Annotated in this window: 58 protein-coding genes and 1 tRNA gene (2 of these 59 running past the window's edge); 18 read left to right on the forward strand and 41 right to left on the reverse strand. The window is 67.7% G+C overall.

Annotated elements, in window-relative coordinates; all coding sequences use genetic code 11:
* Both ACZ6YV_RS08990 and ACZ6YV_RS08995 read right to left on the reverse strand, forming a co-directional pair.
* A protein-coding gene (locus tag ACZ6YV_RS08990) for an amidase (protein ID WP_465509086.1) crosses the window boundary here: on the reverse strand, window positions 1-838 show its 5' portion. The gene continues 488 nt to the left of window position 1, outside the view; 838 of the gene's 1326 nt are visible here — the first part of the coding sequence; the start codon lies at window positions 836-838; its stop codon lies beyond the left edge, outside the window.
* A 28-nt stretch (window positions 839-866) separates the two neighbouring features.
* Window positions 867-1961 carry an alkene reductase gene (locus ACZ6YV_RS08995; protein WP_465509087.1) on the reverse strand — a complete coding sequence of 365 codons (1095 nt, stop codon included), beginning with the start codon at window positions 1959-1961 and terminating at the stop codon, window positions 867-869.
* On the opposite strand from ACZ6YV_RS08995, the gene ACZ6YV_RS09000 reads away from it, so the two are divergent.
* Entirely contained in the window at window positions 1960-2442 is a 483-nt protein-coding gene (locus ACZ6YV_RS09000; protein WP_465509088.1) for a MerR family transcriptional regulator, read from the forward strand. The two genes, ACZ6YV_RS08995 and ACZ6YV_RS09000, sit on opposite strands and share 2 nt — an antisense overlap.
* A 6-nt stretch (window positions 2443-2448) precedes the next feature.
* Here ACZ6YV_RS09000 and ACZ6YV_RS09005 read toward each other — a convergent pair whose 3' ends face one another.
* From ACZ6YV_RS09005 to ACZ6YV_RS09015, 3 genes are read right to left on the reverse strand one after another with little or no spacing between them, the layout of a single operon-like run.
* Window positions 2449-3024 carry a TIGR03086 family metal-binding protein gene (locus ACZ6YV_RS09005; RefSeq protein ID WP_465509089.1) on the reverse strand — a complete coding sequence of 192 codons (576 nt, stop codon included), beginning with the start codon at window positions 3022-3024 and terminating at the stop codon, window positions 2449-2451.
* A 5-nt stretch (window positions 3025-3029) separates the two neighbouring features.
* Window positions 3030-3515: an SRPBCC family protein gene (locus ACZ6YV_RS09010; RefSeq protein WP_465509090.1), complete on the reverse strand. Its 486-nt coding sequence runs from the start codon at window positions 3513-3515 to the stop codon at window positions 3030-3032.
* Window positions 3516-3543: 28 nt separating this feature from the next.
* On the reverse strand, window positions 3544-3894 hold the full coding sequence (locus ACZ6YV_RS09015) for an ArsR/SmtB family transcription factor (RefSeq protein ID WP_465509091.1): 351 nt from the start codon (window positions 3892-3894) through the stop codon (window positions 3544-3546).
* A gap of 256 nt (window positions 3895-4150) precedes the next feature.
* Here ACZ6YV_RS09015 and ACZ6YV_RS09020 point away from each other — a divergent pair, with 256 nt between their 5' ends.
* The 4 genes from ACZ6YV_RS09020 to ACZ6YV_RS09035 all read left to right on the forward strand — a co-directional run bounded on the left by ACZ6YV_RS09020 (window position 4151) and on the right by ACZ6YV_RS09035 (window position 8550).
* The gene (locus ACZ6YV_RS09020; RefSeq protein WP_465509092.1) at window positions 4151-5392 is read left to right on the forward strand and encodes a glycoside hydrolase family 3 N-terminal domain-containing protein; all 1242 of its coding nucleotides are present in this window, start codon (window positions 4151-4153) and stop codon (window positions 5390-5392) included.
* 164 nt (window positions 5393-5556) lie between these two features.
* A complete protein-coding gene (locus tag ACZ6YV_RS09025; protein WP_465509093.1) occupies window positions 5557-6495 on the forward strand; it encodes a CE1 family esterase in 939 nt (312 codons plus the stop codon).
* Between the two features lie 107 nt (window positions 6496-6602).
* Window positions 6603-7307: a TetR/AcrR family transcriptional regulator gene (locus ACZ6YV_RS09030; RefSeq protein WP_465509094.1), complete on the forward strand. Its 705-nt coding sequence runs from the start codon at window positions 6603-6605 to the stop codon at window positions 7305-7307.
* 37 nt (window positions 7308-7344) lie between these two features.
* Window positions 7345-8550 (forward strand): cytochrome P450, encoded by a 1206-nt coding sequence (locus ACZ6YV_RS09035; RefSeq protein WP_465509095.1) that lies wholly within the window; start codon window positions 7345-7347, stop codon window positions 8548-8550.
* A 160-nt stretch (window positions 8551-8710) separates the two neighbouring features.
* Here ACZ6YV_RS09035 and ACZ6YV_RS09040 read toward each other — a convergent pair whose 3' ends face one another.
* Both ACZ6YV_RS09040 and ACZ6YV_RS09045 read right to left on the reverse strand, forming a co-directional pair.
* Window positions 8711-9349 carry a histidine phosphatase family protein gene (locus ACZ6YV_RS09040; protein ID WP_465509096.1) on the reverse strand — a complete coding sequence of 213 codons (639 nt, stop codon included), beginning with the start codon at window positions 9347-9349 and terminating at the stop codon, window positions 8711-8713.
* Between the two features lie 98 nt (window positions 9350-9447).
* Window positions 9448-10245, reverse strand: coding sequence for a TIGR03084 family metal-binding protein (locus tag ACZ6YV_RS09045; RefSeq protein ID WP_465509097.1), 798 nt, complete (start codon window positions 10243-10245; stop codon window positions 9448-9450).
* Between the two features lie 129 nt (window positions 10246-10374).
* On the opposite strand from ACZ6YV_RS09045, the gene ACZ6YV_RS09050 reads away from it, so the two are divergent.
* Window positions 10375-10821 carry a heavy metal-responsive transcriptional regulator gene (locus ACZ6YV_RS09050; protein WP_465509098.1) on the forward strand — a complete coding sequence of 149 codons (447 nt, stop codon included), beginning with the start codon at window positions 10375-10377 and terminating at the stop codon, window positions 10819-10821.
* Window positions 10822-10930: 109 nt separating this feature from the next.
* Here the strand turns inward: ACZ6YV_RS09050 and ACZ6YV_RS09055 are convergent, their stop codons facing one another.
* Window positions 10931-12058: an acyl-CoA dehydrogenase family protein gene (locus ACZ6YV_RS09055; protein ID WP_465509099.1), complete on the reverse strand. Its 1128-nt coding sequence runs from the start codon at window positions 12056-12058 to the stop codon at window positions 10931-10933.
* Between the two features lie 77 nt (window positions 12059-12135).
* Window positions 12136-12687, reverse strand: coding sequence for a DUF4190 domain-containing protein (locus tag ACZ6YV_RS09060; RefSeq protein WP_378239965.1), 552 nt, complete (start codon window positions 12685-12687; stop codon window positions 12136-12138).
* 222 nt (window positions 12688-12909) lie between these two features.
* On the opposite strand from ACZ6YV_RS09060, the gene ACZ6YV_RS09065 reads away from it, so the two are divergent.
* A complete protein-coding gene (locus ACZ6YV_RS09065) occupies window positions 12910-14109 on the forward strand; it encodes a sensor histidine kinase (RefSeq protein WP_465509100.1) in 1200 nt (399 codons plus the stop codon).
* Between the two features lie 30 nt (window positions 14110-14139).
* Window positions 14140-14787 (forward strand): response regulator, encoded by a 648-nt coding sequence (locus tag ACZ6YV_RS09070; RefSeq protein ID WP_378239964.1) that lies wholly within the window; start codon window positions 14140-14142, stop codon window positions 14785-14787.
* Here ACZ6YV_RS09070 and ACZ6YV_RS09075 read toward each other — a convergent pair.
* Window positions 14760-15344, reverse strand: coding sequence for a DUF7010 family protein (locus ACZ6YV_RS09075; RefSeq protein WP_465509101.1), 585 nt, complete (start codon window positions 15342-15344; stop codon window positions 14760-14762). The genes ACZ6YV_RS09070 and ACZ6YV_RS09075 overlap by 28 nt on opposite strands.
* A 45-nt stretch (window positions 15345-15389) precedes the next feature.
* On the reverse strand, window positions 15390-16226 hold the full coding sequence (locus ACZ6YV_RS09080; protein ID WP_465509102.1) for an alpha/beta fold hydrolase: 837 nt from the start codon (window positions 16224-16226) through the stop codon (window positions 15390-15392).
* A 62-nt stretch (window positions 16227-16288) separates the two neighbouring features.
* On the opposite strand from ACZ6YV_RS09080, the gene ACZ6YV_RS09085 reads away from it, so the two are divergent.
* Window positions 16289-16996 (forward strand): hypothetical protein, encoded by a 708-nt coding sequence (locus ACZ6YV_RS09085; protein ID WP_465509103.1) that lies wholly within the window; start codon window positions 16289-16291, stop codon window positions 16994-16996.
* Here the strand turns inward: ACZ6YV_RS09085 and ACZ6YV_RS09090 are convergent.
* The 7 genes from ACZ6YV_RS09090 to nfi form a co-directional block, all read right to left on the reverse strand.
* On the reverse strand, window positions 16983-17507 hold the full coding sequence (locus tag ACZ6YV_RS09090) for a winged helix-turn-helix domain-containing protein (RefSeq protein ID WP_465509104.1): 525 nt from the start codon (window positions 17505-17507) through the stop codon (window positions 16983-16985). The genes ACZ6YV_RS09085 and ACZ6YV_RS09090 overlap by 14 nt on opposite strands.
* Window position 17508: 1 nt before the next feature.
* Window positions 17509-18771 carry a sulfite oxidase gene (locus ACZ6YV_RS09095; protein ID WP_465509105.1) on the reverse strand — a complete coding sequence of 421 codons (1263 nt, stop codon included), beginning with the start codon at window positions 18769-18771 and terminating at the stop codon, window positions 17509-17511.
* Between the two features lie 64 nt (window positions 18772-18835).
* Window positions 18836-18909 (reverse strand) — tRNA-Leu (locus ACZ6YV_RS09100).
* A gap of 23 nt (window positions 18910-18932) precedes the next feature.
* Window positions 18933-19190 carry a hypothetical protein gene (locus ACZ6YV_RS09105; protein ID WP_465509106.1) on the reverse strand — a complete coding sequence of 86 codons (258 nt, stop codon included), beginning with the start codon at window positions 19188-19190 and terminating at the stop codon, window positions 18933-18935.
* Window positions 19191-19267: 77 nt separating this feature from the next.
* The gene (locus ACZ6YV_RS09110) at window positions 19268-20596 is read right to left on the reverse strand and encodes an NAD(P)/FAD-dependent oxidoreductase (protein ID WP_020631502.1); all 1329 of its coding nucleotides are present in this window, start codon (window positions 20594-20596) and stop codon (window positions 19268-19270) included.
* An 84-nt stretch (window positions 20597-20680) separates the two neighbouring features.
* Window positions 20681-21367 carry a uracil-DNA glycosylase gene (locus ACZ6YV_RS09115; RefSeq protein WP_465509107.1) on the reverse strand — a complete coding sequence of 229 codons (687 nt, stop codon included), beginning with the start codon at window positions 21365-21367 and terminating at the stop codon, window positions 20681-20683.
* Window positions 21364-22044, reverse strand: a complete 681-nt coding sequence (nfi, locus tag ACZ6YV_RS09120; RefSeq protein ID WP_465509108.1) for a deoxyribonuclease V — start codon at window positions 22042-22044, stop codon at window positions 21364-21366. The genes ACZ6YV_RS09115 and nfi overlap by 4 nt, the downstream gene beginning before the upstream one ends.
* A 28-nt stretch (window positions 22045-22072) precedes the next feature.
* Between nfi and ACZ6YV_RS09125 the strand changes: the two genes are divergently transcribed.
* Together ACZ6YV_RS09125 and ACZ6YV_RS09130 are read left to right on the forward strand one after the other, a co-directional pair.
* A complete protein-coding gene (locus tag ACZ6YV_RS09125) occupies window positions 22073-23569 on the forward strand; it encodes a S10 family peptidase (protein ID WP_465509109.1) in 1497 nt (498 codons plus the stop codon).
* 146 nt (window positions 23570-23715) lie between these two features.
* The gene (locus ACZ6YV_RS09130) at window positions 23716-24669 is read left to right on the forward strand and encodes a hypothetical protein (protein WP_465509110.1); all 954 of its coding nucleotides are present in this window, start codon (window positions 23716-23718) and stop codon (window positions 24667-24669) included.
* Window positions 24670-24756: 87 nt separating this feature from the next.
* Here the strand turns inward: ACZ6YV_RS09130 and ACZ6YV_RS09135 are convergent, their stop codons facing one another.
* From ACZ6YV_RS09135 to ACZ6YV_RS09190, 12 genes are all read right to left on the reverse strand, one after another.
* The gene (locus tag ACZ6YV_RS09135) at window positions 24757-26475 is read right to left on the reverse strand and encodes a S8 family peptidase (RefSeq protein WP_465509111.1); all 1719 of its coding nucleotides are present in this window, start codon (window positions 26473-26475) and stop codon (window positions 24757-24759) included.
* Between the two features lie 75 nt (window positions 26476-26550).
* On the reverse strand, window positions 26551-27549 hold the full coding sequence (locus ACZ6YV_RS09140; protein WP_465509112.1) for an ABC transporter ATP-binding protein: 999 nt from the start codon (window positions 27547-27549) through the stop codon (window positions 26551-26553).
* A complete protein-coding gene (locus ACZ6YV_RS09145; protein WP_465509113.1) occupies window positions 27542-28534 on the reverse strand; it encodes an ABC transporter ATP-binding protein in 993 nt (330 codons plus the stop codon). Before ACZ6YV_RS09145 ends, ACZ6YV_RS09140 begins: the two co-directional genes overlap by 8 nt.
* A 6-nt stretch (window positions 28535-28540) precedes the next feature.
* Window positions 28541-29494 carry an ABC transporter permease gene (locus tag ACZ6YV_RS09150; protein WP_465509114.1) on the reverse strand — a complete coding sequence of 318 codons (954 nt, stop codon included), beginning with the start codon at window positions 29492-29494 and terminating at the stop codon, window positions 28541-28543.
* Window positions 29487-30413 (reverse strand): ABC transporter permease, encoded by a 927-nt coding sequence (locus tag ACZ6YV_RS09155; RefSeq protein ID WP_465509115.1) that lies wholly within the window; start codon window positions 30411-30413, stop codon window positions 29487-29489. Before ACZ6YV_RS09155 ends, ACZ6YV_RS09150 begins: the two co-directional genes overlap by 8 nt.
* 87 nt (window positions 30414-30500) lie before the next feature.
* Window positions 30501-32117, reverse strand: a complete 1617-nt coding sequence (locus ACZ6YV_RS09160) for a peptide ABC transporter substrate-binding protein (protein ID WP_465509116.1) — start codon at window positions 32115-32117, stop codon at window positions 30501-30503.
* A gap of 256 nt (window positions 32118-32373) precedes the next feature.
* Entirely contained in the window at window positions 32374-33327 is a 954-nt protein-coding gene (locus ACZ6YV_RS09165) for a Ppx/GppA phosphatase family protein (protein ID WP_465509117.1), read from the reverse strand.
* 28 nt (window positions 33328-33355) lie between these two features.
* Window positions 33356-34510: a lytic transglycosylase domain-containing protein gene (locus tag ACZ6YV_RS09170; protein WP_465509118.1), complete on the reverse strand. Its 1155-nt coding sequence runs from the start codon at window positions 34508-34510 to the stop codon at window positions 33356-33358.
* 182 nt (window positions 34511-34692) lie between these two features.
* On the reverse strand, window positions 34693-35169 hold the full coding sequence (locus ACZ6YV_RS09175; RefSeq protein WP_465509301.1) for a DUF501 domain-containing protein: 477 nt from the start codon (window positions 35167-35169) through the stop codon (window positions 34693-34695).
* Between the two features lie 57 nt (window positions 35170-35226).
* Window positions 35227-35589, reverse strand: a complete 363-nt coding sequence (locus ACZ6YV_RS09180) for an FtsB family cell division protein (protein WP_378239962.1) — start codon at window positions 35587-35589, stop codon at window positions 35227-35229.
* A gap of 186 nt (window positions 35590-35775) precedes the next feature.
* On the reverse strand, window positions 35776-37062 hold the full coding sequence (eno, locus tag ACZ6YV_RS09185; protein WP_005155779.1) for a phosphopyruvate hydratase: 1287 nt from the start codon (window positions 37060-37062) through the stop codon (window positions 35776-35778).
* A gap of 104 nt (window positions 37063-37166) precedes the next feature.
* The gene (locus ACZ6YV_RS09190) at window positions 37167-37655 is read right to left on the reverse strand and encodes a VOC family protein (protein WP_465509119.1); all 489 of its coding nucleotides are present in this window, start codon (window positions 37653-37655) and stop codon (window positions 37167-37169) included.
* A 71-nt stretch (window positions 37656-37726) separates the two neighbouring features.
* Here ACZ6YV_RS09190 and ACZ6YV_RS09195 point away from each other — a divergent pair, with 71 nt between their 5' ends.
* Window positions 37727-38140: a tetratricopeptide repeat protein gene (locus tag ACZ6YV_RS09195; RefSeq protein ID WP_005155777.1), complete on the forward strand. Its 414-nt coding sequence runs from the start codon at window positions 37727-37729 to the stop codon at window positions 38138-38140.
* Window positions 38141-38179: 39 nt separating this feature from the next.
* Here ACZ6YV_RS09195 and ACZ6YV_RS09200 read toward each other — a convergent pair whose 3' ends face one another.
* Complete coding sequence (locus tag ACZ6YV_RS09200) at window positions 38180-38749, reverse strand: helix-turn-helix domain-containing protein (RefSeq protein WP_378239694.1); 570 nt, start codon at window positions 38747-38749, stop codon at window positions 38180-38182.
* A 54-nt stretch (window positions 38750-38803) separates the two neighbouring features.
* Here ACZ6YV_RS09200 and ACZ6YV_RS09205 point away from each other — a divergent pair, with 54 nt between their 5' ends.
* The gene (locus ACZ6YV_RS09205; protein ID WP_465509120.1) at window positions 38804-39724 is read left to right on the forward strand and encodes an NAD(P)/FAD-dependent oxidoreductase; all 921 of its coding nucleotides are present in this window, start codon (window positions 38804-38806) and stop codon (window positions 39722-39724) included.
* Here the strand turns inward: ACZ6YV_RS09205 and ACZ6YV_RS09210 are convergent.
* Entirely contained in the window at window positions 39697-40404 is a 708-nt protein-coding gene (locus tag ACZ6YV_RS09210) for a lysozyme family protein (RefSeq protein WP_465509121.1), read from the reverse strand. The genes ACZ6YV_RS09205 and ACZ6YV_RS09210 overlap by 28 nt on opposite strands.
* 274 nt (window positions 40405-40678) lie before the next feature.
* Here ACZ6YV_RS09210 and efeU point away from each other — a divergent pair, with 274 nt between their 5' ends.
* The 4 genes from efeU to ACZ6YV_RS09230 are packed head-to-tail and all read left to right on the forward strand — an operon-like array spanning window position 40679 to window position 44367.
* Window positions 40679-41521, forward strand: coding sequence for an iron uptake transporter permease EfeU (gene efeU / locus ACZ6YV_RS09215; RefSeq protein WP_465509122.1), 843 nt, complete (start codon window positions 40679-40681; stop codon window positions 41519-41521).
* 5 nt (window positions 41522-41526) lie between these two features.
* Window positions 41527-42660 (forward strand): iron uptake system protein EfeO, encoded by a 1134-nt coding sequence (gene efeO, locus ACZ6YV_RS09220; protein WP_465509123.1) that lies wholly within the window; start codon window positions 41527-41529, stop codon window positions 42658-42660.
* Window positions 42657-43922 (forward strand): iron uptake transporter deferrochelatase/peroxidase subunit, encoded by a 1266-nt coding sequence (gene efeB / locus ACZ6YV_RS09225; RefSeq protein WP_465509124.1) that lies wholly within the window; start codon window positions 42657-42659, stop codon window positions 43920-43922. Before efeO ends, efeB begins: the two co-directional genes overlap by 4 nt.
* A gap of 34 nt (window positions 43923-43956) precedes the next feature.
* On the forward strand, window positions 43957-44367 hold the full coding sequence (locus tag ACZ6YV_RS09230; RefSeq protein ID WP_465509125.1) for a PPOX class F420-dependent oxidoreductase: 411 nt from the start codon (window positions 43957-43959) through the stop codon (window positions 44365-44367).
* 54 nt (window positions 44368-44421) lie between these two features.
* Here ACZ6YV_RS09230 and ACZ6YV_RS09235 read toward each other — a convergent pair whose 3' ends face one another.
* Genes ACZ6YV_RS09235 through ACZ6YV_RS09260 form a run of 6 tightly spaced genes read right to left on the reverse strand, consistent with a single transcriptional unit; the run spans window position 44422 to window position 49004 of the window.
* Window positions 44422-44994 (reverse strand): hypothetical protein, encoded by a 573-nt coding sequence (locus tag ACZ6YV_RS09235; protein WP_465509126.1) that lies wholly within the window; start codon window positions 44992-44994, stop codon window positions 44422-44424.
* On the reverse strand, window positions 44991-46361 hold the full coding sequence (locus ACZ6YV_RS09240; protein WP_465509127.1) for a hypothetical protein: 1371 nt from the start codon (window positions 46359-46361) through the stop codon (window positions 44991-44993). The genes ACZ6YV_RS09235 and ACZ6YV_RS09240 overlap by 4 nt, the downstream gene beginning before the upstream one ends.
* A complete protein-coding gene (locus tag ACZ6YV_RS09245) occupies window positions 46358-47161 on the reverse strand; it encodes an ABC transporter ATP-binding protein (protein ID WP_465509128.1) in 804 nt (267 codons plus the stop codon). Before ACZ6YV_RS09245 ends, ACZ6YV_RS09240 begins: the two co-directional genes overlap by 4 nt.
* Window positions 47162-47178: 17 nt before the next feature.
* Window positions 47179-47994 carry a zf-HC2 domain-containing protein gene (locus ACZ6YV_RS09250; RefSeq protein ID WP_465509129.1) on the reverse strand — a complete coding sequence of 272 codons (816 nt, stop codon included), beginning with the start codon at window positions 47992-47994 and terminating at the stop codon, window positions 47179-47181.
* Entirely contained in the window at window positions 47991-48533 is a 543-nt protein-coding gene (locus tag ACZ6YV_RS09255; protein WP_465509130.1) for an RNA polymerase sigma factor, read from the reverse strand. Before ACZ6YV_RS09255 ends, ACZ6YV_RS09250 begins: the two co-directional genes overlap by 4 nt.
* Before the next feature lie 54 nt (window positions 48534-48587).
* The gene (locus ACZ6YV_RS09260; protein WP_465509131.1) at window positions 48588-49004 is read right to left on the reverse strand and encodes a winged helix-turn-helix transcriptional regulator; all 417 of its coding nucleotides are present in this window, start codon (window positions 49002-49004) and stop codon (window positions 48588-48590) included.
* 67 nt (window positions 49005-49071) lie between these two features.
* Here ACZ6YV_RS09260 and ACZ6YV_RS09265 point away from each other — a divergent pair, with 67 nt between their 5' ends.
* Window positions 49072-49986 carry an NADP-dependent oxidoreductase gene (locus ACZ6YV_RS09265; protein ID WP_465509132.1) on the forward strand — a complete coding sequence of 305 codons (915 nt, stop codon included), beginning with the start codon at window positions 49072-49074 and terminating at the stop codon, window positions 49984-49986.
* On the opposite strand, the gene ACZ6YV_RS09270 is transcribed toward ACZ6YV_RS09265, so the two are convergent.
* From ACZ6YV_RS09270 to mfd, 3 genes are all read right to left on the reverse strand, one after another.
* Window positions 49983-50903, reverse strand: coding sequence for a nucleoside triphosphate pyrophosphohydrolase (locus tag ACZ6YV_RS09270; protein WP_465509133.1), 921 nt, complete (start codon window positions 50901-50903; stop codon window positions 49983-49985). The two genes, ACZ6YV_RS09265 and ACZ6YV_RS09270, sit on opposite strands and share 4 nt — an antisense overlap.
* Complete coding sequence (locus tag ACZ6YV_RS09275) at window positions 50900-51904, reverse strand: hypothetical protein (protein WP_465509134.1); 1005 nt, start codon at window positions 51902-51904, stop codon at window positions 50900-50902. Before ACZ6YV_RS09275 ends, ACZ6YV_RS09270 begins: the two co-directional genes overlap by 4 nt.
* A gap of 68 nt (window positions 51905-51972) precedes the next feature.
* Window positions 51973-55250, reverse strand: the 3' portion of a protein-coding gene (mfd, locus tag ACZ6YV_RS09280) for a transcription-repair coupling factor (RefSeq protein ID WP_465509302.1). It continues 277 nt past the right edge of the window; the window shows 3278 of its 3555 coding nt (coding positions 278-3555); its start codon lies beyond the right edge, outside the window — the gene reads right to left on this strand; its stop codon occupies window positions 51973-51975.

Raw genomic sequence — 55250 nt, forward strand, 5'->3', positions numbered from 1 at the left:
GTGTTCCGGGCGCGACGGTGTGCCCAGCCGCACGGAACAGCTCTCCGGCCTGCGTGACGGCCCTGCTGAACGCGCGCGGCAACGGCGCCCTCGTCATCGGGACCTGAGTGGACAGGGCGATCCGAGACCGCTTCGGGTCGGTGAGATCCGCCAGACCGGGTTGTTCGGCGAGGACCGACATCAGCACGGCCGCGTCGGCCACGGTGGTCGTCATCGGACCGTGCGTGGACAGGCCGAACCAGCCGTTCTCTCCCGGCACGCGGACCACACCTTTACCCGGTTTGAGGCCGACGATCCCGCACATCGCGGACGGCAGCCGGATCGAGCCCAAACCGTCGGTGCCGTGCGCGATGGGCACCAGCCCTGCCGCGACGGCCGCGGCACTCCCGCCCGACGAACCACCCGCGGCGTAGGACGGGTTACGCGGATTACGCGCCGTTCCGTCCGGATCGTCGCTCGACGGCCAGATGCACAGCTCCGGCACCCGGGTCAGGCCGACGATCACCGCACCGGCCACGCGCAGCCGTCGCGCTATCTCGCCGTCCTCTGTGGACACCGTTGATGAACCCGCACGAGACCCCCACGAGGCGTACTCACCCTCGACCGGCGCGACGTCCTTGACCGCGACCGGCACACCGGCCAACGGCAGGTCGGCCAGGTCCGCGCGTTCGGCGACGGCGGCGGCCTCAGCGAGCGCCTCCTCGGCCCTGACCCGGCGGAACGCGCCGACCACCCCGTCCGCCGCCGCGATCCGGTCCAACGCCTCACGCGTCACCTCGACCGGGTCGAGTTCCTTGGCGCGCACAGCCGCCGCGATTTCCACTGCCGTCTTGACCATCCCCGCACTTTAGAGCGGGCGGCGAAGATCAGCTGCTCGCCGAACAGGCGAACTTCGCCGAGTCCGGATCGAACGCCGGGAAATCGGTGTAGCCGTCGAGCCGGGCGCCGTAGTAGACGTCGCGATCCGCCTGGGCGAGCGGGGCGTCGAGCGCGAATCGGGCGGGCAAGTCCGGGTTCGCGATGAACAGCCTGCCGAAGGCGACCACGTCGGCCAGCCCGGATTCGATCAAGGACTCACCCTGGTCCCGGGAGGTCGGCTCCTCGGAACGCAGGTTCGCGACGAGCGTGCCCGGCCACAGCGGCCGCAGGTGGGACAGCATCTCGACCTCGGGAGTGTCGATGACGTGCAGATATGCGAGCTCGTACTGGCGGAGTTCAGCGAGCAGTCGTGAGTACACCTCCTTCCCATCCTCTTCCACGATGTCGTTCTCCGGGTTGCCCGGCGAAATCCGCAGAGCGACCCTGGCCGCGCCGACCTGTTCGGCCACAGCCGCCACCACCTCGAGAGGGAAGGCGAGCCGGGCGGCGACGGAACCGCCGTACCGATCCTCCCTGCGGTTGGTGTTGCGGGCGAGGAACTCGTGAATGAGGTACCCGTTGGCACCGTGGAGTTCCACGCCGTCGAACCCTGCTTCGACAGCCCGGCATGCCGCCACGGCGAAGTCCTGGACGACCTCGCCGATCTCTTCCTCGCCGAGCGCGCGGGGCTCGACCGTGTCCGTCCAGCCTCCGGCCGAGAAGATCCGCCCGGCCTGCCGGAACGCCGACGGCGCCACCGGCGTCCGGCCCGTCACGCCGGGATGGCTGACCCTCCCCGCGTGCCACAACTGCGCGAAGATGCGACCGCCCTTCTCGTGCACGGCCTCCGTCACTTCACGCCAGGCCTCGGCCTGCTGCTCTGTCACCAGTCCCGGGATACCCGGGCCACTCTTACCGGTCTGGTTGACCCAGACGCCTTCGCTCACGATCAAACCCGCGCTCGCGCGTTGCGCGTAGTACTCGGCTGTCCGCGGATGTGGCACGCCTGTCTTGTCATCGGCCCGCCCCCGGGTCATCGGGGCCATCGCGATGCGATTCGGCAACTGGATAGCGGTCCCGCGGAATGCTTCGAGCAACCTCATGAACGCGAAGCTAAACCCTGACGCCGGCGTCACGGTCAACCTCGATTTCCGCGGCTACTGTGGACTCATGCGGATCGGCGAACTGGCGGAGCGGACCGGGGTGAGCGTCCGTTCGCTGCGGTACTACGAAACAGAAGGCCTGCTGCGGCCCGATCGGCGCGGCAACGGCTATCGGACCTTCACCGAAGACGACGTCGCCCGGGTTCTGCAGATCCAGCTCTTCTATTCGGCCGGGTTGTGCAGTGGCAAGATCGCGCAACTCCTTCCCTGTGTTTCCGGAGACGACACGCACTTGGTGCCTTCACCGGGGATGACCGGCGAACTGGAGATCGCCAAGACTCGGATCCAGAACCAGATCTCTTTGCTCACCACCTCTCTGTCGGTTCTGGAGCGTGTCCTGGCCGCGGCCAAGGGGACCGATACCGCCGAGGTACCGATACCTTCCCGGCCCGCCCGGCGGCACCGGGGGATCCACGTCTGACCCGGATCAGGCGTTCGGGTCTCGGCCCAGCAGCCCGAGCAACCTGTCTTGCAAGGGCGCGTCCTCGGGCACCTTCACTTCGGGACCGAAGACGACGATGCCGGGCCCGAAAGCACCGGGGATCCTCATCTGTTCGGGGATGGCCTGCGCTCCGGGCCACATTCGGGAGACCTCCTCCGGGTCGATCGTGTCTTCCTGACCGGTGGCCCGGGCCAGATCCCAGCCGTGGACCACCATGTCGGCGCTGACGACCTGATCGATGTGCTGTTCGGCGGTCATCTTCCCCGCCGGTGTCTCGTGCTCCGCGGTCGCGAGTGTCGGATCGGCCAGGACGGCTTCGATCTCGGATCGAGCCGCCCGGAAGGCGCCGAGCGGGTCTTCCCTGACCGAAGGCGCCGGCCCGAGATCACGTCCGACGGGACGCAGCATGGCGCCGTGCATGTCGACGATGTGCCCGACGACATCCCTGGCGGTCCACCCTTCGCACGGGGACCTGCTCTCCCACCGCCCGGCTTCGACGGCGGCGACCTTGCTCTCGAAGGCATCCGCCCGGACGCGATACCGATCCGCGATGGCGTTCATCGTGTTCACACCTCCGTCGGAACGGCCACGGTCCCGGCCAACTTGTCGAAGCCCTCACCGACCCCTCGCTCCATCCCGGACTCGAGTACCGCGTCCCGGATCCGCTTCGAGTCGTACCGCTGCACTTGCGTCAGGGTGGTGACCCCGCCGTGTTCGACCAACGTCAGAGTCGCCAAAGCCTGGCCTTCCGAAGCCTCGCAATCCTCGTTCGTCTCGAGGGAAACGAGCCTTTCCGGACGATTGACCTCTTGGTAGACGCCCTGCAGCAGCATCTCCATCCCGCCGTCGTGGCGCAGCCGGTAGCGCCATCTGCCGCCGACTCTCAGGTCGATCTCGCATTCGACGACTTCGCAGCCGCGCGGGCCGAACCAGCGGCGTACCAGCTCCGGTTTGGTCCACGCGTCGAACACCAGCGTCCTCGGCGCGTCGAAGGACCTGGTCATGACGATCTCGAGATCGCCGGATTTCGTCACGCTGAGAGTGCGTCCCATCGTGCGGCTCCTTCCGCTCGTGCGGTGGTCAATCGGTCTCGTCCCGGCGCTCCGGGTGGTGCGATTCCCCTTCGAGGACGAGGTCCAACTGCGAGAACGCCTCGTCCCAGTAGCGGCGGTATCCGCCCAGCCATTCGTTCGCGTTCTTCAGCGGCTCGGCCACGAGCCGGCAGGGGCGGCGCTGGGCGTCACGCCCTCTCGCCACCAGCCCTGCCCTCTCCAGCACTTTCAGATGTTTGGAGATGGCGGGCTGACTCATCGCGAACGGCTCGGCCAGCTCCGTCACCGTGGCCTCGCCGTGCGCGAGTCGCGCGAGGATCGCGCGACGGGTGGGATCGGCGAGCGCCGCGAAGGTGACATCGAGCAGGTCCTGTGCCACGGTCGCCCGCCTTTCAGTTCTCACGAGTTCGAGTTCTCACGTCCGGCTCCGTCGGCGCTTGCCGCTACGGTGGATAACCTTGAGGTTCCATAACCATGTGGTAATGTAAATCGCATCGGACCGGCTTGTCAAGGCCCGACCAGCCAGAACACGACTTGAGGAAGGAGGCGAGGCCGAGGTCCGATCAGCGCGAGCACGCGTAAAAGGGCACGCGATCGCGTACTAAAGGGCAACTGGGGTTACCGTCGATGTCGGCATGGACGACGAACGAAACGAGCCGATGAACTCCGGGCGACCGAAGACGACGAAGCGATGGTTGACCGTCATCCTGGGAACGGTCACCGTTCTGCTCACCAGCGTGCAGTGCGGTACGACAGCAGAACAGGCCGGATCGGCACAGCCCGCCGGGACCACACCCCCACCGCAGAGCAGCGCCGCTTCGAGCCCGTCCAGCTCCAGTCCGCCCGCTCCCTCGCCGTCACCGAGGGTCGAGCAGACGCCTGGTCCGGGCTGCGAGGCCGTCATCGCCGGGATGAGCCCCCGGCAGCGGCTGGCCCAGCTGATGGTGGTCGGCGTGAACGCCGCCGACCCGCAAGCGGCGGTGAAGCTGGTGCGCGATCAGCAGGTCGGCGGCATCTTCCTCGGCGGCAACGAAACGGCCCTGCTGCAGAACCGCGCGCTGGACGAGGTGCAGCGGGCCGCGAAGGTCCCGGTGTCGGTGGCGATCGACGAGGAAGGCGGCCGCGTCCAGCGGATCGACGCCCTCGACGGGAACATGCCCAGTGCCCGGAAGATGGCCGCGACCATGACACCGGCGCAGGTGCGGACGAAGGCCACCGAACGAGGTCGGCAAATGCGGGCCCGCGGCGTCACCGTCGACTACGCGCCCGATGCCGACATCACCGACCAGCCGGACCGCGACATCGTCGGCGACCGGTCGTTCGGCGCGGACCCGGAAGTCGCGCGCAAGTATGTCCTGGCGTTCGCGCAGGGCTTGCGGGACGCCGGGGTGCAGCCGGTGCTGAAGCACTTCCCCGGGCACGGACACGCCAGCGGGGACTCCCACAAGGGACTGGTGCGGACGCCGCCGCTGGCCTCGCTGCGGAAGGTCGACCTGGTGCCGTACCGCGACATCGGCGAGTACGGCGAGGTCGGCGTCATGGTCGGGCATCTGGACGTGCCCGACCTGACCGGCGGCACACCGTCGACCCTGTCCGCGCCGGCGTACCGGCTACTGCGGAAGGACTACGCGTTCGACGGCCCGGTGATCACCGACGATCTCGGGGCGATGAAGGCGATCACGTCGCAGTATCCGCTGCCGACGGCGGTGCTCAAGGCCTTGCAGGCGGGGGCGGATCAGGCGTTGTGGTCCTCCGGCGGCAACGTCGGCACGGTGCTGACCACGCTGGAGCAAGCGCTTGCGTCCGGCGATCTCCCCGCCGCCCGGGTCGACGAGGCCTTGACTCGGGTGCTCACGGCGAAACAAGCCTGCGGCTGACCGGCCTCGGATCCTGGCGAGGCGGCCAGGTGAGGCGGCCAGGCGGCGTCGCCCGGTGGGGTGACAGGAAAAGCGGTCCGAAAACTCAATGAACACAATGCTGACCAGGCTCGTGCCGAGGGTGACCCTGATCACCGCCCCGCCGCCCGATCAAGGAGGATCGCGTGCCTGGTCCCACGAAGTACCTGCGCCGTCTCGCGCTGGCGACCGCCGCCGCTGCCGGATTGAGCCTGCTCGCCGTACCGACGGCGTCGGCCGCGCCGTCGCCGGTCGATCGTCCGGTGCCGACCACCGGCTGTCATCGTCCGTCCCCGGTTCCCGCCGGGACGACGACACTGCGGACTTTGACGTCCGGCGGCCTGGTCCGCGAGTACACGGTGCACGTTCCCGCGCGATACCGGCCATCGCGGCAGTACCCGGTGGTGTTGTCGTTCCACGGTCACAAACGGACGTCCAAGTATCAGGAGGAGCTGTCCGGGTTTTCCGCGTATGACGCGATTTCCGTCTACCCGCAGGGGCTTGTGGGCACTGACGGCGAATCGGCCTGGACCGGTGCGCCGTATTCGGCGGCCGCCGACGACGTGCTCTTCACCAGCGACCTGCTGAACACCCTCCAGCGGGAACTGTGCGTCGACTCCCGCCGGATCTACGCGACGGGCAAGTCGAACGGAGGCGGGTTCGTCGGCGTTCTCGCCTGCCGGATGCCGGGCCGGATCGCGGCGTTCGCCCCGGTCTCCGGCGCGTTCTACCCACAAGGCGGCGAGTGCCACCCGTCGCGGCCCGCTCCGATTCTCGACTTCCACGGAACGGCCGACACGACGATCCCCTACGCCGGGAATCCCGCGAAGGGCCTGCCGACGCTGCCGGACTGGCTCGCCGCCTGGGCGGACCGGAACGGCTGCTTCTCACGCCCGATCCAGTATTCGCCGAAGACCGACGTCACCGTCCAGCGCTGGCTTGGTTGCTCGCTCCAGCACTACCGGGTCGAAGGCGCCGGGCACGTCTGGCCGAGCACGGCACCGAACAACGACTCCGCCACCCCGACCGTCATCAACGCGACGCCGGTCATCTGGAACTTCTTGCTCTCCCACCATCTGCGTTAAGAACCCGTCGATTTCCTTGCCGGACCCGCCCACCCGGCGCTACCGTCGAACTGACCGGATGACCAGATGAGCAAATCTGGTCATGAAGTCAGAGACTAGGAGCGCACGTGGCAGAACGTCCGGACCGCACCGCCGGCCGCGCCGATCGCATCCTCGACGCGGCCGGCGTCCTGCTGTCGCGGCTGGGCTATCGCAAGGTGACCATCGAGGACATCGCGAGCCAGGCTGGCATCGGGAAGGGCACGATCTACCTGCACTGGCCCACCAAGGAAAACCTCTTCCACGCGTTGCTCCTGCGTGAATCCCTCCGGGCCGCGGAGAATCTTCTCGATCTGCTGGACAAGGATCCGGCGGAAGTGCTCCCGCATCGGTTCCAGCGGGCCGCGTTCCTGTTCACCCAGCGAAACCCGTTGCTCGGCGCGCTCATCACCGGCGACACCGAACTGCTGGGCCGGTTGAAGAAACATCCCTTGCAGGATCAGGACGCCGTCGTCGCCGATCGGTATCTGAAGACGATGACCGACCGGGGTCTGCTGCGTGACGACATCCCGAACCTGCTCTTTTCCCTGCGCGCCTCGGCGCTGGGGTTCTACCTGGTGGACAACTTCACCATCGACGGCACCGGCCTCTCCGCCGAAGAGAAGGCCGACGCTCTCGCGCACATCATCCGGACGGCGTTCGAGCCGCCGGAACCACCGTCCACGGCGAATCTGGCCGCCACCGCGGCCGAAGTGACCCAAGCGTTCCAGGATCTGATCTCGTCCTACGACGCCTGGATCTACCGAAAGGACGGTACCGAGGAGCTTTCCTGATCCGAGCTCCTCCACCACGAGAAGAAGGGGGCAAGCCATGACCACGATCGCCGAAAACTGGGGCGTGCACAAAGACCAGTTCTGGCTTCGAGGTGAATTCCCGGCCGAACCGGTCGGTTTCGAATCCGAGACGGGCGCGTGGAACGTCTACGGTCACGCCGAGTCACTGAAGACCTTGAGTGATCCCAAGGTGTTCTCCTCCGACACCGCCCGCCTGATCCCCAAGGAGATGTCGCCGGAGAAGGACCAGTTCACCGAGGGCAACCTGCTCCAGATGGATCCGCCGGACCACAAGAAGCTGCGCACGCTGGTCAGCCACGCCTTCACGCCGAAGGTCGTCGCGGACCTCGAACCGCGGATCGCGGCGCTGACGAACGAACTCCTCGACGCCGTCGACGGCGCGGACTCGATGGAGTTGGTCACCCACCTGGCCTACCCGCTGCCGGTGATCGTCATCGCGGAACTGCTCGGCATCCCGGCGAGCGATCGCGACCTGTTCAAGAAATGGGTCGACACGTTGCTGCGGAACAGCCAGAAGCGGTCGCTCATCGAACAGACCGAAGCGGATAGGAAAGCCGCCGAGGAAACGCGCGAACAGGTGACGAACCTCGTCAACTATCTGGGCGAACACGTCGATGACCGACGGAAGAACCCCCGCGAGGACCTGCTGACCAAACTCGTCGAGGCCGAGGTCGACGGCGTGAAACTCACACAGAACGAAGTCGTCAACTTCGCGAACGTGCTGCTGCTCGCGGGGCACATCACCACCACGATGCTGCTCGGGAACACGGTGCTGTGCCTGGATTCCCATCCGGACGAGTACCGGCGCGTCCGCGAAGACCGTTCGCTGCTGCCTTCCACCATCGAGGAATCGCTGCGTTTCCTCAGCCCGTTCGCACTCGTCGCCCGCGCCACGACGACCGAGGTCGAGCTGGGCGGAAAGACGATCCCGGCGGACAGCATGCTCTTCACCTGGGTCGCGGCGGCGAACCGGGATCCGCGCACGTTCACGGATCCGGGCACCTTCGACCCGTCGAGGGCGCACAACCCGCATCTGGCCTTCGGCCGCGGGATCCATTTCTGCATCGGCGCCCCGCTCGCCAGGCTGGAAGGCAAGACGGCGCTCAACATCCTGCTGGACCGGTTCCCGGATCTGCGCACCGATCCGGCCGTTCCGCCGTCGTTCATCCCCAGCCCGCACATGACCGGGGTGAACGAACTCCAGCTGCTGCTGAAGCCCTAGGGCGTGTTTCACAAGTCTGTTCGATGGGCTTCGTGATCCAGGTGGTTCCTGACGGTGCGGGCGGATCGGCCTCGTACCGGGTCGTACTCGGGCGCATCCGCCCGTGCCGTCAGGGGCCGCCTGGGCGCGAAGACCGCGAACATGACTTGTGAAACACGGCCTAGCGGTCGGCGAACCGGGAAGCGAGCGGGACCACCACCCGCGGGATCCGCTTCCCGGGCGTGTACCGCAGTTCGGTGATGTTGCCGTTCGGCACGAGGTAGGTGTCGGCGAACGTGCGGAATCCTCGCATCGCCTCGCTGTCCGGAGTGGTGATCCCGGTCAGCAGTGACCACATGACCGCGCGGATGAAGAGCCCGTGCGTGAAGACGGCTATCGGCCCGGGTTCCCGTTCTCCCAATCGCGCCAGGAATTCCTGGGTCCGGGTGAAGAGCGCGGCGAAGGATTCCGCGCCGTTCACCGCGTGGTGCGGATCGGCCCGCTCCCAGTAGGCCTCCGTATACGGCTTACGGGTGGCTGTGGTGGTGACCTGTCCATGGAGTTCGCCGAGAAAGGTGAACTCCTGGACAGGCCACTCCTCACGCTCCGCGCCGGGGAACCGTTCGATCGTCGGCTCGGCGGTCTGTCGCGCCCGCAAGAACGGCGACGTCACGATCAGCCGAGGTTCGGCCAGCGATTCCACGATTTCGCGGGCTTGCCGTCTGCCGAGTTCGGTCAGCGCCGAAGCCCCCGGCTCGCCACCGGGAAGGCCCGCGTTGCTCTCGCTCTCGCCGTGCCTGATCAACCACACCCGTGCCACGATCGCCTCCTAGACCCCGTGTGCCATCGACGATCGCACCAGGTGGAGTTGATCGCGACTTCCAGGATGCCGTAATCATCACGGAAGCGGCGCGATACTCAGCGGTCGAACTGTCCCGGCGCGCGACCCTCGCCCGCGGGGCCGCGATACGCCTGCGCGATGTCCAACCAGTGATCCGCCAGCGCGCCTTCGGCACGGACGTCGAGATCGTCGCGGTGACGGCGCCGCGTGACCAGGAGGCAGAAGTCCTCCGCGCTCCCGGTGATCCGCTGCCGCGAGTCCTCGGGCCCGAACGTCCACAGCTGCCCGGACGGCGAGGTGATCTCGAAGCGGAACTCCGGCTCCGGCGGGGTCAGGCCCCGTGCCTCGTAGCCGAAGTCCCGCACCCGGACAGCGAAGCCGACGAGGTACGCGAGCCGGTCTGTCCGCTCCGGCCGTACCCCCAGCGCGTCCGCGACGTCTTGCCCGTGGGCGAACAGCTCCATCATCCCTGCGCAGGCGAGGATCGCCGGCGGCAGCGGGTTGACCAGCCACGGCACGACCTGGTCCGCCGGGACCGCCGCGAGCGCCTTGATGCCGGCGTCGCGTTCGGCGCGCCATCGGCTCAGCAGGACCTCGTTGGGGTCCCCGAGATAGTCGTCGAGGGCCGCGTTGACGGCGGCGTCGAAGCCGCGCGCCATCGAGGTCTTCGCGAGTTCGGCGAACTTCCGCGGTTCGGCCGCGGACAATCCGGCGATCTTGAAGATGAAGGAAAGATGAGCGATCTGGTGCCTGACCGACCAGCCGGCCGCGGGCGTGGGCCGATCCCATCCCGCGTCGTCCAGATCGGACACCAGGGCGTCGACCTGTTCACCCTCCGTGGTGAGGTCCCTGATCACGTACCGGAAGTCAGTCACCGTGCCGTCCTCTCGCCGTTTCCACCCTTTCGAATGATGCGGATACGCCGCGCCGTCGTCTTCTCCTCGCGAGCCCCGTCGAATTCCGGACTTGATTCTGGAGCCGGGTCCAAGTTCTACCCTCGGTCTATGGGAACCGAAGCGATGAAGGCGCCGACAGCGCTGACCATGTCCCAGGTGACCTCCCGAGCCGGAGTGCGGCCGGACACCGTGCGCTATTACGAGCGCATCGGCCTCCTGCCCGTCCCGGCGCGGACGACCGGGGCACACCGCCGCTACGACGAGGCCGTCCTGGACCGGCTGCGGTTCATCCGCGGCACCCAGCGGCTCGGGCTGACCTTGACGGAGATCGGTGATCTGCTGAGCGTGCGTGACACCGGGGTGTGCCCGTGCGAACCCGCCGAAACCATGCTGGAACGCCATCTCGCCGAGATCGAGGCGGAGATGACGCGGCTCGGCGAGCTGCGCGCCGAACTCACTTCCCTGCTGTCCGGTATGTCCGGCGAGAAATGCGCCGATCCCCTTCCCGGGGCCTGGCGCCCGCCTGACCGCGAACCTGCGAGAGGAGGTGGATGACCATGCGGAACGACGACTGGTGTGACTGCGACTGCTGCGGTACCGGCTGCTGCTGACCCGCTTCGGCGGGACCGGCCGGGCGTGACGTCACCCGGCCGGCCATCCGAGGTCAGTCCTGCGGAAGGAGCACCGTCTTCCCGATCCGGTCCTTGCAGACTTCGGCCGAATAGGCCATCAACCCGCCCGCCTGCGCGTCCCGGAACAGCCGTTGGATCGGCGAAGTGCGCAGGAAACCCGAGCCGCCGCCCGCCTTCAACGCGAGCTGGGCGACGTCGCGGGCGATGTCGTTCGCGAGCACCTTCGCCGTCATGGTCGCGGGCAGGAATTCCGGCGAATTTCGATCCGCCAGCCACGCCATGTGCCGAGAGTACATGCGCGCCGCTTCGAGCCGGGTGTGGACATCCGCGGCTTCGAACTGCAGCCATTGCATTTCGGCGAGCGGTTGCCCTGTCGCCGGAATGACGCGGCTTCGGGAGTGCGAGATCAGCGCGTCTTCCGCCGCGTCGGCGATCCCCAGGGACAAGAAGGCGAGGCCGGCCCCGATGTGGTTCGGGCGCCGCTCGGTCGAGAGCGGGCACCGGCGGTCCTCCCGCAGTACGGTCCCTTCGAAGGAGACGAGCTGGCTGCGGCTGGCACGCAGTCCCATCGTGTCCCAGATGGGCACGAAGGTCATCGTGTCGTCCGGCGCCACACCGAAGAAGGTGGGCGCACCGCCGACGAGCGCGTTGACCAGGAAGTGGTCGGCGACCTCACAACCGGAGACGAACCGCTTGGCGCCGGTGAGCCGGTATCCGCCGTCGACGGGCTCGGCGATCTGCTGCGGCATCAGGAACATGTTGCCGCTGCTCGGTTCCGACAGCGCGTTGGCGAACCGCTTGCCCTCGATCAGCTCCTCGGCGTAGAAGCGGCCCATGTCGGGAGCGGACAGCCGGGCCAGTCCGGCGGCGGCGCCGATGTGCATCACCCAGACGCACGCCGTCGACGAACAGGCGGCGCTGAGGATCCGGACGATCTCGCCGTAGGACCGATAACTGAGGTCCTCTCCTCCGAACTCCGCGGGCAATGTCGCCCTGTCGAGTCCTGTCGCGTGCAACGCGCGAAGGTTGGCGATGGGCAATTCGGCTGTTTCGTCGAACTCGGCGGCACTGGCGGCGAAGTCCTTCGCCAGTTCGGTGACGGTTTCGATCCAGCGACGTTCGTGGGCGGGCGGGGCGAACGGATGGTCGGGCTCGGTCATGACCGCATCATGCCGGAACCGCGAAGGCCTCCTCGCCACCCCGAGAATGGCGAAGGAGGCCTTTCACCGTCCGGCCGTCACACTCCGGTGCAGGCGGCCGTCGCGAATTCGCCGGAAGCGGTCTTGGTCGAAACCACCGCGCCGTCGACGGTGATCTTGCAGCTGACCGATCCGCCGGTCTCGCCCGTCGTGACCGTGAGCGTCCCGCCCTTGTAGACGCCCTTGTTCTCGACTTCCTTGTTCCACGGCAGTGCCGGAACCGTTTCGGTGAGCGGGTTGAGCACTTCGCCGTAGACGACTTCGACGTTCGTCGCGTCGCCGGTGATCTCGTAAGACACCTTCGCGGTGCGGTTGAGCTCGTTGTTGATGTCGTCGACGGCCGCGTTGAACACGAAGATCCACACCACGCAGACCACGAGCCCGAGTGCCGACAACGCGATACCGGTGATGGAGAGCCCCTTGTTGGAGGCCTTTCCGTTCTTGACGCGGATCAGCCCGATGATCGAGAAGATCAGGCCGAGGATCACCAGCGGCCAGGCGATGACGCCGACGAACGGGATCGGGGAGAAGACCAGCCCCACCAGGCCGAGGACGAAGCCCGTGACGCCGATGCCGTTGCGGGGAGGCATCGGGCCGCCAGGGGCTTGCGGGGCCGGCGTGTAGGGGGTTTGCTGGGTCACGGGGTTTTCCTTTCGAACGAAATGAACGAGGCGGCATACAACCAGCGATCGCGGGGTGGCCGCGTCGTCCTCGGCGCGTGAACCCGTTACGACGAAAGTCGTAATCCGCGCGCCGGGAAGGATCGGTTCCGCTGATGCGAGTGGCCTGGCCCGCTTGCGTACGCTCAGCGCATGGCAAGGCGTGTGCTCGGTGTGGTGCTCACCGTGCTGGCGGTCGCGGCGTGCGTGATCAGCAGCATTTTCGTCTTCAGCGCCCAGGGTTATCTCCCGGCGACGAAATCGTTCGACCCGACGTGGTGGTCCACGCTCGGGTTCTTCACCGGGATCGCGGCGGCGGTCATGCTCTGCTGGCGGCACAAATGGCCGGAACTCGTCCTCGGCATCGCCCTGGTGCCGCCGCTTTGCTTCCGGTCCGACGCGCTGGCCGCGCTGGTCGCCCTCGCCGCCTTGGCCGCGCACCGCCGCGACCGTCTCATGTGGATCGGTTCCGTGCTGGTCTACCTGGCCACGGCATGGGCGTTGTTCGGCGACGCCAACCGCCATCCCGAGGTGACGGTCGCGGGACAAATCGTCGGCAAGCAGTTCTCCGCCGTGCAGGTGATGGGGACGCTGACGGTCGCCGTCGTCATGACGGCCGTGCCCCTCACCGTCGGGGTCGTCCGCGGGATGCAGGACACGCTCGCTATCCGTGAGGCCAAGGAAGAGGAACTCCGCGCCGAAATGACCCGTCGCGCGGAACGCACCCGGATCGCGCGCGAGATGCACGACGTCCTGGGGCACCGGCTTTCCCTGCTGTCCCTGCAAGCCGGTGCGCTCGAAGTCAGCAAGGGACCCGCGACTACCGAAGCGGCGAAAACCGTCCGCACCACCGCACGCCAGTCACTCGAAGATCTGAGGCAGGTCATCGGTGTCCTTCGCGACGGCCAGGGTTTCGGCGAAAACGGTGAGGGCGGGCCCCATCCCGAGCCACCGCAGCCGACGCTGGCGGACATCCCCGAACTGGTCGCCAACGCCCGTCGCGCCGGGCTGGGGGTCAACGTGACGATCCTGCTCGACGACGCGGGCGGAGCGCCGGCGCTGCTCGGCACGACCGCGTACCGGATCGTCCAGGAGTCGATGACCAACATCCTCAAACACGCGCCGGGCGCCGCCGCCGAGGTTTCGGTTCGCGGCGGGCCGGGGAACGGGCTGATCGTCGAAGTCGTCAATCCGCTGCCCTCGACGGCCGCCGCGGGGAAGCCACCGGGCGCGGGCACCGGGCTGACCGGGATCGGCGAACGCGTCACGCTGATCGGCGGGAACGTCAGCGCCGGCCCCACCGAGGAGCGCACATTCGCCGTCCGGGCTTGGCTACCGTGGGGACACCACTAACCTGTCCGGGTGAACCAGCGCCCACTGCGAGTGCTGCTCGTCGACGACGACCCCCTCGTGCGAACCGGCTTGTCGATGATCCTGTCCAGTACGGACGACATCGAGGTCGTCGCGGAAGCGGGCGACGGAGACGAAGCCGTGCCGAAGGTGACCATGCACGCGCCCGACGTCGTGCTGATGGACATCAGGATGCGGCGGATGAACGGCCTCGCCGCGACCGCCGCCGTCACCGCGCTGCCCAACCCGCCGAAGGTCCTCGTGCTGACCACCTATGACCTCGACGAGTACGTCTTCGACGCGCTCGGCGCGGGCGCGAGCGGATTCCTGCTGAAGGAGGGCTCGCCGCAGGAGATCATCGACGCGGTGCGCGTGGTCGCGGCGGGTGAAGCGATGCTGTCGCCGCGTACGACGCGGAAACTCATCGGACACTTCGTCGCCGCCCGGGTGAGCCCTCGCCGTCATCGAGCACGAGCCGGGCTGAGCACGCTGACCGAACGGGAACGGGAGATCGTCACCGCTGTCGCGCAGGGCGGCACCAACGCCGGGATCGGCGCGCAACTGCACCTGAGCGAGGCGACGGTGAAGACCCACATCACCCGGATCTTCGCGAAACTCGACGCGACCAACCGGGTCCAGTTGACGATCTTCGCCTACGAAGCCGGGCTTGTCGCTCCCTGACGGTCCGTTCCGAGCAACCCGGCGACGACCGTCGCCCAGAGCACCACGGCGCCGCCGAAGCCCGGCACGAGCTGCCAGGCCGCCGTCCAACCCGCGATCGCGAGGACGGCGGCGAGCACGGCGACAACGCACAGCAAGGCACTCAGCACCAGAAAACGCCGTGAGCCGAACAATTTCGCGAACGGCAGGAAGTGCAGGCCGACGACGAAGAGTACCCACGCGGGTACAGCTTCGGGGAGTTCGAAGACCGCCGAGAGCACTCGCGCCCCGGCGAAGATTCCCACCACCATGAGCAGCACGGCGATCCCGTACTGCTTGCCGAACGGGCTTTCCTCCCGGCCTCCACCAGCGGGCAGCCCGGCACCCCGTCGGGCTGTCAGCACGAGCCATCCCGCCAGCCCCAGCACCGCGGCGACACCCACGACGACCAGTGGCGTCGATCCGCCGGAGACGGAGGAGGCGCCGAAGAACCACCACCCGGCACCGAATCCCACGCCGATCGCGGAACTGATCAACAACGTGATCAGGTGCCCCTTGGTGAACTGTCCGTCCGTCATCTCTTCCGGGTCTCCTCCTCCCCCCGGCGGAACAGTACCCGGGGCCTACGCGAGCCCGGCGAGGATGGCAGCCGCCTCTCGCGGGTGCATGAGGAACCGGACATGGCTGCTCTCGAGCGAACGCACGTCGGTCGGGTTGTCCGGGGTGAGCGCGTCCGCCTCCTTGATGAAACGGTCCTGCAGCGCGAGCGGGATCGATCGGTCTCCGGTGAGCCTGATGTAGGTGCGCGGGATCCGGCCCCAGGTGGCGGCGTCGGCGCGTTCGGTGCCCACGTCGAGGGTCTCGTCCGGTTCGAGGGTGTTGAGGTAGGCGAAGAACTCCTGATCGGTGCCGTCGTCGAGGATCGCGGTCTTCAACGCGGCCAGCAGCGCGGGATCGGCGGTGCGCCAGTTCATCCGGAGCGCGCCGAGCGCGGCGGGGTCGGCGAGGACGACACCTCCGACGTCGTTGAGCGCGCTGCTCGCGTTCTCGGGTGCCTGCATGTACTCGCCCAGTGTCGCGTCGACGCAGCACCACGCGGAGATGTAGACGAGCCTGTCGATCAGGTCCGGGACGGCGTTGCCCGCCGCGGTGAGCGGGGTCCCGCCGCGGCTGTGCCCGACCAGGATGACCGGCCCGTGCTCGGCGACCTTGCGCACGACGTCCACCACTCGCTCGACGACCTCGGCGGAGGTGACACCGGCCTGGTTCGACGGCGCCGTGGCCAGCGTTTCCAGGTCCTGCGGCGCCTGGTAAGCCGCGTGGAAACCGGCCTCGAAACCGTGTCCGGGAAGGTCGACGGCCAGCGTGCGGTGGCCGAGCAGGGCGAGCTCGCGTTGCAGCGGGTTCCAGGTGAACGAGTTGCTGCTGGAGCCGTGGACGAAAACGTAGGTCGGAGTCACGGTTCGCATCCTGACATCCCGGCTTTGCCCGCGTGGCGATCTTGCGTGGAAGGTCCTTCAACTTGGACTCGGTCATCAACGCGGCCGAGGAACTCAAGTACATCGGCCAGATCAAACGGATCCTCGCGACCCAGTTCAAGACACCCGAGGACGAGTGGGTGAAGTTTCTGGCCGGCCGGGTCTACGAAGGATCCTTCACCCAGCGAGTTCGCGACCAGTTCGCCCCGCTTGTGGACAAGGCGGCGCGCCAGTTCCTCAACGAGCAGGTCAACGACCGTTTGAAGAACGCACTGGGCGGACCCGATTCGTTCGTCAGTGTTTCCACTGGCGCGTCCGACCTTTCCGAGCAGGGCATTCCCGCCGAGAGCACGCCCGCGGAAACAAGACCGCGTGACAGCAACGGCGACGTGGTCACGACCGAAGAAGAACTCGAGGGATACCGGATCGTTCGCGCCATCGTCTGCGGAGAAGTCCCGGCGGCGAGGATCGTCGCACGTGACACGAAGACCTATTTCGGCGTGCTACTGGACGACAACAATCGCAAGCCCATCGCCCGGCTGTGGTTCAATCGCGCGAAGAAATACCTCGGCATCTTCGACGAAAACAAGGTGGAGACACGGATCCCCATCGCGACGGTCGAGGAGATCTACCAGTACGCCGACCAGCTCCGGAAGACCGTGGCTCGATACAACTCCTCGGCCGCGTCCGAATCCAAGGCAGCCGAAGCCGCAGAGCCGGACTTCGCCGACTCGTCACTCAGCCCGCGATGAGCACCTGGCCCGCTCCGTCGAACCGGTAGCCGACCCCGCGCACCGTCGTGATCGGCGTCAGCGCGGGTTCCAGCTTCCCGCGGATCTTCCGGACATGGACGTCCACGGTCCGCCCGTTCCCGCCGGCCAGGCCCCACACCTGCGCCATCAGCGTGACACGGTCGAAGACGCGGTCCGGATTCCGGCTCAGGAACAGCAGGAGATCGAACTCCAGCCTGGTGAACTCCAGCACCTCTCCGCGCAGCAGCACCCGGCGTGAGTCCGGCTCGATGCGCAGGGGCGGGGCGGAGTCACCGAGACGCCGCCGCCGTCCGGCGAGTTCGACGACCTGACCGGAATTCGTTTCACCGGCCTGGAAAGTCCGTGCCGTCAGCGTCACCCCGACAGTGTCCTCAAAGGATTCGAGCAGGCGCGCGGCGATGGCGGCGGCGTGCTCGGAGTCGGTGCTCACCCGCAACGCCAGGGTCAGCTCGACGGTCGGCTCCCCGCTCACCGCGACCGACTGCGTCATCTCACACCACCCGGACCGGATGCCGGACGACGGCGCCGAACAGGTAGCCCTGGGTGTTGTGTGGGGTGACATCGGGCTGTGTGACACCGGTGATGTCCGTGGCCCGTGCCCGCAGGGTCCGAACGCCGGAAACACCGGGGCGCCAAGGGATCTCCCAGCGTTGCCAGCCCCGATCCGCCGCCGCGCCCACGAACTTCGCCTGTCGCCAGCCGTCGCCCGCGTCGACCTCGACCCGTCGGATCCTGCCGTTGCCCGACCATGATCGGCCGCGCAGGACGTGCCTGCCGCCGGCCGCGAACTCCGCGTTCCAGGGCAGTTCGAACGCGCTCTTGACCACCTGCCTGGTCACGACCGTGCCCTCGGCGGGATAGTCCGGCCCGAGCAGCCGGTAGTACTGCGTGTTCCACGGTGACACCAGCGGCGTCTCCGAGACTTCGATGCGCCCCAGCCATTTGATCGACGAGATCCCGATCCAGGACGGCACGACGAGCCGGACCGGATGGCCGTGATCCGGCGGGAGCGGGTGCCCGTTCATCTCGTAGGCCAGCAAGACGTCCTGCAGCGCCTTCGCGACCGGCAGTGGACGGCGCACCTTGCCCAGGTTGACCCCGTCGGTGACGTAGTCGGCGTCCAGGCCCTCCGGCAGGACGTCCACCGCGTGCCGCGTCAGCCCCGCCTTGGCCAGCACGGTGGAAAGCCGGACACCGCGCCAGCGCGCGACCCCGATCGCGCCGAGCTTCCACGCTGTGCCGGACACAGTCTGCCCTTGCTGGCTGGTGAAGTAGCTCCGGCCGTTGCCCGCGCATTCGACAGCGGCGGTGATCGTCTCCGAAGGCAACCGGAGCAGATCGCGATAGGTGAACTCGACCGGCCTGTCCGCCGTCGGCGCACCGCGCAACCCGGTTCCGAAGAGTTTCAGACGCCAGGTGCCGGTGTCGATCGACGGAGTGGCGGTGTGATTTCGCACGAAGAACCGCTCGACCGGCGTCAGATAGCCCTGACCGCTCAGCGCCTCCCAGCGCGTCTCCGCGTTGGTGCCGTAGACCTCGAAGATCTCCGGCGGCAACGGCTTCACGATCGGTGCGGCCGCCGACGCCGTCCCCGCCGGAAGCGTTCCGAACGCCGTCAGCGCGAGCGAGCCGCCGGCCGCCAGCCGAAGCATTCCGCGCCTCGATATCCCGTCGGCTCGCGCTTCTCCCGCGTGCCACTGAGCGAGCCGAGTGCGGTCGTAGGTGGCTTCGTCGGTCAGGCCGGTTCCGGTCATGTGGGTCATTGTCGGCAGCGGCCGTCCACGCGGACCAGCGCGTCCACAGAGCGGAACTGGGTTGTGCCCCGGACGGGGATCGAACCCGCACTGGGTCGATTTTAAGTCGACTGCCTCTGCCAGTTGGGCTACCGGGGCACAGACAGCCTAGGCGATGCCCCTCAGCTCGCGGCTTCAGTACGCCGATATTCGAGCCAACGAAGGCCGAGTTCGTTCCAGACGGCCTGGTACTCCTCGAACTTTTCGTTGACCAGCCGGGGATCGATCCGGTCGGTCGGGGTCGACGCGATGCAGAAGCTGAGCTCGTCGCTTAACCGGTAGAGCCGGAACTGGACTTCCAGGACGTGTTTCGCCAAGTCAGCCGGAGCCAGGCCGGTGGCGGGCGGAACGGCGGGTACGGACTTCCGGAATGCCTGCACCGAAACACCCCAAACGCCGTGAAGGCCTCCTTCCCTACGCTCAAGGTAGGGAAGGAGGCCTTCACGGAGCTACCGCCTCAGGACTTCGACAGCCTGTCGAACTCCTCGCGCGGGTTGTTGATCTGGCCGAGCGAGATGACCTCGCGCCGGAACAGGCCACCGAGCATCCAGTCGAACAGGATGCGGATCTTGCGGTTCCAGGTCGGCATCGCCTTGAGGTGGTACGCGCGGTGGAAGAGCCAGGCCGGGAAGCCCTTGATCTTCAGGTTCAGCGCGTCGGCGACACCCTTGTGCAGGCCGAGGCTGGCCACCGCACCCAGGTTCTTGTGGTAATAGTCCTTCGGCTTGCCGCCGCGGATCACCTTGATGATGTTCTTCGACAGCAGGCGCGCCTGGCGAACGGCGTGCTGCGCGTTCGGCGGGCAGGTCGCGGTCGGGTCCTGCTCGGTGCGCGAGAGGTCCGGCACGGCGGCGTTGTCACCGGCGGTCCAGACGTCGGGGTGCCCGACGACCTGCATCGCGGCGGTGGCCTCGACGCGGCCGCGCTTGTCCAGCGGCAGGTCCGAGGTCGCGAGCACCGGGTTCGCCTTGACGCCGGCGGTCCAGATGATCGTGTCGGTGTCGAACTCGGTGCCGTCCGAGAGCACGACGTGGCCGTTCTCGAACGACTTCGCCGCTGTCGACAAATAGACTTCGATGCCGCGCTTTTCGAGCTGCTCGACGGTGTACACACCGAGCGTTTCGCGCACCTCGGGGAGGATCCGCCCGGCCGCCTCGACGAGCACCCAGCGGATGTCCTCGACCTTGAGGTTCGGGTAGTAGTTCTCCACCGCGAAGCGGGTCATGTCCTCGAGCTCGGCGAGAGCCTCGATACCGGCGAACCCGCCGCCGACGACGGTGAACGTCAGCAGGCGCTTGCGCTGCTCGGGGTCGAGCGTGCTGGCGGCCTCGTCCAGCTTCGTCATGACGTGGTTGCGCAGGTAGATCGCCTCGCCGATGGTCTTGAAGGCGATGCCTTCTTCGACCAGGCCCGGGATCGGCAGGATGCGCGCGACGGCTCCGAGCGCGACCACGAGGACGTCGTAGTTCAGCTGCTCGACGTGCCCGTCTGCGGCCTCGACCGTGACGGCCTTGCGCTCGTGCTCGATCTTCGTCACGCGCGCGGTGAGCACGTGGCATCGCTTGAGCACGCGCCTCAGCGGCACGACCACGTGCCGCGGTTCGATCGCACCGGCCGCCGCCTCGGGCAGGAAGGGGGCATAGGTCATGTGCGGCTGCGGATCAACGACCGTCACGGACGCTTCGTTGGCCCGGAGCATCTTTTGGAGCCCGTACGCCGTGTAGAGCCCGACGTACCCACCACCGAGGACGAGGATCCGTGTCGGTTCCGACTTAACACCAGCCATATCCCTATAGTCGCACCCATCAGCTGAGATCGCTCGTGGACCCCATCCCGCTGTGACCAGCGTCGCCACGGTTTCCGCACCGATTCAGTTCAGCCCGGCCACCGAGGTCGCGGAGGCCAGGACGTCGCACACCATGTCCAGCGTCAGCCTGCCGGTCTGGACATTGCGCTGTGACACGTGGTAACAGCCGAAAAGGTGCAGGTCGCCAAGTCTCACCTCGGCCCCGTGGCCGAATTTCGGGCGTGGCGTGGGCACCGGCCAGCCCGCCTCGGCGAGTACCGGCAGCAGCGCCTGCCAGCCGAACGCGCCGAGCACGAAAACGGCCTTGAGCGTCGGTTTGAGCAAGATGAGCTCTTCGGCCAGCCAGGATCGGCAGGTGTCCCGTTCCTCAGGTGTCGGCTTGTTGGCGGGTGGCGCGCATCTCACCGGGGAGACCATCCGGGTTCCCCGCAGCTCCAGACCGTCGCCGATGTGGGTCGACGTCGGCTGCGAGGCGACACCGACCCGATGGAGGGCCTTGAACAGGACGTCACCGGACGGGTCGCCGGTGAACATGCGGCCGGTCCGGTTCGCGCCGTGTGCCGAAGGAGCCAGGCCGACGATGGCCAGCGACGCGTCCGGCGGACCGAATCCGGGCACCGGACGGGCCCAATAGGTCTCGTCCGCGAAAGCCGCGCGTTTGACCACGGCGATCTCCTCGCGCCACGCGACCAGCCGTGGGCAGGCGCGGCAGCCGACGACCTCGGCATCGAGTTCGGAGAGGGACCTCATAATGCCTCTTTCAGCGCGTCGCGAGCGAGGCGATCGGCGAGGCGGGTCGTCTCCGGCTGGCGGAACCCGGGACACAGCCGCAGCACCTGGCGGCACGCGTTGTCCAGCGAGATCTTGTGACCGACGGAGACATAGACGGGTTTCACGCCGTCCCGGGTGCGCAGGACCGTGCCGACGACCTCGCCGTCATCCATCAGCGGTGCCCGTGAGCCGCGTTCCGCGCCGGGCTCGTCGTGTTCGCCGATGAACCGGGTCTTGCCGACTCCGATGGACGGCAGGTCGGTCACGACCCCGACGTGACACGCCAGCCCGAACCGGCGCGGGTGGGCCAGCCCGTGCCCGTCGCAGACCAGCAGGTCCGGCGCGTGGTCGAGCGCGCGCAGGGCTTCGAGCAAGGGCGGCAGCTCACGAAAGGCGAAAAGGCCCGGTTCGTACGGGAACGAGACCTCGGAAACGACGGCCCGCTTTTCCACGACGCGGAATCCGGAGGTTTCGAGCGTGACCGCCGCGGCGGCGATGAGGCCGCTGCCCTCGTCGTAGGCGACGTCCAGCCCGGTGACCGTGACGATCTCTTGTGGACAACGATCCTCGAGATCGACCAGGCCACGCAGGGTTTCCTGGATCTCGACCGCCTCGCGGGGCGTGTTCGGGCGATCATGCGCCATGACGATGTCCACCCGTACAGACTGCCAGTAAGTTGGGGGTATGCCGGACACCAATCCCGATGAAACGGCCACCGACGAGAAGGACACCCCGTCGGTGGAAACCAAGGTCGAGCCGACCGACGACCTGGTCACCACGAAGCACACGCTGACACTCAAGCGGCGCAAACTCGCGTACACGGCCCAGACCGGGCGGCTCGTGCTGCGAAAGGAGGTCGTCACCGACGGGAAGTCGGAAGGCCACCAGGCCAAGGCCGAAGTGTTCGTGACCTCCTACACGCTCGACGACACGGAGCCCGGCACGCGCCCGGTCACCTTCGCGTTCAACGGCGGCCCCGGCTCGGCGAGCGTCTGGCTGCACATGGGCCTGCTCGGCCCGCGCCGCGTGCTGTCCGGCGACGTCGACGACCCTGTCGCGCCGCCCTACGGGCTGACCGACAACCAGGAAACCCTGCTGGCGCACAGCGACCTGGTGTTCATCGACCCGGTGTCGACCGGCTACTCGCGCGCCGTGGACGGCGAGAAGGCCAAGGATTACCACGGGTTCACCGCCGACATCGAGTCCATCGGCGAGGTCATCCGGCTCTGGGTGTCGCGTGAGCAGCGCTGGCTCTCGCCGAAGTTCCTCGCGGGCGAGTCGTACGGCACGCTCCGCGCGGCCGGGCTGGCGTCGCATCTGCAGGAACGCCACGGGATGTACCTGAACGGGCTCCTGCTGATCTCGTCGGTGCTGGACCTGGGCACCCTGCGGTTCACCGAGGGCAACGACCTGCCGTACTCGCTCTACGTGCCGACGTACACGGCGATCGCGCACTACCACGGGCTCCACGGCGACCGTCCGCTCGACGACGTCCTCGCGGACGCCGAGGACTTCGCGGCCAAGGAGCTCCCCTGGGCTCTCGCACGCGGCGCCCGTCTGTCTGCACAGGATCGGGCCGAAGCGGTGGCGACGCTCGCTTCGTTGACCGGCTTGAGCGAGTCCTATGTGGACCGCGTCAACCTGCGGATCGAGCACGTCCGCTACTTCACCGAGCTGTTGCGGGACAAGGGTCTCACCGTCGGCCGGATGGACGGCCGGTTCACCACCTGGGAACCCGACGGCGGCCGCGAGCACATGAGCGACGATCCGTCGATCTCGCGGATCATCGGCGCCTACACGGGCGGGCTCAACCACTACGTGCGCGCCGAGCTCGGCTACGAGAACGACCTGCCGTACGAGATCCTCTCGACGGACGTCTTCAAGGCGTGGTCGTACTCCGACTTCGAAGGCCGCTCGGTGTCCTCTGTGGACTCACTCGCGTCGGCCATGCGGGCGAACCCGCACCTTCGGGTACATGTCGCCTTCGGCCACTACGATGGCGCGACGCCTTACTTCGCTTCGGAGCACGTGTTGGCGCGACTGCAGATTCCTGAGGAACTGCGGGAGAACATCGACACGGCGTACTACCCGGCCGGGCACATGATGTACGTGCACGAGGAGTCGCGGGTGCGGCAGGCGAAGGACCTGGCGAAGTTCATCAAGGGCGCTTCAGGGAAGTAGCGCCCTCTCCTTCCGCTCGGCACGTACGAGATGAGATGAATGGGACTTTCATCGCAAATTTTGCAATGAAAGTCCCATTCATCTCACTTGCCCTGAGAATTCTGTCGGGGGTGGCGCACACCATGACCCCCATGTACCTTTCCCGAGTGACTCTCACCGAGTCAAAGCTCAAAGAGCACAGCAAGTACGGCGTCATCCGAGTCGCGACCCTTGAAAGCCTCGGCGTGCCCCAGACGACGTCCTATCGAAGATGCCAACCCGGAGGCCGATGGACACACCTGCTTCCAGGCATCGTTTTGCTGTCCCGGCACCTTCCGACAGCACGCCAACGTGTCGAAGCCGCCCTCATGCACGCCGATGACCTCGGAGTCGTGACAGGCTTTGAAGCAGCACGGCGCTACGGCCTGAAGAACACTCTCGCCGCGCAGATCGTGCATGTCCTCATACCTGCAAGGAACCAAATCAGAAGCACCAAGTTCACCATCGTCGAGCGAACGATACATATGCCCGCCCAACGGATCGTCGATGGCGTTCCCCTTGCCGAGCCAGCGCGCGCTGTATTGGACGCTGCTCGACGTATCCGCGACGCCGACCCCGTACGAGCCATCCTCATTGAGGCGGTCAGCGCCGATCTGTGCACCGTGGACGAGCTATCCGCTGAACTAGAGTCCGGAAGCAAGCGGGGAACAGCACTTCCGCGGGCCGTAATCCGAGAGATTCGTTCGAACGTCAAGTCAGTGCCCGAGGCCGTGGCGCTCTCACTCTGGAAGCGCGCCGGTCTACCGCCCGCTGAAAGGAACGTCAAGATCTACGACGCTCAAGGCAACTACATCGCCATGCCGGACTCATACTGCGAAGAAGTCGCCATGGCGTGGGAGATCGATTCGTACGACTTCCACTTCGAGAGGGCGGCCTACGCCAAGACTGTTAGACGCAACGCGCGATACACGAGCGCTGGAGTGGTTGTCCTACAGACTCTGCCTTCGCAACTGCGAGACGACCCCGATGGTGTCGTGGCGGAGCTACGAGCCGCGTTCGAAACCGCCTCTCGCCGACCGAAACCCGGCATCACCGTCGTCCGTGACCAGCGCGCGGCTTGAGCCGTCCAACCGGACGAGATGAATGGGACTTTCATCGCAAATTTTGCGATGAAAGTCCCATTCATCTCATTGACGCGGAACCGAAGATCAGCCTCGCAGGTATTGGGAACCGTGCGTGACGGCCGACCAGGCGTCCACGGCACCGTGACCGTAGAAGCCGTTGAACGAAGCGTCACCGGTGCAGGTCGCGGTGAACGACGCGTCCCGGCCTTCCTTCAGGTAATCGACGGTCCGCGGCGTCGGGCAGGCGATGTCCGAAGCCGTACCTTCGAGCACTCGCTGCACCGCGTCCGGATCCATCCCGAAGTCGCGCGAACCCTTGCCGTACTGCGAAACGATGAGCGCGGCGACACCGGTCGCGTGCGGTGACGCCATCGACGTCCCCTGCAGCCACTGGTAGTAGCCGACGCGGCCGTCGGCGGCGGTCGCCTTCTGGATCCCGGCGGTGACACCGGCGGGCGTGATGTTCCCGGCCGCGTCGATGTTGCCTTCGGCGACGCCGACGTTGCGCGGGTACGTCGAGAGGATCTCGTTCTCGACCGTGCGGTACCACGGGGTGCCGAAGTAGTCACGGAAGTATCCGCCGGGCGCGGAGACCGAGATCTGCTCGACGCCGTAGTTCGAATAGTCCGCCTTCGCCTGCGAAGGACCGAAGGACGAGACGCCGATCGTGTGCGGGCCTTCGACGGGCAGCGAGAGACAGCCGTTGTCGATCTGCCGCGGGTGCGTGCTGTTCGACGGGTAGCCCGGGCTCGACGCGTCCGGCTGCGGGGCGGCGAGGTCGCTGTGCTGGTTGCCCAGCGAGACGACCTGGGTGACACCCTTGCGGTGCGCGTAGTTCAGCGCCCGCGTCGTCGCCTCGATGATGGTGCGCTGCTCGGCCTGCTGCGCGGGCGTGTCCGCGGCGTTCGCGGCACAGTTGTACAACCAGGGGTCCGTGTAGAAGCTCATGTTGACGACGTCCACACCGGCGTCGCCGGCGTAGGTGATCGCGTCCACGGTCGACTGCAGGAAGAAGAAGCCCGAGTCCTGCCCGGCGCGGATGTTCACCAGCGTCACGTTCGGCGCGACGCCCGAGACGCCGAAGCCGTTCGCGGCGGCGCCGATGGTGCCTGCGACGTGCGTGCCGTGCCCGTTGTCGTCGTGGTCCACGGGGTCGACACAGCCGCGGTATTCACACGGACCGTCGACGACCGCGCCGTTGACGTCGGAGACGATGTCCTTCGTGAAGTTCCGCGACGCCGCGCGGTCGAAGTTCGGCGCGATGTCCGGGTGGCTCGCGTCGACACCGGTGTCGATGATGCCGACCTTCACCCGCTTGTCACCGGGCTGCTTGGTGCGCGAAAGGTCCGAGCGGACCGACTTGAGGCCCCAGAGCTGGTCGTCGAGCGGGTCCATGCCGACACTCTTCGGCTGCGCCGGCTTCTTGGCCGACGCGGCGCCTCGGCTTTCCTTCTCGACGAGGTTCGGCTTGGCCTTCGCCTTGTCGCTCTTCGGCGCGCTGCCGATCGGCTTCGCTTTGGCCGCCCCGAAGACCGAGCGGTCCGCGGAGACCCGCTCGGCGAAACCGTTGGCGGGCGCGGTCGCGGTGATCAGGCCGACCGCGGCGTTGCTGGTCACGACGGTGCCCCCGGCGGCGCGGATCGCCTTTTCCACCGACGCGACGCTTTGGCCTTCACGGGCCAGAACGGAGAATTCGGTAGCGGCGCCGGAAAGCGCCGGCTGCGCTGATGCCACTGGAGCAGCGACGATCGCGCCGAACAGCGGTACCGCGAGCGCGATCACGAGAGATCTTGGCTTTTTCACTTCCTGCCTCCTGAAGAAAGGATTCGTGCAAACTACGTCAGCGTTCTCCGCTAATCAACGAAGTCCCTACGAAAGTCAGGGAACGACCGTTTTCTCCTCCGCGAAATGACAGGCGGACAAATGCCCGCCGGACCGCGTGATCAATTCGGGTTCCTGATCGGCGCAGACGTCCTGCGCCTTCCAGCACCGGGTGCGGAACCGGCAGCCGGACGGCGGATCCAGCGGGCTGGGCACGTCACCTTCCAGGCGGATCACCTGCCGCTGCCCGCGCAACGCCGGATCCGCGACCGGTACCGCGGAAAGCAGCGCCTGCGTATAGGGATGCGCCGGACGTTCGTAGATCTCCTCTTCCGTCCCCATTTCCACGATCTTGCCGAGATACATCACCGCGACCCGCGTGGAAAGGTGACGGACAACCGACAGATCGTGTGCGATGAACACGTAGGAAAGGCCGAATTCCTTCTGCAGTTCACCGAGCAGGTTCATCACCTGCGCCTGGATCGAAACGTCCAGCGCGGAAACCGGTTCGTCACAGATGATGACCTTCGGCCGCAACGCCAAGGCCCGCGCGATCCCGATGCGCTGACGCTGTCCGCCGGAGAACTGGTGCGGATAGCGGTTGATGTGCTCGGGGTTCAGCCCGACGACGTCGAGCAGCTCCCGCACCTTCGCCGCCCGCGAGCCCTTCGGCGCCACCTCGGTGTGGATTTCGAACGGCTCGCCGATGATGTCGCCGACAGTCATCCTCGGGTTCAGCGAGGTGTACGGATCCTGCAGCACGATCTGGATCTCGCGCCGCAACTTCCTGAGTTCGGCTCCCCGCAACGCGAAGATGTCACGACCTTCGAAGGTCGCGAGCCCGCCCGTGGGTTCCTCCAGCCGCATCAGCACCTGGGCCAAAGTGGACTTGCCGCAGCCGGATTCCCCCACCACACCGAGGGTTTCCCCTGGCATGAGATCGAAGGAAACCCCGTCGACCGCCTTCACGTGGCCGATCGTGCGCTTGAAGAGGACCCCGGCTCGCACCGGGAAGTACTTCACCAGGTTCTCGACCCGCAGAATGGGTTCAGACACGATCGCTCACCACCTCGTCGGCGAAGTGGCAGGCGCTGACCCGGCCGAAGCCGAGACTGTGCAGAGCCGGCCGCTCGGTCTCGCACTGGCTTTCCGCCCGGGGGCAGCGCGGATGGAACGGGCAGCCTGGCGGGACGTTCAGCAGGCTCGGCGGCAGGCCCTTGATGGTCTCCAGCGTCTGTCCTTTGAGGTCGAGCCGCGGCAGCGAGGCCATCAGCGCCTCGGTGTAGGGATGCCCCGGGGAGCGGAACAACTCGGTGACGTCGGCCTGTTCGACGATCCGGCCCGCGTACATCACCGCGATCCGGTCGGCGACCTCGGCGACCACCGCCAGGTCGTGGGTGATCAGGATCAGCCCCATCCGCCGTTCGGCCTGGATCTCCGCCAGCAGATCCATGATCTGGGCCTGCACGGTGACGTCGAGCGCGGTCGTCGGCTCGTCCGCGATCAGCAGATCGGGGTCGAGCGCGAGCGACATGGCGATCATCGCGCGCTGCCGCATCCCGCCCGAGAACTGGTGCGGATACTCGCGGATCCGCCGGGCGGCGGCCGGGATGCGCACGATGTCGAGCAGTTCGATCGCCCGCTTTCGAGCGTCCTTTCTGGACATCCCGAGCCGGACCCGCAGCTGTTCCTCGATCTGGAATCCCACGGTGAAGACGGGATTCAGCGCCGAAAGCGCGTCCTGGAAGATCATCGCGATCTCCCCGCCCCGCACTTCACGCCGCCGCTCTTCGGTGGCGGTGAGCAGATCCTCGCCGCGATAGCGGACGGCGCCGCCGGTGACGACGGCGGGCGGGCTGTCGAGGATGCCCATCACCGTCTGCGCGGTCACGCTCTTGCCCGAGCCCGATTCTCCCAGTACGGCAAGGGTTTCCCCGGCATGCACGGAGTAGTCGACCCCGTTCAGCACAGTCGCGACGCCGTCGGAAGTGCGGAATTCGACGTGGAGGTCTTCCACCTCTAGCAGCAATTCGTCGGTCACAGCCGATCACCGGGCCTTCGGGTCGAGCGCGTCGCGGATCCCGTCACCGAGCATGACGAACGCGAGCACGGTGATGGTGACGAACCCGGCCGGGAACAACAGCATGTGCGGGTTCACCCGGAAGTAGTCCCGCGCGTCGCTGATCATCACGCCCCACGAAACGACCGGCGGCCGCACGCCGACGCCGAGGTAGGCGAGCGTCGCCTCCGCGCCGATGAACGCGCCGAGCGCGATGGTCCCGTAGACCAGCACCGGCGCGACCGTGTTGGGCAGCAGGTGCCGGAACACGATGCGCGGCGTGCTCGCGCCGAGGCCGCGCGCGGCCTTGACGTAGTCGAGTTGCTTGGCCACCAGCGTCGCCGAGCGCATGATGCGCATCGCCACCGGCCAGCTCAGCGCGGCGATCGAGACGACCACCTGGACGATGATGGTGACCGCGCCGGGGTTCGAGCCGGGGGCGTTGAACGTGGTCAGGATGACGATCGCGCCGAGCACGAACGGCAGCGCCGCGAAGATGTCGCCCACCCGCGAGAACAGGCTGTCGATGAGACGGCCGTAGTAGCCGGCGACGATCCCGACCACCGAGCCGATCAGGATCGTCAGCACCGTCGCGAAGACGCCGACCAGCAGCGATGCCCGCGCGCCGTGGATGGTCCGCGCGTAGACGTCGTAACCCTGGTTGTCGTAACCGAACCAGGCGTCCGCGGACGGTCCTTCGTTGGCGTGGAGCAGATCGCTGAACCCGGCGGGCCGGGAGCTGAACAGGTCGGGCGCGATCGCGATGAGCACGATGAGCGCGATGATGACGGCGGAGATGATGAACGACGGCCGCTTGCGCAGCATCCGCCAGGCGTCGCCGCCGAGACTGCGCGGTTTGTGCGCCACCGCGGAATCGTCGGCGACTCCGGCGCTCGCGACGTCCACGGAGGAGGCGCCGCCGGCCACGTTGGGGTCAGTCATAACGGATCCTCGGGTCGAGAACGGCGTAGAGCAGGTCGACGATGAGACTCACCAGCAGGTAGACGACCACCAGCAGGACGACGACGCCGGTGACGGTGGCGCCCTCCCGGTTCTGGATACCGCGGAAGATGAGCCCGCCGATGCCGTTGATGTTGAACACGCCTTCGGTGACGATGGCCCCGCCCATGAGCGCGCCGATGTCGGTGCCGATGAAGGTCAGCACCGGGATCACCGAGTTCCGGAGCAGGTGCACCCCGACGACGCGGCTGCGCGGCTGTCCTTTCGCGACAGCCGTGCGGACGTAGTCGGCGTGCCGGTTCTCGGCGATGCTCGTTCTGGTCAATCGGGCGATGTAGGCCATGGACAGGCTGCCTAGCGCGATCCCGGGCACGATCAGTTCGCCGATCGTGGCGTCCTCCGAAACACTCGCGTCGATGATGCCCAGTTCCGAACCGAGGACGATCTGGAGCACGATCGCGGTGACGAACACCGGGATCGAGATCAGGAACGTGGTGGACATCAGCACGAGGTTGTCGAGGAAACCCTTGCCGCGCAGGCCGGTCAGGATGCCGGCGGACAGGCCGATGATCGCTTCGATGGCCACCGCGATAAGGGCGAGCCGGACGGTCACCGGATAGGCGTTCCCGATCAGTTCGCCGACCGAGACACCGTTGAAGGTCTCGCCCCAGTCACCGGTGAACAGGTTGCCGAGGTACTTGAAGTACTGGACGAAGATCGAATCGTCGAGATTGAACTTGTCGGTCATCATCTCGATGTAGGCGGGCGGGCAGGCGACCTGACCGCATTTGCCGGCGAACGGGTCACCGGGCACCGCCCACACGAGGGCGTAGATGAGGAACGTGGTGCCGAAGAAGACCGGGATGAGTTGAAGGAGGCGTCGAAGGATGTATTGGGGCATGGGCGTGCCGTCCTGGGGATCGCGTGGTGGGAGCCGGGGTTCCGGCGGGCCGGGCGCGCTGCGCACCCGGCCCGCCGGACCACGCGATTACTTCGCCGCGACCTCGATGGACGAGTAGTCCGCGAGACGACCGAAGTCGAGCTTCGCGACCTTCAGCCGGTTCGACTTGCCGCCGACGCCCTTCTCTTCCCAGACGGGGATCTGCGGCAGGTCCTTCGCGATCAGGTCCTCCGCCTGCTGGTACAGCTTGATCGCCGCCGTCTTGTCGGCGGTCTGGTCCGCCTGGTTCAGCAGCGCGTCCACGGCCGGGCTCTTGTACGTCGAGTCGTTCGACGAACCGGTGCTCTTGTAGCGCGGGTTCAGGTAGTTCTCGATCGACGGGTAGTCGGCCGACCAGTCGGAGCGGCCCATGCCGGTCAGCTGGCGGTTGTTGACGATGCTGCGCCACTGGCCGAAGTCGGTCGCCGGGACGAAGTCGCATTCGACGCCGAGCGCGTTCTTGATGCTGTTGCACGCCGCGACCAGCGGTTCCTTGCGGCCACCGTCGGCGTTCGACGCGATGGTCAGCTTGCCGGTGTAACCGGACTTCGCGAAGAGCTCCTTGGCCTTCACCGGATCGAACTTGCAGAATTCGCAGACGCCCGGCCGGTACCCCTCGATGCCGCGCGAAACATAGCCGTCAGCGGGCGAGTAGGTGTCGTTCATGACGGTCTTGACGATCTGCTCGCGGTCGATGGCCATCGAGATCGCCTTGCGCAGGTCCAGGTTGTCGTAACCCGGGACGTAGTACGGGATGGCGAGCGCGCTGATGCCGAGCAGGTTTCCTTCGACCAGACGCTCACCGAGGTCGGCCTTGTACTTCCCGCCTGCCTTCGCCGAGGGCGGGAGCGCCTCCATGAAGTCGAGACGGTTGCTCAGCAGATCCTGGTACGCGGTCTCCTGGCTGGTGTAGATGCGGACTTCGAGGTCCTTGAACTTGACCTTGTCCTCGCCCTGGTACTCGTCGAAGCGCGTGAGCTTCATGTTCTGGTTGGGCGTGCGCGAAACGAACTTCAGCGGCCCGTTTCCGATCGGGGCCTTGGCGAACCCCTCCGGGTCGGCGAAGAACTTGTCCGGCAGCGGCGCGAAGGCGAGGTAGCCGATCTTGGTGGCGAACACCGAGAACGGACCCTTGAGGGTGACCTGGAACTCGTAGTCGTTCACGACCTTGAGCCCGGACATCTCCTTGACGGCCGGCTCTTTGGCGCTGATCTCGTCGTAGCCCTGGATCTGCTCGAAGAACGACGCGTTCTGCATGCCGTTCTTGCCGTTCGCGCTGTAGTTCCACGCGTCGACGAAGTTCTTGGCCTTGACCTCGGTCCCGTCGTGGAACTTCCAGCCCTTTTTGAGCTTGATGTCGAAGACCTTCGAATCGGTCGTGGTGATCGATTCGGCCATCAGGTTGTACGGCTCGGCGGTGTCGGACTTGTAGCCGACCAGCGCCGAGAAGACCGGCTTGAGCGCCTTGGACCCACCGAGTTCGTTGGTGTTGGCGGGAATCAGCGTGTTCTCCGGCTCGGTGCCGTAGACCGAAACGGACGCGTTGGCGTCGGCGGCGCCGGATCCCTTGTCGTCCTTGGACCCACCACCCCCACAGGCCGTCAGCAGCAGGGCCGCCGTGGCCACCACCGCCGTCGCTCCCCAGAACCCGCGTGAAGCCCGCATGTCCCCTCCAACTCTCGTCGTCGGATAGTCCGGCGAGCGCTGGTCGCGCCCCACCGCCCAGAAGGTGAGACGACGCTATGGGACAGGTGAAGCCGATCACAGTGCGTTGGTGTTGCAAATGGGTGACGGTGTCCCGGACCACCCGGTTAGAGCACAACGTTGGTAGGAACGAGGCTGGTCCGAACGGGCTAATCCGGACTGGAGGTCACCACTTGATCACCGAAAGAAATGGCTTCACGTAAGAGAAACCCGGCTGTCAAGCCAGCGACAGCGCGATCCCGTCGAGGATGTCGTGCTCGGAGATCACCAATTCGTCAGGACCACCGCGCGTGGCGAACTGCTCCGCCAGGACCTGCACGATCACCGAACCGCCGCCGATCACGTCGACCCGCCCGGGGTGGATCACCGGGTTCGCGGCGCGGGTCGCGTGGTCGGCCGTGAGGAGCGACTGCGCGACGCGGTCGATTTCGGCGTGGGAGAGCTTCGAGAGGTGGGTTCGCTCGGAGTCGTACTCCGCCAGCCCCTGTGCCACGGCCGTCAGGGTCGTGACCGTCCCGGCGACACCGATCCAAGTCTTGGCGGTGGACACGTCCACGACGTCGAAGGCTTCGGTGAGCACTTTGGCGGCCAGTTCGCGGGCTTCGGCGATCTCGCCCGCTGTCGGCGGGTCGGACTTCAGCGCGCGTTCGGTGATCCGCACGCAGCCGATGTCGACCGATTTGGCCGCGATGACCTCGGCCTTGCGGCCGTCCCAGGTGCCGACCACGAGTTCGGTCGAGCCGCCGCCGACGTCCACCACCACGAAGGGGCCGTCATCGGGATCCTGCTCGCCGACGGCGCCGGTGAAAGACAGCCGCGCCTCTTCGTCGCCGCTGATGACTTCGGCTTCGGTACCGAGCACTTCACGAGTCATCGCGAAGAACTCGTCGCGGTTGCTCGCGTCGCGAGTCGCCGACGTCGCGACCATGCGGACCTTTTCCACGCCCTTGCGGCGCGCGGCGATCGTGTAGTCGGCCAGCGCCGCGCGGGTGCGCTCGAGCGCCTCGGGGGCCAGCCTGCCGGTGGCGTCCACACCCTGACCGAGGCGGACGATCCGCATCTCGCGGTGCAGGTCGCGCAGGTCGACCGTCCCGTCGTGGCGGGGGGTCAGCTCGGCGACGAGCAGGCGGATGGAGTTGGTCCCACAGTCGATCGCGGCAACACGAGGCATGCCCCGGAGATTACCGCGATCATCACCGTCAGGTGGGTTTGGTGCTGTTGCTCGCCGGGGTCACCGTCGTGGTCGTCGTTGTCGTCGTCGGCGAGGAACAGGTCGTCGGCGGCGGAGTCGTGGTCGTCGGGCTCGTGCTCGAGGTGGTCGGTTGCGTCTCCGTCACGGTGACCGTGGGGCACGCCGGCTTCGAGCTGCTCGTCGGAGATTTCGACGACGAAGAAGGACTATTCGTCGGCGGCAGCGAAGTCGACGGCGGCGGTGTCACCGAACCGGGCGGCGTCGACGGCACCGGGGGCGGCGGCACCGACGCGGGCGGCGGAGCGGCGGCGGCGTTCGGGGCACCGATGGGCACCCGGCTGTCCGGCGTCGGCATGACCCCCGTGCGGTAGGCCTCGGCCCAGATCAGCACGGTGTTCACGTAGGTGTCGGAGTTGTTGTAGCGGAACACGGCCGCGCGCAACTGGTCCGGTTTGGACAGATCGAGCCCGCCGGAGCACAGGTAGCGGCCGGTGCCGAGCGCCGCGTCGAAGATGTTGTTCGGGTTCGACTCGCCGTCGCCGTTGCCGTCGGAGGCGTAGCGGGCCCAGGTCGACGGGATGAACTGCGTCGGGCCGACGGCGCGGTCCCAGACCGTGTCGCCGTCGTACTTGCCGCCGTCGGTGTCCGGGATGGCCGCGAACGGTCCGGCGCCGTTGAGCTGCGGTCCGAGGATCGGTTCGAGGGTGTTGCCGTTCGCGTCGACGAAACCGCCGCGCGCGTGGTTGGACTCGATCCGGCCGATGCTCGCGATCAGCGCCCAGTCGATGTGACAGCCGGGCTGTTCGGCGATGAGGATGTCGGCGGCTTTGCGGTACGCGGCGAGGGCGGTGACCGGGATGCCGAGCGGACCGTTGGGGAGTTCGTCCGCGGGGAGCGGGAGCGGGGTCGGCGCGTTCGGCAGGCTGCCGTCGACGCCGATCTGCTGCACGAGCGGGTTCTTCGGGTCATAGCCGCCGACGAGGGCGACGTTGCCGGTATGGACCGTGCTCGCCGTCGCGGCCCAGCTGCCGGCGCCGACGACCGCGGCACCGGCCGGGACGATGGCGAGGACACCTCCGGTCACCGCGGCGATCGTGCGGTGCCGGAGACAGAGTCTCCGGACATGACCTGTCACCGCGCCTGGCACGTGCCTCACGCGCATACCTCAGAACCCTCCCGGCGGATCGCGACTCGACGATCCGGTTACTTCCCACCCGACAACCTCGACCGGTGCCCAGCCTGCCGCATACGGTGACCGGTTTCACCCCATAGGGGAGGACCAGTTGGTCGACGAAGGATGAATTAACCCACCTGGAGGAACTATCTGTGCACCGGGCGCCGGTGTTACCCCTGGCAGTCGCCCGACGGCCAGCCGTTGGCCTTGAGCAGCGCGAGGGTCTCGTCCCCGAACGGGTTCACCCCGGGGCCGACGGCGAGCGTGTGCGCCAGGTGGACGTGCAGGCATTTGACGCGGCCGGGCATCCCGCCCGCGCTGACCTCGTGGCCGAGCGAGTCGATGGCGTCGCGTTCGGCGAGGTAGCTCTCGTGGGTCCGCTGGTAGGTGGCCGCCAGCTCGGGGTCCTCCGCGAGCCTGTCGGTCATCTCCTTCATCAGCCCGGACGCCTCGAGCGTGCCGACCATCGAAGTCAGCTTCGGGCAGGTCAAGTAGTAGAGCGTCGGGAAGGGGGTGCCGTCGTCGAGGCGGGGGCTGGTCTGCACGACCGACGGGTGGCCGCTCGGGCAGCGCGCGGCGACGGCGCGCAGCGCACGGGGCGCCCGGCCGAGCTGTTCCGCGATGATCTCGCGGTCGGCGTCGGTCACAGGCTCGTATGAAGACTTTTCCGTGCTGTTCACGCCCACAAGGCTAAAGGCAGAGCTTCAGCCGCCCGCGACCTGATCCCACAGCTTCTCGTACCAGGAGCCCGCGGGCACCGGCTGCTGGCCTTGCGGCTCTCCCTGCTCGGGCGCCTTGTCCTCGGGGAGCTGCACGATGTACGGCGTCTCGCCGGGCTTCACGAAACCGAAGCGCTTACGAGCCTCGGCCTCGATCTGCGCGGGGTCGCTCAGCTCGCCCTTGCGGCCTTCCAACTGGGCGACGGTCCGCTGCAGTTCGGACTGCAACTGCTGCTGTTCGTTCACCTCGGACTTCTGGCTGAGGTAGGTGCGCAGCGGGACGGCGATGGTGAACGCGAGCGCGCACACCACGATCGCCACCACCGCGGCCCGGCGGGTGGTGGACATGCCGAGCACCTTCGCGGCACCCGATGCCCTTTTCGCCGCCAGGCTGCGGCGCAGCCGGGTTCGGGCGCGGACCTCCGTCGTCGTCGTGCGGCGGGCACTCTCCGGCCGGCGGCCCCTGCTGGAGCCACCGCCGTCCGCACGCCCGCTACGACGGGTCCGCGCCTTCCCCCGGTCTGCCATGGCTGGTTACCCCTCGGCGCTGAACCGCGGGAACGCGAGGTCGCCGGCGTAGCGCGCCGCGTCGGCGAGGGTCTCCTCGATGCGGAGCAGCTGGTTGTACTTGGCGATCCGCTCGCCGCGTGCCGGGGCGCCGGTCTTGATCTGCCCGACACCGGTCGCGACGGCCAGGTCCGCGATGAAGGTGTCCTCGGTCTCGCCGGACCGGTGGCTCATCATCGACTTGTAGCCGTACGAGGTGGCCAGCGAGATCGCGTCGAGGGTCTCCGACAGCGTGCCGATCTGGTTGACCTTCACCAGCAGCGCGTTGGCGGCGCGGCGGGTGATGCCCTCTTCGAGGCGGTCCGGGTTGGTGACGAACAGGTCGTCGCCGACGATCTGGACCTTCTCGCCGACCTCGGCGGTCAGCTGGACCCAGCCGTCCCAGTCGTCCTCGCTCAGCGGGTCCTCGATGGACACGAGCGGGTAGTCGCGCAGCAGTTCGGCGTAGTAGGCCGACATCTGCTCGGCGCTCTTCTTCGCACCTTCGAATGTGTACGCACCGTCGGAGAAGAACTCCGTCGCGGCGACGTCGAGCGCGAGCGCGACGTCGCGGCCCGGGGCGTACCCGGCCTTCTCGATCGCCTGAAGGATCAGGTCGAGCGCTTCGCGGTTGTTCTTCAGGCTGGGCGCGAAGCCGCCTTCGTCGCCGAGGCCGGTGGACAGGCCGCGGCCCTTCAGGACCGACTTCAGCGAGTGGTAGACCTCGGTGCCCCAGCGCAGGGCCTCGCGGAACGACTCGGCGCCGATCGGCGCGATCATGAATTCCTGGATGTCCACATCGGTGTCGGCGTGCGCGCCACCATTGAGGATGTTCAGCATCGGCACCGGCAGCACGTGTGCGTTCGGCCCGCCGAGGTAGCGGAACAGCTCCAGCTCGGCCGACTCCGCGGCGGCCTTCGCGACGGCGAGCGAAACGCCGAGGATGGCGTTCGCGCCGAGGCGGGACTTCGCCGGGGTGCCGTCGAGGTCGACCAGCTTCTGGTCGACGATGCGCTGGTCGACGGCTTCGGTGCCGACCAGGTCCGGGCCGATCTCGTCCAGGACGGCCGCGACCGCGCGCTCGACACCCTTGCCGTTGTACCGGCCGGTGTCGCCGTCACGCAGCTCGACGGCTTCGTGTTCGCCGGTGGACGCACCCGAGGGGACCGCGGCCCGCGCCAGCGTGCCGTCGTCGAGAGCCACCTCCACTTCGACCGTCGGGTTGCCTCGCGAGTCCAGAATCTCGCGAGCGCCTACCTGCTCGATGAGCGCCACGCCATGCTCCTCATGTGGGTCGTGCCTGCGGTGACGGGGCCCAGCCTAGCCGTCGGCGTCGTTCACCCGTTGGAGGCACGCGCCACATCGAGCTTTGACCGAACCTATTCGGTGGGTGGTTCACCTGCGCGAACTTCACGCCAGCCTGACGGAAGCTCGACGGTGTCGGAGAACTGCTGCCAGAAAGTCCAGCTGTTGCCGCCGATGTCGGACACGGTGAACACGCGGGCGCCGTAGGGCTGGTCCTGGGGCGCGTCGAGGTCGGCGTCTTCGCCCAGTGCGGCGCGGACCCGCTCGTACTGCGCGTCGGCGTCGGCGACGTAGACGATGTTCAGCTGCCCGACCGGGCCGTCGACGCCCTTGGCCTGCCAGTACTCGGGGCCGACCCCGGCCAGCTGGATCTTGGCCGGGCCGGCGCACAGCGTGGCCTGGAACACCTCTCCCGAGCCATCGGCGAAGCGCACCTCTTCGGTGAACCCGAACACTCTGACCAGCCACGCGACAGCCTCGGTCGCGTCGGCGTAGTAGAGGTACGGCGCGAGCCCGACGTAACCGGGTTCGCTTTCGGGCCTATCCGCTTCGGTACTGCTCATGGCAGGACAGTCCACCATGACCGTTTCAGCAGTCGAGATCGGCCCTGCCCCGGCGTATCGTGGAGCGGACCATGATGGATGCCGAACCCGCCCCAGAACCCGGTCAGGACTCGTCCGGTGAGTCTCGGTTCCGTGCCTTCCGACAGGCGGAGGCGCTGGTCGAAAGCCGCAGGCCGCTCGACGCCCTCAAAGCCCTCGAGCCCCTGCTGGAGGAAGAAACCGACAAACCGAGCGTTCAGTTGCTGGCAGGCCGCGCGTACTTCCACTCCGCACAGTTGCGGCGGGCCGAACGCGCCTTCACCCGGGTGCTGGAACTGGACCCGACCGATCATTACGCACGGTTCGTGCTCGGGCGGACCCTCCAGCGCCTCGGCCGGTTGACCGAGGCGCTCGCGCAGATGCGGATCGCGTCGGCGATGCACCCGATCCCGGAGTATCTGGAAGCGATCAGCGAGGTCAGCGCGCGGATCGCGTTGCGCGACTGACCTGACCGCGGTCGCGGCGGGAGCAAGGGACCTTTGCTCTCATTTGGACCTGGCCCGCAGGTGGGCGCGCTCGCCCTGCTTGCCGAACAGCACCAGCAGTTCCACCGGCCCCGGTCCCGCGCTCCCGAACCAGTGCGGCACCCGCGTGTCGAATTCCGCGGCTTCGCCGGGACCCATCGTGAAGTCGCGGTCACCGAGCACCGCCCGCAACCGTCCGCTGAGGACGTACATCCACTCGTAGCCCTCGTGCGTCCGCTGCACCGGCTCGATGTCCTCCACCGGGATCAGCAGTTTGAAGGCCTGCGGCTGGCCCGGCTGCGCGGTCAGCGACCAGGCGGTGAACCTGCCGAACTTCTGCGGTTTCATCCGGACCCGCGGATCGGACGGCTCGGGTTCGCCGACCAGTTCGTCGAGCGGGACCTGATGCGCCGCCGACAACGTGAGCAGCAGCTCCAGGGTGGCCTTCCGGGTGCCCGATTCGAGCCGCGAGAGCGTGCTGGCGGAGATCCCCGTCGCCTCCGAAAGCGCGGAAAGGGTGGTGCCGCGTTCCTTGCGAAGCTGCTTGAGTTTCGGGCCGACCTCGGCGAGCCGCCGTTCGATGTCCTCCATGTCCCCAGTTTGCCAAATCGGCAACTAACTTTGCCATATTTCGAACGAATACGGATGCTCGGGAACATGGACAACGAATATGACGTGGTGATCATCGGCGGTGGTGTCGCGGGCCTCAGCGCGGCGTTGGTGCTGGGCAGGGCGCGGCGCAAGGTGGTCGTGATCGATGGAGGCACCCCGCGCAACGCCCCCGCCGCGCACGCACAAGGTTTCCTGACCAGGGACGGCATTCCACCCAAAGAGTTACTGGCGATAGGTCGTGACGAAGTCCGCGGCTACGGCGTGGAGATCGTCGACGACGTCGTCCACCGGCTACGGCACGACAAGGCAGTGGAGCTGGCGAGCGGCCGGGTCCTCAGCGGTCGCCGGATCGTCGTGACCACCGGGCTGGCCGACGAAATGCCGGAAGTCCCCGGTGTCGCGGAGCGCTTCGGCACCGACGTGCTGCACTGCCCGTACTGCCACGGCTGGGAAGTGCGAGATCAGCGCTTCGGCGTGCTCGCCACCTCCGACAAGGCGTTCCACCAGGCGCTGATCGTCTGGCAGTGGAGCAAGGATTTGACCTTCTTCACGCACACGCAGCAGATCTCCGCCGAAGACAGGGCGAAGCTGACCGGGCTGGGCATCCGGATCGTCGACGGGAAGGTGTCCGAGCTCGCCGTCGAAAACGACCGGCTGACCGGCGTCCGGCTCGTCGACGGCGACTTCGTCGAACGCGATGTCGTGTTCGTCGGCCCGAAGTTCGTCCCGCACGACAGGCTTCTCGCTCAGATCGGGTGCGCGCGCACCGAGAGCGGCGCGATCGAGGTGGACGCGCAGGGCCGGACGAACGTGGACGGCGTCTGGGCGGCGGGGAACGTCGTCGATCCGATGGCGCAGCTGGTCGTCGCGGCGGGCGACGCCTACCGGATGGCCGCGGCGCTCAATTTCGATCTGGTGCTCGAGGATCAGGGCGCGACGCTGGCGTCCGCGTAGGCGTCGGCCGCGCTGAAGACTTCTTGCGTGTACGGAACGGCGGGGTCGAACGTCCGCATCGACTTCCACCAGCCTTCCGGGGTGGCGACGTCGTCGCCGGCGGCGCACAGGTAGCGGCCGGTGGTGAAGGCGGCGTCGTCGAGGTCCTTCGGATCCGGCTGCTTCCCGTCGCTCCTGGCGCGGGCGGAATGCTTGGCCCAGATGTCGGGCGCGAGCGTGATCGGGCCGGGCCTGCCCTGCGCCGCTTCGACATGGGAAATTCCGGCGAGGGTCGCCCACGAGAGGTGACAGCCCGGCTTCTGCCGCCGAAGCCACATCTCCGCACGGCCGTAAGCGGACAGGTCGGTGACGGAGAGCTTGGTCTTCGCGGCCACTCGTTTCGCCCAGATCTCGAGTTCGGCCGCGTCGGAAACGGTGGGCCGGTCGGGCGGCGCGGCGAGCCCGGCGCGCGGCGTCGCCGCCCCCGGCTGCGGCTTCTGGTCAGGAACCGCGAGCGCGGGTTGGGGCTGAGGCGGCGGAGGCGGGGGTCCCGCCCCCTCCGGCCGGTTCACCCCGACCGTCATGATCAGGATCACCCCCGTGAGCACGAGCCCGCCCGCGAAAGCGAGCTTGGGGACGTACGGCGGCAGAGGGCGCGCTGGGTGCTCCGGGGCTTCGGTGCTCTGGGCGGTTTCGGCCACCCGGTCAGGTTACTTCGCCACACTTCCGGGCGATGACCCATTCGGCTTACGAAGCCAACTGACGGTAAAGCGAATCGGCGACCGGTCCCCGGCGGCCGATTCGTTATGTGCCTCACCCAGGACGCGCTGACCTGGGGATGCTTACGAGCCCCCGTCCGATCAAGACCTCTTCGAACGTTTCGTCCACTTTCGGACCGCGTCACTCCCCCTGGACTTTCAGGGAAGCCTTACCTAAAACCAGGAGGTTCAGTCGGCACGACCAAGGAGAAACGACGTGTGGTTCGCGAGTGCGCTCATCGGCCTGCGTGAAGGCTTGGAAGCGGCCCTCGTCGTCAGCATCCTCGTCGCGTTCCTGGTCAAGACCGAGCGGCGGCACGCGCTGCGCTGGGTGTGGCTCGGCGTGAGCGTCGCCGTCCTGCTCTCGGTCGGGGTCGGCGCGATCCTCACCTATTCCACCGCGCAGCTGACCTTCGAGCAGCAGGAGCTGCTCGGCGGCACCCTGTCGATCGTCGCGGTCGGCTTCGTGACGGCGATGATCTTCTGGATGCGCAAAGCGTCGAGGACGATCGCCGCGGAACTGCGCGGGAAGCTGGACGACGCGCTCGACGTGGGCCCTGTCGCGGTCCTCGTCCTTTCGTTCTTCGCCGTCGGCCGTGAAGGCCTGGAGACGGCGGTGTTCTTCTACTCGACCGTGCAGACAGCGCAGGGCGGGACCACCGAGCCGCTGATCGGCTTCACCGCGGGCATCCTCGTCGCGGTCGTGCTGGCGTACCTGATCTACCGCGGCGCCGTCCGGTTCGACCTCGGCAAGTTCTTCACGATCACCGGTGTCCTGCTGGTGTTCGTGGCGGCGGGCGTACTCGGCTACGGCCTGCACGACCTGCAGGAGGCCGCCTTCCTGCCCGGTTTGACCACGCTCGCTTTCGACGCGTCGGCCGTCCTCCCGGAGACCAGCTGGTACGGCGCGCTGCTCAAGGGGATCTTCAACTATTCGCAGCAGACGACGGTCCTGCAGGCCGTCGCCTGGGTCGCGTACGTGGCGATCGTGCTGCCCCTGCTCCTCAGGCCCAAGAAGAAGGCCGTGGCGGTACCCGCCGCGGCCGCGATCAAGGAGTGACCCCCGTGTCTCGTCGATTCCCGCTCGCCGCGTTCGCCGGCGTCGGCGCCCTGGTGCTCACCGCCTGCGGTGGTGGCGGGGAAACGCCCGCCGCGGCAGGCGGCCCGATCAAGGTCGAAGCCTCCGACAGTGGCTGCGCCGTCTCGGTCAACACCGCGAACGCGGGCAACGTGACCTTCGAGATCACGAACAAGGGCAGCAAGGTCACCGAGTTCTACCTCTACGCCGAGGGCGACCGGATCATGGGCGAGGTCGAGAACATCGCGCCGGGGCTGAACCGGCGGCTCATCGTCGAGGTCGCGGAGGCGGGCAAGTACCAGACCGCGTGCAAGCCGGGGATGACCGGCGGCGGCATCCGGGGCGACTTCACCGTCACCGGCGGCGGCGCCGCCAAACAGAACGACCCGAACTCGCAGAAGGCGCAGGCGGTCAAGAGCTACGCGGAGTACGTCGCGAACAACACCAAGGCGCTCGACGAGGAGACCACCAAGTTCGTCGCGCTGGTGAAGGCGGGCAAGGTCGACGAGGCGAAGGCCGCGTACGCCCGCACGCGCGTCTACTTCGAGCGCGTCGAGCCGGTGGCCGAGAAGTTCGGCGACCTCGACCCGAAGATCGACGCGCGTGAGGCCGACCTCGAACCGGGTCAGAAGTTCACCGGGTTCCACCGGCTGGAGAAGGACCTCTGGGTGACCGGGCTCCAGTCCGACGCGGGCCAGATCGCCGACCAGCTGCTCGCCGACGTCAAGGAACTGGTCACCAAGTCCGCGGCGATCGAGCTGAACGCGCTCGACCTGGCCAACGGTGCCAAGGAGCTGCTCGACGAGATCGCCACCGGCAAGATCACCGGCGAGGAAGAGGCGTTCTCGCACACCGACCTCTCGGACTTCCAGGGCAACCTCGACGGTTCGAAGGCCGCGATCGCCTCGCTGCGCCCACTGCTGCAGGCCAAGGACCCGGCACTCGTGTCCACTTTGGACAAGGAGTTCGGCAGCGTGCAGGCCCTGCTGGACAAGCAGCGCGAAGGGGACGGCTTCAAGTCGTACACCGCGCTGAGCCAGGACCAGATCAAGGAATTCACGTCGGCGGTGGACGCGCTGAGCGAACCGCTGAGCAAGGTCGCCGAGGTCGCGGCCCAATGACCGGGGCGGAGCACACCTCGGTCTCCCGCCGGAAGCTGTTCGGCATGGCGGGAGCGGGTGCCGCCCTGGTCGGAACCGGCGCCGCCGCCGGAATCGGCGCGAACCGGCTCCTCGGCGGGGACAGCCCGGCGCAGGCGGCACAGAGCGTCGTCGGGTTCCACGGCGAGCACCAGGCCGGGATCGTGACGCCGGTGCAGGAGAACCTGCACTTCGTCGCGCTGGACGTGACGACGAAGGATCGCGAAAAGCTGGTCAAGCTGCTGCGCACGTGGACGGACGCCGCCCGGCGGATGACCGCGGGCCAGGAGGTCGGGACGGGCGGCGCCGTCGGTGGCGCCCCCGCCGCCCCACCGAGTGACACCGGCGAGGCGCTCGACCTGGCGGCGTCGTCACTGACGCTGACCATCGGTTTCGGCCCTTCGCTGTTCGACGACCGGTTCGGGCTCGTTTCGAAACGACCCGCCGCGCTGATCGATCTCCCCCTGTTCCCCGCCGACAAACTCGACCCGGCCCGCGGTGGCGGCGACATCTGTATCCAGGCGTGCGCGGACGATCCACAGGTCGCGGTGCACGCGATCCGGAACCTGGTACGGCTGGGCTTCGGCGTCACCGCGGTGCGCTGGTCGCAGCTCGGGTTCGGCCGCAGTTCGTCGACGTCGCGGGCGCAGTCCACACCGCGGAACCTGTTCGGATTCAAGGACGGGACGCGCAACATCAAGTCCGAGGAGACCGACGTCCTGCGCGATCAGGTGTGGGCGACGGCCGAAGACGGGCAGCCGTGGATGGCGGGCGGTTCGTACCTGGTGGCCAGGCGGATCCGGATGCACATCGAGACCTGGGACCGGGAATCGTTGAAGGGCCAGGAAGGGATCGTCGGCCGGTCGAAGGGCGCGGGCGCGCCACTGGGACAGTCCGCCGAATTCGACGCCCCCGATTTCCAGGTCGGTGGCGCCGGTGGCGAGAAGCTGATCCCGGAGGACTCCCACGTCCGGCTGGCGTCGCACGAGAACCTGAACGGGGCGCGGATCCTGCGCCGCGGCTACAACTTCGTCGACGGTTCCGACGGGGTCGGGCACCTCGAAGCGGGGCTGTTCTTCCTCGCGTTCAACCGGGACACGCGCAAGCAGTTCGTGCCGATGCAGCAGGCACTGTCGTCGAAGGACGCGATGATGGAGTACCTGCAGCACACGGGATCCGCCCATTTCGCCGTGCCTCCGGGCGTGCGCGAAGGTGGTTTCTGGGGCGAGGGCCTGTTCTCTTGACCTCCAGTTAAGTGGAGGTCGCACACTGGGTTCCATGTTCAGTGAAGCGGAACTCGACTACCTCGCCAACCAAGGACTCGGGCGGCTCGCGACGGCACAGCCGGACGGGACGCTGCAGGTCAGCCCGGTCGGCTACGCCTACAACACCGAGACCAAGACGATCGACATCAGTGGCTACGAACTGGCGAAGAGCAAGAAGTTCCGGAACGTGGCCGCCAACGGGCAGGCCGCGTTCGTGGTGGACGACATGCCGTCGTACGACCCGCCGAGGATCCGCTGCCTCGAGATCCGCGGCCGGGCCGAGGCGCTGACCGGCGCCCGCACGGCCGACGGTCATTTCGACGGCGCGGTGATCCGGATCCATCCCTCGCGGATCATCAGCCTCGGCGTCGACGACCCGGACCACGACCCGCTCGATCTCGTTCCGCACAACCGGAACGTCTGACGGGGAAAGGGGCGTTCCCGATTCACCGGGAACGCCCCTTTCGTCGCGACAGGGTCAGCGGCGGTTGCCGAAGACCATGTAGGTCCCGAAGCCGGCCACAGCGAGCACCACGGCGGTCCACGTGGCCGCGGCCACGTCGGCGGGCTGAAGGAGCCAGGTGATCACCAGGTGCGTGGTGTCCGTGCCCGACGTGGTGGCCCAGACCACGAACGAGACGACGAACACGAGCAGCGGCAACGTCCACCCGAAGGCCCCGCCGAACAGCACCGCGGCGATCCCGACGAGACCGAGCAGCCCGCCCGCGTTCCGCACGATGATCTCCATCGGGACCCGCTCCGCTTCCCACAACCGCGGCAGCAGCACGGCACCGACGGCGAGGCCGCCGATCAACAGGAGATGCAGGCCGCGCCGGGGCGCCCACCGGATCGCGGCGGTCCGATCGAGATCGACGTCCTGCCCGCTGAGGCCGATGGCGGTCACCGCGACCGCCACCAAGAGCGCCAGGGAAACCGGGATCTCCGACCAGCGGTCCCGCGCCAGGAACCAGATCACCGCCATGCTCACCACCAGCGCCGCGAACGACGCCGGCATGGCACGTGAGCGGGCGTACAGCACCGCCCATCTCATCGGGCACCGCCGAGCAGGACGTCGAGTTGCTTGCCTTGGCAGGTCAGGCCCGCCTTCCGCTGCGCGATGATCCGGTCGCGCTGCACGTCGGGCGGCAGGGCACGGAAGATCTCCCACTTCCGGACGAGCTCGGTCTTCTTCTCGTCGGTCAGCCACGCACCTTCGAGCATCTTCCACTCACCGAGGAACCAGCTCGACGAGATCGACCGTGCGGCGAGTTCGTCCAAGAAGTCCGAGGTGCCGTGGAGCGAATAACAGGTCGGTGTCCCGGCGCCGGCCACCAGTACCCGCGTCACGTCGTCCGAATTCATGCTCGAACGGATGGACCAGTCCAGCAGGTCGACGGAGACGGTGTCGGCGGCACGCGGCGGCACCTTGTCGGAGTCCACCCGCCTGTCCAGTACCGTGACCTTGACCGGCGCGTCCGGCAGTGTTCCCAGTAGCCGCAACGCTTCTTTGCCAGGCCCGGCGAGACGCGGGAGTTCGGCCTCGAGCACGCGGGGAACGCAGACCGGGCCATCGCAGACCATCTCGGTCGCACGCTTGTCGACGACCTTGGCTTCGGCCATGGTCGCGGGCAGAACCGGCACCGCGATCGCGGCCGCCACCAGCGCGGGGACGACGGCGAGTGCCTTCGCCCGCTTGGAATGTGCGGCCAGCAAGAGGAACCCGGTCGCGGCCAGTCCGGCGAGCCAGGCCCCCTGCCCGAAATCCATCCGGCTCGCGGTGGTGACGAACGGATTGTTGGCGACCTCCAACGCCGGGGAGAGCAACGAGACCCGGTACGGGACAGCATCCATCAGGATGCTGCCTCCCGACCCGGAGATCTGGAACACGATCGCGGTCACGAAAGCGGCGACGGCCACGGCCGGCGCGGTCAGCGGATGCGGTAGCAACCGGCCGATCCCGAGCCCGATCCAGGCGCCCGCGAGCATCGCGAGCACGCCGACCACGACGATCGGCAACCAGCCGAAGGTGAAGAACCCGCCGCTGAAGACGGCTTGGACGGCGCCGACGGCGAAGATCAGCAGATAGCCCAGCACCAGCAGGCCGCCCAGCGCGCCGGCGAGTTTCGCGGCCCGCTGCCATCCGGGACGCGGCATGGTGGTCATGAGTTCGGCCGTGCCGGACCGGCTGTCCCGCATGCCCTGGATGGCGCCGGCGCCGATCGCGATCGGCCACAGGAACACCAGTAGGAACCGGCTCCACGCCGCGGCGCGGACCCATTGCTCGTCCCAGGCGAACGGTGGCTTCGTCCACGGACCGGAGAACGAATACAGGAATCCGAACGCGATGACCAGGATCGCGAGAGTGGCCCAAGGGGCGATGGTGCGGCGGAGTTCGATCCGCAGAATCCGCGTGTTCACCAGTTCCCCCTCCCCTGTTCGTGCCCGAGGAGTGCCGAATAGCCGCGTTCGATCGGGCTGTCGCCGACGTACTCGGCGGTCCCGGCGGCGGCCATTTCGTCCGGAGTCCCCTGGAAGACGAGCTTGCCGTTTTCGAACAGCACGACGTCGGTGCACGCGGTGGCGACGTCCTCGACGAGGTGCGTCGAGACCACGACGCAGGCGTCACGCCCCATTTCCTGCATGAGCTCCCGGAACCGCACGCGCTGCGCCGGGTCGAGTCCGGCGGTCGGCTCGTCCAGCAGGAGGACGTCCGGATCGTTCACGATCGCCTGCGCGATCCCGACCCGCCGCACCATGCCGCCGGAGAGCGTCTTCATCTTGTCGTCGGCGCGATCGGCGAGGCCGACCCGTTCGATCGAACGCTGCACCGCTCCCGGGATGTCCTCTTTGGACATTTCCTTGAGCCACGCGATGTACTCGACGAACTCGCGAACGGTGAAGCGCTTGTAAAAGCCGAAATTCTGCGGCAGGTAGCCGATACGACGGCGCAGGCGGCGCTGGTCGGTGAATCCCCCGACGGATTCACCGAGCAGCGACAGCCCTCCCTCCGCAGGCCGGAGCACCGTCGCCAGTGCCCGGATCAGTGTGGTCTTCCCTGCCCCGTTCGGACCGAGCAGACCGTGCACCCCCGTGCCCAGTTCCAGATCGAGCCCGTTCACGGCGAACTTGCGTTTACCGACCCGGACCTTCAGTCCCTCCGCTTTGATCTGCCACGCGTAGGTCGTCGGCGCGACCTCCGCGGCCCCGACAGCACGCATCATGTTCTCCCCTTCGTTCATCGTTCGGTTCCGCTGAGCAGGCCGAAGGCACCCCGACGGAGCACCACCACGACCGCGGTCAGCGCGAAGATCACGCCCCACATCGGAAGCAGCCCGGGATCGAGCGCGGTGGCGCGCCCTTGCGAAGCCACCGCGGGCGCCACGATCACCGCCATCCAGATCCCGGACAGGACATACGCCGCCCGCGTCACCCCGATCACCCCGCCGAGCGCGAGCGTCCCGGTGGTGAACGCCAGGCTCGGCAGGAGGCCGAGCCCGAATTCACCGCCCCCGAGCCAGCCGCCGAGGGCCTGAATCGGCAGTACGACGATGAGGACCGCCGTCGTCCGGCGCAGCACCAGGTAGAACCCGCCCCTCGGCGCGGAAGTGACGAGTTCGTAGGCGGGATCGAGGCCCTTGGACCACGACACCGCGACCCCGAGCACCGGCAGCACGGGTGAGAAGAGCTGGACGAACGAGTAGCCCTCGCTCCAGCCGAAAGCGAACCAGTCCAGCAGGAAGCCGATCGCCGGGATCAGGGTGATCATCACCAGCCACGGCAGCATCACCGGCGTCACCCAGGTATGCAGCCGCCCGGCCCAGCGGCTTCGGAACGGTCCCGGTCCTGTTTCGGCCAGTTTCGGGCCCAGTCCGGCCCAGACGTCGCCCACCAGCGCCGACACCGTCGGCGAACTGATTTCGGACAGCCTCCCCCGGCATTCCGCGCAGGCTTCGAGGTGGGCTTCGACAGCCCAGATCTCGTCGCCCGCCAAGCCGTCGTCCCCGCGGACATACCCGGCGAGGAGCTGTCCGGACACGTGTTCCTTCTTCACGACAGCGCCTCCCGCATCGCGATCCGAGCCCGCCTTGCGCGGGTTTTGACGGTTCCTTCAGGCAGGCCGAGCAGGACCGCGGTCTCACGGACGGTCAGCCCGTCGAGCACCATGGCCTGCAGAACCTGGCGTAGTTCGGGAGCGAGCCGTCGCAGCGCGTCACCGACGTGGTCGCCGACCGCACCGGCCAGCGCCTCGTCCTCGGCGGCGGGCGCGACGGTGGTTTCCGCGACCGGCATCGGCTGCGCGTACCGGGCGCGGCGTCGGAAGGCGTCGACCAACCGCCGCGCGGCGATCGTCCACAGCCAGCCGACGGCGCTCCCACCGACGGCCGAACCGGCGAACGCGCCCGCCGCGCGCCACACCGCGAGGTACGTCTCCTGCATCACCTCGGCGACGATCTGCTCGTCGGCGCAGCGGCGGCGCAGGCGCACGGCCAGCCACGGCGACGTGCGGCGGTAGAGCTCCTCGAACGCCGCGCGGTCACCTTTGGCCGTGCGGCGGACGAGCTGCTCTTCGTCCGGTTCCGTTCCCTTCACACCCGGCAAGACGCCGGGATCGCGTGATCGGTTCTCACTCGATTGTGTTCCACATCACAGCGGTCGCGCGGGCATGGCCGCTTTCTCGTCGAAAGCGGAGCGGGCGGCGAAGATCTGGTCGACGTTTTCGACGGCCCATTCGGCGACGGCGTTCGTCAGCCTGCCGACGTCGACACCGAGCGGGGTGAGCCCGTACTCGACCCGCGGCGGGACGGTGGGATAGACGTCCCGCCGGATCAGCCCGTCCCGTTCCAGGGAGCGGAGCGTCTGGGTCAGCATCTTCTGCGTGATCCCGTCGAGCAAACGGCGAAGTTCGCTGAACCGCATCGGCCGCTCATAACGCCTGATCGCGCCGAGGACGTAGAGCGCCCATTTGTTCGCGAGCACTTCGATGACCGTCCTGGACGGGCAGTCACGGCCGTGCACGGCCACCCATTCCTCGAATATCCGCCGCTCATCGAAGGTACCCATGAGGTACCTAGATACCAGTGCAGTGCCTACTTCACAACGGGTACCTGACACCGAGATGCTCATTTCCATGCGAAAGATCCAGCAAGTCTCCTTCGGCGGGCCCGACGTTCTTCACCTCGCCGAATCGGAAAAGCCCGTTCCGGGAGAGGGCCAGGTCCTGGTGCGCGTCCACGCCGCCGGGGTGAATCCGGCGGATTGGAAGATCCGGAACGGGCTGGTCACCGGCGACCTGCCACTGACCGTGGGACTCGATTTCTCGGGGGTGGTCGACTCGGCGGGGACGCGGTTCCGGCCCGGAGACGAGGTCTACGGCGTCACGTTCCCGCCGAACGGCTCGTATGCCGAGTACGTCACGGTCAGCGAAGACGCTCTCGCGCTGAAACCGGAAAGTTTCGATCACGTCGAGGCGGCCGCGCTCCCGATCGCGGCGCTGACCGCGTGGCAGCCGTTCACGCGAGTCTTCCCGGTCGGACCGGGTCACCGGGTGCTCGTCCACGCCGCGGCGGGCGGGGTCGGCCATCTCGCCGTCCAGATCGCGAAGGCGCGGGGCGCGTACGTCATCGGGACCGCACGGGAGGCGAAGCACGCGTTCCTGCGCGATCTCGGCGCGGACGAGTTGATCGACTACACGACCGGCGATTTTGCGAAATCGCAGGCCGTCGACGTCGTGCTCGACCCGATCTCCGGCGACTACGGTCCCCGCTCCCTGGACACGCTGAAACCGGGAGGTTCGCTGATCGACATCGTCGGGCACGGTCCGGATCGGACGGAGGTCCGGCGGAAGGCCGAAGAACTCGGACTCCGTTTCGACGAGTTCTACGTCTCCCCGTCCGGAACGGACCTGGCGGAAATCGCCGCTTTGGCCGACGCCGGTTCACTCCGGGTCTCGATCGCCGAAGTGCTCCCGCTCGAACAAGCGGCGAAAGCGCACGAACTGAGCGAGTCCGGACGCGTCCAGGGCAAGCTCGTGCTGACGATCTAGTTCGGCCAGAACTTGCGCCAGCCGTCGGCCTCCAGCGTCGTCGGTTCGAGACCGGCGTCGCGGGCGGCCTGTTCGGCGTCGCGGATGTCCTGCGCGAACCGCTTCGCCACGGCACGGAGCTCGCCCTCGGGATCGACGCCTGCCCGGCGGGCGGTCGCGGCCACCCGGAACAACTGGGCCGCCGCTTCGGAACCTTCGGGGAACAGGTCGAGCGGGATCCCGGCGCGGCCGCTGCGCTGGCCGAGCTTCCCGGCCAGCGCGACGGCGGGCTGGCCGAGCGCGACGCCATCCACAAGGGACTGGCGGCTCTTTTCGGCCTGTTTCAGTTCTTCCCACTTGAGGTTCTGGTCACCGACGGTCTCGACCCGCGGGGCATCGGCGAACACGTGCGGATGACGCCCGACGAGTTTCCCGACCAGATCGGACGCGACCTCGTCGATCCCGAACGGATCGCCCGCGTCCTCGGCGGCGACGCGCGCGTGGAACAGCACTTGGAGCAGGACATCGCCGAGTTCCTCGCGCAAGGCGACCCTGTCGCCCTCCTCGATCGCGTCGAGCAGTTCGTAGGTCTCCTCGATCAGGTACTGGCGCAGCGACTCGTGCGTCTGGACGGCGTCCCACGGGCACCCGCCCGGCGACCGAAGCCGATCCATCACCTCGACGGCTTCGACCAGCGGCGGAACCGGCGTTTCGACCACCCGCGCGCCCGCCCTGATCAGCGCCGCGGCCCTCGGTTCCCCTCGCGAACCGGCGATGAGCACGAGGTCGCGGACCTGTGCGTCACCGAGCGAGGGAATCCCGAAAATGTCGGGATCGACATCGGAAGCCGCGTAAACGGAAGGACTGCTTCGCAAGATCGAGAGTGCCGCGGCGGGCAGTGTCGCCCCGCGGGCGATCACGACGACGGCAGCGGTCACGGGTTTCGCGGGGCGGCACCGTGCACAGGCAGCACGATGCCCTTCTTCGAAGCTTCGTTGGGCGCGAGGTCCATGCCCACGACGTCCCACACGCCGTAGCGCGGGTTGACCTTGAGGTCGACCTGGTCAAGGTACGGCTGCAGGAGTCGGACACCCACGCCTGCCAGCTGCTGGGCGCTGGGCTGTGTGGCCTGATCCGTCGCGACGGGCTTGTCGGCGGCCCGTTCACGCACCACGGCGATGACCCACACCGGCTGCTCGGGCGACGGCCGGAACGCGGTGACGGTGTTGGGCTGGATGCCGAACAGGACGGTGCTCGCGATCCCCGGCGACTGGATCGCCGGCAGCTTCAGCCCGACGTCCACCTTCGTACCGGGCGCGGTCTTGTCCTGCTCGATCACTTCGGCGGCCGCTGTCGGCGAGGCGGCGAACCGCTTGGCCTTCTCGATCGCCTGCTCGCGCAGCTTGTCCGCGTCGGAACCGGTGGCGTCGGTCGAGGAGATCGAGCTGAAATCGAACGTGACGGTGAGCTTGTCCAGGTACTTCATCGCGAGCTGGGTCTGCACAGCCGCGTCGACCAGGGATTCGCGGTGGTCCCGCACGCGCGCCACGAGCTGCTGGACGCTGATCGCGGGGTCGTTCTGCGGGTTGGCCCCCATCGGCTTCGCCAGCGGATCGTTCTGCAACGCGTTCACGACGAGCGACTCGTCGACCTGGACGCCTTCCCGCTGAGCGGCGCGCTCGGTGAGGTCGTGGAGGACCTCCTGGCGCACGATCTCACGGCCGACGAGATCGAGCTTGTGCTCCGCGGCGAGCTGCTGCCCGTACGGATGCTCGCGGACGGCCTTGTCGATCAGCTGCTGCACGCGATCCACTGAAACGGTCTTGCCGTCGACGATCACCGCCGCACCGACCTGCCCGGGTCCGGCGTTGCAGCCGGCGAGGAGAAGAGAACCGGCAAGAACCCCGACCAGCGCACGACGGCGCCCCATGATCCGCATCACAGCGCCTACCCTCTCATACCGGCCCCGGCGAGAGAACCAGGTCGTGAATCGCGATTCGGCTTCGCTCACGCGACGGGTGCCGGCGACTTCATCAGATTCGTCAGCAGCTTCGCGCACCAGTCGAGAAGTTCCTCGTCCCGCAGCACCGGAGCGCCGATGCGGCCGCCCGCCGGACCCTCTGTCGGCTTCGGCACGGAAACCGTGTTCGTCACCGCCTTGTAGAGAGCCTTGGGGTACAAGCGCTTCAACCGCACCATCTGCGAATCCGCCAGCGGCAGCGGCGCGAACCGGATCGACGTGCCCTGGACGGCGACCTCGGTGACGCCCGCCGCGCGGCAGGTGTGCCGGAAAGCGGCGACCGCGAGCAGCCGTCGGACCGCGGCGGGCGGCTGGCCGTAGCGGTCGACCAGTTCCTCTTGCACGGCTTCGAGCCCGGCCTGGTCGGGCGCGGCCGCGATCTTGCGGTACGCCTCCAGCCGCAGCCGCTCGCCCGGGACGTAGTCGTGCGGGATGTGCGCGTCCACCGGGAGGTCGACCCGGACATCGGCGAGTTCTTCGTCCTCCGCTGTGTCCGCGCCCGCGTGCCGCCGGAACGCGTCGACCGCTTCGCCGACAAGCCGCACGTACAGATCGAAACCGACGCCCGCGATGTGCCCGGACTGCTCCGCGCCGAGGATGTTGCCCGCGCCGCGGATCTCCAGGTCCTTCATCGCGACGGCCATACCCGCGCCCAGTTCGGTGTTCTGCGCGATGGTCGCCAGCCGGTCGTGCGCCGTCTCGGTGAGCGGAGCCTCCGGCGGGTACAGGAAGTACGCGTACCCGCGCTCACGCCCGCGCCCGACCCGGCCGCGCAACTGGTGCAGCTGCGCGAGCCCCAACAGGTCACCGCGTTCCACCAGCAGGGTGTTGGCGTTCGAGATGTCCAGCCCGGTCTCGACGATCGTGGTGCAGACGAGCACGTCGTACTCGTTCTCCCAGAAACCCTGGATGATCTTCTCGAGTTTTTCCTCGTTCATCTGCCCGTGCGCGGTGACGACGCGCGCCTCCGGCACCATCTCGCGAATGCGCTTCGCGGCCTTCTCGATCGAAGAAACCCTGTTGTGCACATAGAAGACCTGGCCATCACGCAGCAGTTCGCGGCGGATCGCGGCGCCGACCTGCTTGTCGTCGTACGCGCCGACGTAGGTCAGGATCGGGTGCCTGTCCTCGGGCGGGGTCAGGATCGTGGACATCTCCCGGATCCCGGCGAGCGACATCTCCAGTGTCCGGGGGATCGGGGTCGCCGACATCGTCAGGACGTCGACGTGTGTCCGCAGCGCCTTGATGTGCTCCTTGTGCTCGACGCCGAACCGCTGTTCCTCGTCGACGATCACCAGGCCGAGGTCCTTGTACCGGATCCCGGTCTGCAGCAGGCGATGCGTGCCGATCACGATGTCGACCTCGCCCGCGGCCAGCTGCTCCAGGATCGCGTCGGACTCGTTCTTGTTCGTGAACCGCGAGAGTCCCTTGATCTTCACCGGGAACGAACTCATCCGTTCGGTGAAGGTGTTGAGATGCTGCTGCGCCAGCAGCGTCGTCGGCACCAGCACCGCGACCTGCTTGCCGTCCTGCACCGCCTTGAACGCCGCGCGCACCGCGATCTCGGTCTTGCCGTAGCCGACGTCGCCGCAGATGACGCGGTCCATCGGGACGCCGCGTTCCATGTCCGCCTTGACCTCGTCGATCGCGGCGAGCTGGTCGTTGGTCTCGGTGAACGGGAAGGCGTCTTCGAGCTCGCCTTGCCACGGGGTGTCCTGCCCGAACGGGTGCCCTGGCGCCGCCTGCCGCGCGGCGTAGAGCTGCACCAGCTCGGCGGCGATCTCCTTGACCGCCTTCTTCGCCTTGGCCTTCGTGTTCTTCCAGTCGGACCCGCCTAGCCTGTTCAGCGTCGGCAGCTCGCCGCCGACGTAGCGGGAGACCTCGTCGAGCTGGTCGGTCGGAACGAACAGCCGGTCACCCGGGTGCCCGCGTTTGGAGGAGGCGTACTCCAGCAACAGGTATTCGCGGGTCGCGCCGGCGACGGTGCGCTGCACCATCTCGACGAACCGCCCGATGCCGTGCTGGTCGTGAACGACGTAGTCGCCCGCCTTGAGGGCGAGCGGGTCCACGGCGTTGCGGCGCCGCGAAGGCATCTTGGTACTGAAGTCCTTAGTGGACGTTCCGGCGCCGGAGCCCCGGCCGGTCAGGTCCGACTCGGACAGCACCACGAGGGCACGCTCCGGCGAGACGAAACCGTCCGAAAGACCGCCGCACGTCACCGTCACCACACCGGGCGACGCCGGTCCGGTGAGGCCTTCGGCGAGCGACGCGGGCACGTCCCCCGACGAAAGCTGCTCGACGGCACGGGTCGCGGTGCCGTGCCCGGCGACGACGAGCACGGCCGTTCCCCCCGCGGCCGTGTGCGCACGCAGGTCGGCCGTCGCGCGCTCGACCTCGCCGCGGTAGTTCGGCGCGGCCTCGATCGAGACGCGGTAGACGTCGGGGTCGTCACTGGCCAGCTGCGTCAGCGTCCACCAGGGACGCTTCGTCTCCTGAGCGTGCTTCGCGACCTCCGCGAGGCCTCGGTACGCGGACGCGCCGAGATCGATCGGCGCCTGACCGCCCGCGGCGGCCGTGGTCCAGGACGCCTCGAGGAACTCCTGCCCGGTGCGGACCAGGTCGGCCGCGCGGGCGCGGATCTTCTCCGGATCGGCCAGCAGGACGTGCGTGCCCTGGGGCATCGCGTCGGTCAGCAGGTCCAGCTCGCCCTCGCACAGCACGGGGATGAGCGCCTCCATGCCCTCGACGGGGATCCCGCCGGACAGCTTGGTGAGCATCTCGGTGAGCTGAGCGTCCGCCTCGTACGTCGTCGCCAGCTCGGCGGCCTTCGCCCGGACAGGCTCGGTGAGCAGCAGCTCGCGGCACGGCGGCGCGCTGACGTGCTGGATCTCGCCCGGCAGCGACCGCTGGTCGGACACCGCGAATGCGCGGATCTCGCTGACCTCGTCGCCCCAGAACTCGACCCGCACCGGATGCTGCGCCGTCGGCCCGAACAGGTCGAGGATGCCGCCGCGCACGGCGAACTCGCCGCGCTTCTCGACCATGTCCACCCGCGTGTAGGCGAGCTCGACCAGCCGCTCCAGCAGCCCTTCGAAGCTCTGCTCCTCGCCGACGACCAGGTCGATCGGCGCGAGCGAGCCGAGCCCGGGCGCCATCGGCTGGATGAGGCTGCGGACTGTCGCGACGACGACGCGCAGGCCGTCCTCGCCCGTCTTGAGCCGGTGCAGCACCTCCAGCCGCCGTCCGACAGTGTCCGCCCGCGGGG

Source organism: Amycolatopsis sp. NPDC102522, assembly GCF_055584485.1.

What these genes read in the sequence shown, in the direction of transcription:
- ACZ6YV_RS09245 (WP_465509128.1), bottom strand. Translation starts at nt 47,161, where the DNA reads ATGCGTGCTGTCGGGGCCGCGGAGGTCGCGCCGACGACCTACGCGTGG.
- ACZ6YV_RS09150 (WP_465509114.1), bottom strand. Translation starts at nt 29,494, where the DNA reads ATGACTGACCCCAACGTGGCCGGCGGCGCCTCCTCCGTGGACGTCGCG.
- ACZ6YV_RS09190 (WP_465509119.1), bottom strand. Translation starts at nt 37,655, where the DNA reads ATGAGCAGTACCGAAGCGGATAGGCCCGAAAGCGAACCCGGTTACGTC.
- ACZ6YV_RS09075 (WP_465509101.1), bottom strand. Translation starts at nt 15,344, where the DNA reads ATGACGGACGGACAGTTCACCAAGGGGCACCTGATCACGTTGTTGATC.
- ACZ6YV_RS09265 (WP_465509132.1), top strand. Translation starts at nt 49,072, where the DNA reads ATGCGAAAGATCCAGCAAGTCTCCTTCGGCGGGCCCGACGTTCTTCAC.
- ACZ6YV_RS09095 (WP_465509105.1), bottom strand. Translation starts at nt 18,771, where the DNA reads ATGACCGGAACCGGCCTGACCGACGAAGCCACCTACGACCGCACTCGG.
- ACZ6YV_RS09200 (WP_378239694.1), bottom strand. Translation starts at nt 38,749, where the DNA reads ATGGAGGACATCGAACGGCGGCTCGCCGAGGTCGGCCCGAAACTCAAG.
- ACZ6YV_RS09090 (WP_465509104.1), bottom strand. Translation starts at nt 17,507, where the DNA reads ATGACGCAGTCGGTCGCGGTGAGCGGGGAGCCGACCGTCGAGCTGACC.
- ACZ6YV_RS09055 (WP_465509099.1), bottom strand. Translation starts at nt 12,058, where the DNA reads ATGACCGAGCCCGACCATCCGTTCGCCCCGCCCGCCCACGAACGTCGC.
- ACZ6YV_RS09260 (WP_465509131.1), bottom strand. Translation starts at nt 49,004, where the DNA reads ATGGGTACCTTCGATGAGCGGCGGATATTCGAGGAATGGGTGGCCGTG.
- ACZ6YV_RS09230 (WP_465509125.1), top strand. Translation starts at nt 43,957, where the DNA reads ATGTTCAGTGAAGCGGAACTCGACTACCTCGCCAACCAAGGACTCGGG.
- ACZ6YV_RS09195 (WP_005155777.1), top strand. Translation starts at nt 37,727, where the DNA reads ATGATGGATGCCGAACCCGCCCCAGAACCCGGTCAGGACTCGTCCGGT.
- ACZ6YV_RS09005 (WP_465509089.1), bottom strand. Translation starts at nt 3,024, where the DNA reads ATGAACGCCATCGCGGATCGGTATCGCGTCCGGGCGGATGCCTTCGAG.
- ACZ6YV_RS09125 (WP_465509109.1), top strand. Translation starts at nt 22,073, where the DNA reads ATGCCGGACACCAATCCCGATGAAACGGCCACCGACGAGAAGGACACC.
- ACZ6YV_RS09065 (WP_465509100.1), top strand. Translation starts at nt 12,910, where the DNA reads ATGGCAAGGCGTGTGCTCGGTGTGGTGCTCACCGTGCTGGCGGTCGCG.
- ACZ6YV_RS09160 (WP_465509116.1), bottom strand. Translation starts at nt 32,117, where the DNA reads ATGCGGGCTTCACGCGGGTTCTGGGGAGCGACGGCGGTGGTGGCCACG.
- ACZ6YV_RS09205 (WP_465509120.1), top strand. Translation starts at nt 38,804, where the DNA reads ATGCTCGGGAACATGGACAACGAATATGACGTGGTGATCATCGGCGGT.
- ACZ6YV_RS09050 (WP_465509098.1), top strand. Translation starts at nt 10,375, where the DNA reads ATGGGAACCGAAGCGATGAAGGCGCCGACAGCGCTGACCATGTCCCAG.
- ACZ6YV_RS09155 (WP_465509115.1), bottom strand. Translation starts at nt 30,413, where the DNA reads ATGCCCCAATACATCCTTCGACGCCTCCTTCAACTCATCCCGGTCTTC.
- ACZ6YV_RS09180 (WP_378239962.1), bottom strand. Translation starts at nt 35,589, where the DNA reads ATGTCCACCACCCGCCGGGCCGCGGTGGTGGCGATCGTGGTGTGCGCG.
- ACZ6YV_RS08995 (WP_465509087.1), bottom strand. Translation starts at nt 1,961, where the DNA reads ATGAGGTTGCTCGAAGCATTCCGCGGGACCGCTATCCAGTTGCCGAAT.
- ACZ6YV_RS09235 (WP_465509126.1), bottom strand. Translation starts at nt 44,994, where the DNA reads ATGAGATGGGCGGTGCTGTACGCCCGCTCACGTGCCATGCCGGCGTCG.
- ACZ6YV_RS09060 (WP_378239965.1), bottom strand. Translation starts at nt 12,687, where the DNA reads ATGCCTCCCCGCAACGGCATCGGCGTCACGGGCTTCGTCCTCGGCCTG.
- ACZ6YV_RS09115 (WP_465509107.1), bottom strand. Translation starts at nt 21,367, where the DNA reads ATGAGGTCCCTCTCCGAACTCGATGCCGAGGTCGTCGGCTGCCGCGCC.
- ACZ6YV_RS09020 (WP_465509092.1), top strand. Translation starts at nt 4,151, where the DNA reads ATGGACGACGAACGAAACGAGCCGATGAACTCCGGGCGACCGAAGACG.
- efeB (WP_465509124.1), top strand. Translation starts at nt 42,657, where the DNA reads ATGACCGGGGCGGAGCACACCTCGGTCTCCCGCCGGAAGCTGTTCGGC.
- ACZ6YV_RS09010 (WP_465509090.1), bottom strand. Translation starts at nt 3,515, where the DNA reads ATGGGACGCACTCTCAGCGTGACGAAATCCGGCGATCTCGAGATCGTC.
- ACZ6YV_RS09000 (WP_465509088.1), top strand. Translation starts at nt 1,960, where the DNA reads ATGAACGCGAAGCTAAACCCTGACGCCGGCGTCACGGTCAACCTCGAT.
- ACZ6YV_RS09165 (WP_465509117.1), bottom strand. Translation starts at nt 33,327, where the DNA reads ATGCCTCGTGTTGCCGCGATCGACTGTGGGACCAACTCCATCCGCCTG.
- ACZ6YV_RS09170 (WP_465509118.1), bottom strand. Translation starts at nt 34,510, where the DNA reads ATGCGCGTGAGGCACGTGCCAGGCGCGGTGACAGGTCATGTCCGGAGA.
- ACZ6YV_RS09275 (WP_465509134.1), bottom strand. Translation starts at nt 51,904, where the DNA reads ATGCGGATCATGGGGCGCCGTCGTGCGCTGGTCGGGGTTCTTGCCGGT.
- ACZ6YV_RS09110 (WP_020631502.1), bottom strand. Translation starts at nt 20,596, where the DNA reads ATGGCTGGTGTTAAGTCGGAACCGACACGGATCCTCGTCCTCGGTGGT.
- ACZ6YV_RS09035 (WP_465509095.1), top strand. Translation starts at nt 7,345, where the DNA reads ATGACCACGATCGCCGAAAACTGGGGCGTGCACAAAGACCAGTTCTGG.